General features: G+C 61.7%; 47 protein-coding genes and 1 riboswitch (1 of these 48 only partly in view). Of the genes, 18 read left to right on the forward strand and 29 right to left on the reverse strand.

Annotated elements, in window-relative coordinates; genetic code table 11:
• Positions 1-211 precede the first annotated feature (211 nt).
• Positions 212-1264 carry an NAD(P)-dependent alcohol dehydrogenase gene (locus tag ACYF6X_RS22040; protein WP_063988540.1) on the forward strand — a complete coding sequence of 351 codons (1053 nt, stop codon included), beginning with the start codon at positions 212-214 and terminating at the stop codon, positions 1262-1264.
• A gap of 31 nt (positions 1265-1295) precedes the next feature.
• Here ACYF6X_RS22040 and maa read toward each other — a convergent pair whose 3' ends face one another.
• The 5 genes from maa to ACYF6X_RS22065 form a co-directional block, all read right to left on the reverse strand.
• Complete coding sequence (maa, locus tag ACYF6X_RS22045) at positions 1296-1853, reverse strand: maltose O-acetyltransferase (RefSeq protein WP_041036886.1); 558 nt, start codon at positions 1851-1853, stop codon at positions 1296-1298.
• A gap of 152 nt (positions 1854-2005) precedes the next feature.
• The gene (locus tag ACYF6X_RS22050) at positions 2006-2359 is read right to left on the reverse strand and encodes an MmcQ/YjbR family DNA-binding protein (protein WP_038874311.1); all 354 of its coding nucleotides are present in this window, start codon (positions 2357-2359) and stop codon (positions 2006-2008) included.
• Between the two features lie 4 nt (positions 2360-2363).
• Positions 2364-2780: a secondary thiamine-phosphate synthase enzyme YjbQ gene (locus tag ACYF6X_RS22055; protein ID WP_063988539.1), complete on the reverse strand. Its 417-nt coding sequence runs from the start codon at positions 2778-2780 to the stop codon at positions 2364-2366.
• Positions 2781-2906: 126 nt separating this feature from the next.
• A complete protein-coding gene (locus ACYF6X_RS22060; RefSeq protein WP_130017699.1) occupies positions 2907-4100 on the reverse strand; it encodes an amino acid aminotransferase in 1194 nt (397 codons plus the stop codon).
• Between the two features lie 82 nt (positions 4101-4182).
• The gene (locus tag ACYF6X_RS22065; RefSeq protein ID WP_060443918.1) at positions 4183-4650 is read right to left on the reverse strand and encodes an Lrp/AsnC family transcriptional regulator; all 468 of its coding nucleotides are present in this window, start codon (positions 4648-4650) and stop codon (positions 4183-4185) included.
• A 215-nt stretch (positions 4651-4865) separates the two neighbouring features.
• Between ACYF6X_RS22065 and ACYF6X_RS22070 the strand changes: the two genes are divergently transcribed.
• Positions 4866-5633, forward strand: a complete 768-nt coding sequence (locus ACYF6X_RS22070) for a transporter substrate-binding domain-containing protein (RefSeq protein WP_130017698.1) — start codon at positions 4866-4868, stop codon at positions 5631-5633.
• Positions 5634-5675: 42 nt separating this feature from the next.
• Here ACYF6X_RS22070 and alr read toward each other — a convergent pair whose 3' ends face one another.
• On the reverse strand, positions 5676-6755 hold the full coding sequence (alr, locus tag ACYF6X_RS22075) for an alanine racemase (protein ID WP_107227110.1): 1080 nt from the start codon (positions 6753-6755) through the stop codon (positions 5676-5678).
• A 17-nt stretch (positions 6756-6772) separates the two neighbouring features.
• A complete protein-coding gene (dnaB, locus tag ACYF6X_RS22080) occupies positions 6773-8197 on the reverse strand; it encodes a replicative DNA helicase (protein ID WP_063988535.1) in 1425 nt (474 codons plus the stop codon).
• Positions 8198-8364: 167 nt separating this feature from the next.
• Here dnaB and ACYF6X_RS22085 point away from each other — a divergent pair, with 167 nt between their 5' ends.
• On the forward strand, positions 8365-9348 hold the full coding sequence (locus ACYF6X_RS22085) for a quinone oxidoreductase (RefSeq protein WP_149559100.1): 984 nt from the start codon (positions 8365-8367) through the stop codon (positions 9346-9348).
• A 299-nt stretch (positions 9349-9647) separates the two neighbouring features.
• Here ACYF6X_RS22085 and pspG read toward each other — a convergent pair whose 3' ends face one another.
• The 3 genes from pspG to ACYF6X_RS22100 form a co-directional block, all read right to left on the reverse strand.
• Positions 9648-9866, reverse strand: a complete 219-nt coding sequence (gene pspG / locus ACYF6X_RS22090; RefSeq protein ID WP_033644411.1) for an envelope stress response protein PspG — start codon at positions 9864-9866, stop codon at positions 9648-9650.
• Between the two features lie 157 nt (positions 9867-10023).
• On the reverse strand, positions 10024-11034 hold the full coding sequence (gene dusA, locus ACYF6X_RS22095; RefSeq protein WP_063988533.1) for a tRNA dihydrouridine(20/20a) synthase DusA: 1011 nt from the start codon (positions 11032-11034) through the stop codon (positions 10024-10026).
• A gap of 110 nt (positions 11035-11144) precedes the next feature.
• On the reverse strand, positions 11145-11717 hold the full coding sequence (locus tag ACYF6X_RS22100) for a sugar O-acetyltransferase (protein ID WP_063988532.1): 573 nt from the start codon (positions 11715-11717) through the stop codon (positions 11145-11147).
• Between the two features lie 245 nt (positions 11718-11962).
• Here ACYF6X_RS22100 and zur point away from each other — a divergent pair, with 245 nt between their 5' ends.
• Complete coding sequence (gene zur / locus ACYF6X_RS22105; protein ID WP_015379223.1) at positions 11963-12475, forward strand: zinc uptake transcriptional repressor Zur; 513 nt, start codon at positions 11963-11965, stop codon at positions 12473-12475.
• Between the two features lie 102 nt (positions 12476-12577).
• On the opposite strand, the gene ACYF6X_RS22110 is transcribed toward zur, so the two are convergent.
• The 4 genes from ACYF6X_RS22110 to ACYF6X_RS22125 form a co-directional block, all read right to left on the reverse strand.
• Positions 12578-12787, reverse strand: coding sequence for a CsbD family protein (locus ACYF6X_RS22110; RefSeq protein ID WP_004936743.1), 210 nt, complete (start codon positions 12785-12787; stop codon positions 12578-12580).
• Positions 12788-13102: 315 nt separating this feature from the next.
• On the reverse strand, positions 13103-14440 hold the full coding sequence (gene dinF, locus ACYF6X_RS22115; protein WP_130017696.1) for an MATE family efflux transporter DinF: 1338 nt from the start codon (positions 14438-14440) through the stop codon (positions 13103-13105).
• A gap of 101 nt (positions 14441-14541) precedes the next feature.
• A complete protein-coding gene (lexA, locus tag ACYF6X_RS22120; protein WP_025160136.1) occupies positions 14542-15150 on the reverse strand; it encodes a transcriptional repressor LexA in 609 nt (202 codons plus the stop codon).
• A gap of 102 nt (positions 15151-15252) precedes the next feature.
• Positions 15253-15621, reverse strand: coding sequence for a diacylglycerol kinase (locus ACYF6X_RS22125; RefSeq protein ID WP_015379225.1), 369 nt, complete (start codon positions 15619-15621; stop codon positions 15253-15255).
• A 148-nt stretch (positions 15622-15769) separates the two neighbouring features.
• On the opposite strand from ACYF6X_RS22125, the gene plsB reads away from it, so the two are divergent.
• On the forward strand, positions 15770-18235 hold the full coding sequence (gene plsB, locus ACYF6X_RS22130; RefSeq protein WP_107227113.1) for a glycerol-3-phosphate 1-O-acyltransferase PlsB: 2466 nt from the start codon (positions 15770-15772) through the stop codon (positions 18233-18235).
• Positions 18236-18301: 66 nt separating this feature from the next.
• Here the strand turns inward: plsB and ubiA are convergent, their stop codons facing one another.
• Positions 18302-19174 (reverse strand): 4-hydroxybenzoate octaprenyltransferase, encoded by an 873-nt coding sequence (ubiA, locus tag ACYF6X_RS22135; RefSeq protein ID WP_063988528.1) that lies wholly within the window; start codon positions 19172-19174, stop codon positions 18302-18304.
• 17 nt (positions 19175-19191) lie between these two features.
• Positions 19192-19707: a chorismate lyase gene (gene ubiC, locus ACYF6X_RS22140; RefSeq protein WP_060423780.1), complete on the reverse strand. Its 516-nt coding sequence runs from the start codon at positions 19705-19707 to the stop codon at positions 19192-19194.
• Positions 19708-20099: 392 nt separating this feature from the next.
• Here ubiC and ACYF6X_RS22145 point away from each other — a divergent pair, with 392 nt between their 5' ends.
• The 3 genes from ACYF6X_RS22145 to ACYF6X_RS22155 are packed head-to-tail and all read left to right on the forward strand — an operon-like array spanning position 20100 to position 23511.
• Positions 20100-21479, forward strand: a complete 1380-nt coding sequence (locus ACYF6X_RS22145) for an MFS transporter (RefSeq protein ID WP_130017695.1) — start codon at positions 20100-20102, stop codon at positions 21477-21479.
• Between the two features lie 24 nt (positions 21480-21503).
• Positions 21504-22505, forward strand: a complete 1002-nt coding sequence (locus ACYF6X_RS22150) for a LacI family DNA-binding transcriptional regulator (protein WP_130017694.1) — start codon at positions 21504-21506, stop codon at positions 22503-22505.
• 22 nt (positions 22506-22527) lie between these two features.
• Positions 22528-23511, forward strand: coding sequence for a nucleoside hydrolase (locus ACYF6X_RS22155; protein WP_130017693.1), 984 nt, complete (start codon positions 22528-22530; stop codon positions 23509-23511).
• A 55-nt stretch (positions 23512-23566) separates the two neighbouring features.
• On the opposite strand, the gene malM is transcribed toward ACYF6X_RS22155, so the two are convergent.
• From malM to ACYF6X_RS22175, 4 genes are all read right to left on the reverse strand, one after another.
• On the reverse strand, positions 23567-24466 hold the full coding sequence (gene malM / locus ACYF6X_RS22160; RefSeq protein WP_060429175.1) for a maltose operon protein MalM: 900 nt from the start codon (positions 24464-24466) through the stop codon (positions 23567-23569).
• 100 nt (positions 24467-24566) lie between these two features.
• On the reverse strand, positions 24567-25856 hold the full coding sequence (locus tag ACYF6X_RS22165; RefSeq protein WP_033649704.1) for a maltoporin: 1290 nt from the start codon (positions 25854-25856) through the stop codon (positions 24567-24569).
• Positions 25857-25888: 32 nt separating this feature from the next.
• Complete coding sequence (malK, locus tag ACYF6X_RS22170; protein ID WP_038874339.1) at positions 25889-26998, reverse strand: maltose/maltodextrin ABC transporter ATP-binding protein MalK; 1110 nt, start codon at positions 26996-26998, stop codon at positions 25889-25891.
• Positions 26991-27962, reverse strand: coding sequence for an alpha-amylase family glycosyl hydrolase (locus tag ACYF6X_RS22175; protein WP_107227137.1), 972 nt, complete (start codon positions 27960-27962; stop codon positions 26991-26993). Before ACYF6X_RS22175 ends, malK begins: the two co-directional genes overlap by 8 nt.
• Positions 27963-28320: 358 nt before the next feature.
• Between ACYF6X_RS22175 and malE the strand changes: the two genes are divergently transcribed.
• The 3 genes from malE (at position 28321) to malG (ending at position 32175) form a co-directional block, all read left to right on the forward strand.
• Positions 28321-29514, forward strand: a complete 1194-nt coding sequence (gene malE / locus ACYF6X_RS22180; protein ID WP_016930286.1) for a maltose/maltodextrin ABC transporter substrate-binding protein MalE — start codon at positions 28321-28323, stop codon at positions 29512-29514.
• A 181-nt stretch (positions 29515-29695) separates the two neighbouring features.
• Positions 29696-31273 (forward strand): maltose ABC transporter permease MalF, encoded by a 1578-nt coding sequence (gene malF / locus ACYF6X_RS22185; protein ID WP_063988524.1) that lies wholly within the window; start codon positions 29696-29698, stop codon positions 31271-31273.
• Positions 31274-31284: 11 nt separating this feature from the next.
• Positions 31285-32175: a maltose ABC transporter permease MalG gene (gene malG, locus ACYF6X_RS22190; protein WP_004936696.1), complete on the forward strand. Its 891-nt coding sequence runs from the start codon at positions 31285-31287 to the stop codon at positions 32173-32175.
• 85 nt (positions 32176-32260) lie between these two features.
• Here the strand turns inward: malG and psiE are convergent, their stop codons facing one another.
• Positions 32261-32668 (reverse strand): phosphate-starvation-inducible protein PsiE, encoded by a 408-nt coding sequence (gene psiE / locus ACYF6X_RS22195; RefSeq protein ID WP_033636217.1) that lies wholly within the window; start codon positions 32666-32668, stop codon positions 32261-32263.
• A 225-nt stretch (positions 32669-32893) separates the two neighbouring features.
• Here psiE and ACYF6X_RS22200 point away from each other — a divergent pair, with 225 nt between their 5' ends.
• The gene (locus ACYF6X_RS22200; protein WP_130017692.1) at positions 32894-34327 is read left to right on the forward strand and encodes a capsule assembly Wzi family protein; all 1434 of its coding nucleotides are present in this window, start codon (positions 32894-32896) and stop codon (positions 34325-34327) included.
• A 61-nt stretch (positions 34328-34388) separates the two neighbouring features.
• Here ACYF6X_RS22200 and pgi read toward each other — a convergent pair whose 3' ends face one another.
• The gene (gene pgi, locus ACYF6X_RS22205; protein WP_130017691.1) at positions 34389-36035 is read right to left on the reverse strand and encodes a glucose-6-phosphate isomerase; all 1647 of its coding nucleotides are present in this window, start codon (positions 36033-36035) and stop codon (positions 34389-34391) included.
• A 229-nt stretch (positions 36036-36264) separates the two neighbouring features.
• On the opposite strand from pgi, the gene ACYF6X_RS22210 reads away from it, so the two are divergent.
• From ACYF6X_RS22210 to ACYF6X_RS22230, 5 genes are all read left to right on the forward strand, one after another.
• The gene (locus tag ACYF6X_RS22210; RefSeq protein ID WP_130017690.1) at positions 36265-38073 is read left to right on the forward strand and encodes a cation:proton antiporter; all 1809 of its coding nucleotides are present in this window, start codon (positions 36265-36267) and stop codon (positions 38071-38073) included.
• Positions 38074-38125: 52 nt separating this feature from the next.
• Positions 38126-38320: riboswitch (Lysine riboswitch) on the forward strand.
• Between the two features lie 108 nt (positions 38321-38428).
• Positions 38429-39796 (forward strand): lysine-sensitive aspartokinase 3, encoded by a 1368-nt coding sequence (gene lysC, locus ACYF6X_RS22215; protein WP_063988521.1) that lies wholly within the window; start codon positions 38429-38431, stop codon positions 39794-39796.
• 142 nt (positions 39797-39938) lie between these two features.
• Complete coding sequence (gene panS / locus ACYF6X_RS22220) at positions 39939-40856, forward strand: ketopantoate/pantoate/pantothenate transporter PanS (RefSeq protein ID WP_063988520.1); 918 nt, start codon at positions 39939-39941, stop codon at positions 40854-40856.
• A 385-nt stretch (positions 40857-41241) separates the two neighbouring features.
• Complete coding sequence (locus ACYF6X_RS22225) at positions 41242-42921, forward strand: ShlB/FhaC/HecB family hemolysin secretion/activation protein (protein WP_406880071.1); 1680 nt, start codon at positions 41242-41244, stop codon at positions 42919-42921.
• A 49-nt stretch (positions 42922-42970) separates the two neighbouring features.
• Positions 42971-47797 (forward strand): hemagglutinin repeat-containing protein, encoded by a 4827-nt coding sequence (locus tag ACYF6X_RS22230; RefSeq protein WP_130017688.1) that lies wholly within the window; start codon positions 42971-42973, stop codon positions 47795-47797.
• A gap of 48 nt (positions 47798-47845) precedes the next feature.
• On the opposite strand, the gene ACYF6X_RS22235 is transcribed toward ACYF6X_RS22230, so the two are convergent.
• The 6 genes from ACYF6X_RS22235 to ACYF6X_RS22260 all read right to left on the reverse strand — a co-directional run bounded on the left by ACYF6X_RS22235 (position 47846) and on the right by ACYF6X_RS22260 (position 54260).
• Entirely contained in the window at positions 47846-49495 is a 1650-nt protein-coding gene (locus tag ACYF6X_RS22235) for a Na/Pi cotransporter family protein (protein WP_130017687.1), read from the reverse strand.
• Between the two features lie 240 nt (positions 49496-49735).
• Positions 49736-50728 (reverse strand): ABC transporter ATP-binding protein, encoded by a 993-nt coding sequence (locus ACYF6X_RS22240; protein ID WP_063988516.1) that lies wholly within the window; start codon positions 50726-50728, stop codon positions 49736-49738.
• 4 nt (positions 50729-50732) lie between these two features.
• Positions 50733-51518, reverse strand: a complete 786-nt coding sequence (locus ACYF6X_RS22245; RefSeq protein ID WP_130017686.1) for an ABC transporter permease — start codon at positions 51516-51518, stop codon at positions 50733-50735.
• Positions 51519-51535: 17 nt separating this feature from the next.
• Positions 51536-52381 (reverse strand): ABC transporter permease, encoded by an 846-nt coding sequence (locus ACYF6X_RS22250; RefSeq protein ID WP_039569690.1) that lies wholly within the window; start codon positions 52379-52381, stop codon positions 51536-51538.
• Positions 52378-53187, reverse strand: a complete 810-nt coding sequence (locus ACYF6X_RS22255; protein WP_063988514.1) for an alkaline phosphatase family protein — start codon at positions 53185-53187, stop codon at positions 52378-52380. The genes ACYF6X_RS22250 and ACYF6X_RS22255 overlap by 4 nt, the downstream gene beginning before the upstream one ends.
• Before the next feature lie 11 nt (positions 53188-53198).
• Positions 53199-54260 carry an ABC transporter substrate-binding protein gene (locus ACYF6X_RS22260; protein WP_130017685.1) on the reverse strand — a complete coding sequence of 354 codons (1062 nt, stop codon included), beginning with the start codon at positions 54258-54260 and terminating at the stop codon, positions 53199-53201.
• Positions 54261-54453: 193 nt separating this feature from the next.
• On the opposite strand from ACYF6X_RS22260, the gene ACYF6X_RS22265 reads away from it, so the two are divergent.
• Positions 54454-55164: a UTRA domain-containing protein gene (locus ACYF6X_RS22265; RefSeq protein ID WP_107227127.1), complete on the forward strand. Its 711-nt coding sequence runs from the start codon at positions 54454-54456 to the stop codon at positions 55162-55164.
• 38 nt (positions 55165-55202) lie between these two features.
• Here the strand turns inward: ACYF6X_RS22265 and metH are convergent, their stop codons facing one another.
• Positions 55203-57671, reverse strand: partial view of a methionine synthase gene (gene metH, locus ACYF6X_RS22270; protein WP_130017684.1) — the 3' portion only. It continues 1227 nt past the right edge of the window; the window shows 2469 of its 3696 coding nt (coding positions 1228-3696); its start codon lies beyond the right edge, outside the window; it ends in the stop codon at positions 55203-55205.

The following is a 57671-nucleotide window of genomic DNA, read 5'->3' on the forward strand; positions in this document are numbered from 1 at the left end:
CGTCGCTCAGGCGGTCCGCACGTTGACCCGTTTCGCTGCAATCAAACAGAAACGGGCAAGATTTCGACATTTTCAGGCATTTCCCTCCGCGCTCACCGCTTTTATCATCAATGTTCCCTCGGCGGCCGCCCTGTCTGATTCAGGCCGCGTCTCACCGGCACTCCGCTGCCGGCCAAGCGTTGTCCCCCATACATTGATAACTGGAGCGACCATGAACATTACCCATGCCTATGCCGCGCATGATGCGAAGTCTGCGCTGGTGCCTTTCGATTACCCACCGCGCGCCCTGCGCGACCACGATGTGCAAATTCAGGTGCTGTTCTGCGGCGTGTGCCATTCGGACCTGCATCAGGCACGCAACGAATGGAGCAATACGATTTATCCGGTGGTGCCAGGCCACGAAATCGTCGGCCGCGTTAGCGCCGTCGGTGGCCATGTCTCGCGTTACCGGGTCGGCGATCTGGTCGGCGTCGGCTGCATGGTGGATTCCTGCCGCAGCTGCCCGAGCTGCGATGAGGGGCTGGAACAGTATTGCGAGAACGGCTTTACCGGTACCTATAACGGTCAGGACCGCCAGACCGGCGCCGTGACCTACGGCGGCTACTCCACCAATCTGGTGGTGGATCAGGACTTCGTGCTGCGAGTGCCGGAAAATCTCGATCCGGCCGGGGTCGCGCCGCTGCTGTGCGCCGGTATCACCACCTATTCGCCGCTGCGCCAGTGGGGCGCGGGACCGGGCAAAAAGGTCGGCATCGTCGGCCTCGGCGGGCTGGGGCACATGGGCGTCAAACTGGCGCGGGCGATGGGCGCGCACGTGGTGCTGTTCACCACCTCGCCGTCGAAAATCGAAGACGCCAAGCGCCTCGGCGCCCATGAAGTGGTAATTTCGCGCAACCCGGAGGAGATGGCGCAGCACGTCAACAGCTTCGACTTCATCCTCAACACAGTGGCGGCTCAGCACGATCTGAATCCGTTCCTCAACTTGCTGCGCCGCGACGGCACCCTGACGCTGGTCGGCGCGCCGGAACACGATCACCCGTCGCCGCAGGTGTTCAACCTGATCATGAAGCGCCGCCGCATCGCCGGTTCGCTGATCGGCGGCATCGCGGAAACGCAAGAGATGCTGGACTTCTGCGGCCAACACGGCATCACATCGGATATCGAGCTGATCCCGATGCAGCAAATTAATGAAGCCTATGAACGCATGCTGAAAAGCGACGTGAAGTACCGCTTCGTGGTGGATATCGACTCGCTGCGAGCCTGATGACAACGGGCGCCCGACGGCGCCCGTTTTTTTATAGCTGCTTGATGATCCTGGCCGGGTTGCCGCCCACCACGCAGTTGGCCGGCACGTCTTTGGTCACCACCGCGCCGGAGGCCACGACCGCATTATCGCCGATGGTCACCCCCGGATTGATCACCGCGCGCCCGCCGATCCACACGTTGTCGCCAATCCTGACCGGCTTGCCGAACTCCGCGCCGCCGACGCGTGTCTCAGCGTCCAGCGGATGGGTCGCGGTGTAAATATGCACGCCCGGCGCCAACAGGCAATTGTCGCCGATATGCACCTCGCATACGTCGAGGATCACGCAGTCGAAATTGGCGTAGAAATTCTTGCCCAGATAGATGTTATAGCCGTAGTCGCAGCGGAAGGTCGGCTCGATGGTACCGCCCTGATAGCCGCCCAGCAGCTCACCCAGCCACTGTTTGCGCAGCTCGCCCTCTTCCGGCGAGGAGTGGTTATAGCGATGCGTTAGCTGGCGCGCGCGCCGACGTTCGCTGCGCAGCAGGTCATCGCCGGCGTCGTACAGTTCTCCGGCGATCATCTTGCGCTTTTCTTCGCTGATGGCCATATCGGCCTCCTTAATTTTACCCGCGTTTCTTGAATGCCCAAGCGTAGCTGTTTTAGTGCGGCAATAAAAAGGGAACGTTCCCAACTTAAAACCGCGATCACGCTTTGACACGAAAAAACAGGAGAAAAACGGGCGGTGGCGCCGCCCGGCAATCAGGCGCGCAGTTCCTGGCGCACGTGTTCGGGCAGGCCTTCCACCACCAGCTGATAGGAGCTGTCGATCAGCGTGTAAAACTGCGAGTTCGGTAGGTTGCCGTCGAGAAACACCGTGTTCCAGTGCGCCTTGTTCAGGCCGGCGCAGGCGACGATCTCAGGATGGTGTTCACGCAGGCTTTCCGCCAGCTCCGGGCTGGACTTGACCGCCAGCGCCGGCCGCCCTTCGACCTCGCACACCATGGCGAACATTACGTCGCCCACCTTGATCTGACTGGCCTGCCACTGGTTCTGGTCGCTTTGCTCCGCGCCCGGCTTCGCCATGCAGTACTCCAGCAATGCGCTGTTATTCATTGGGTTATTCCCCCTGTAATGTGGCCACAATACGGCGTGCTCCGCCGTGGATGCGGTGCTCCCCCAGCCAGATGCCCTGCCATGTGCCCAGCATCAGCCGCCCGTGCCTGACGGGCAGCGTCAAGGACGCGCCCAGCAGCGAGGATTTGATGTGCGCCGGCATGTCGTCCGGCCCTTCGTAGTCATGCTGATAGGGTGCGTGTTCCGGCACCTGACGCAGGAAATGCTGCTCCATATCGGCTCGCACCGTGGGATCGCAGTTCTCGTTGAGCGTCAGCGAGGCCGAGGTATGCTGCAGCAACAGATGCAGCAAGCCGGTTTGCAGGCGATGTAAGTGGGTTAACTGGTTGACGATCTCGTCGGTAACCAGATGAAAGCCACGCGCTTTTGCGCTGAGGATTAGCGTTTGCTGATGCCACATGAGTGAGCGCCCCACAATCAGTATATTCTCTCTCCGGTTTGCAGCAACTTCGGCGGCGCGCCGGCAATAAAAAAGGAGCGATATCGCTATCGCTCCCCGATGAACGTCCGTTCAGACTAACAGGCGTTACTGCACCGCGGCAAACGCCTCGGCCACCTGACGCACGTTGTTGTGGTTCAGGCCGGCCACGCACATGCGGCCGCTGTGGATCAGGTAGACGCCGAACTCTTCACGCAGGCGATCGACCTGCGCCGCGCTGAAGCCGGTGTAGCTGAACATGCCGCGCTGCGCCAGCAGGTAATCGAAGTTGCGCTGCGGCAGCGCGCTCTTCAGGGTGTCCACCAGCGCGTGACGCATCTCGAGAATGCGGGTGCGCATGCTCTCCACTTCGTCCAGCCATTGGGTTTTCAACTGGGCGTCGTTCAGCACCTTGGCCACCAGCTGCGCGCCGAAATTCGGCGGGCTCGAGTAGTTGCGGCGCACGGTGGCCTTCAGCTGGCCCAGCACGCGCCCGGCCGCCTCTTCGCTTTCGCACACCACCGACAGGCCGCCGACGCGCTCGCCGTACAGCGAGAAGATCTTCGAGAACGAGTTGCTCACCAGGCACGGCAGGCCGGCCGCCGCGATGGCGCGAATGGCGTAGGCGTCTTGCTCCATGCCGCCGCCGAAGCCCTGATAGGCGATGTCGAGGAACGGAATGATTTCACGCTCGGCGATCACCTTGACCACCTCATCCCACTGGGCAGGGGTCAGGTCGGAACCGGTCGGGTTGTGGCAGCACGGGTGCAGCAGCGCGATGCTGTGCTTCGGCAGCTGTTTCAGCGCAGCGAGCATGGCGTCGAACTTCACGCCCAGGCTTTCGCTGTCGAAATACGGGTAGGTATTCACCTTGAAACCGGCGCCGCTGAAGATGGCGACGTGGTTTTCCCAGGTCGGATCGCTGACCCACACCTGCGAATCCGGGAAGTAGCTTTTCAGGAAGTCGGCGCCCACTTTCAACGCGCCGGAACCGCCGACGGTCTGAATGGTGGCGATGCGCCCCTGCTGCAGCATCGGATGCGGCGCGCCGAACAGCAGTTGCTGGATGGCGGAACGGTAAGGTTGCAGCCCTTCCATCGGCAGGTATACCGAGGCGCCGTGCTCGACGCTGTTCAACTGCGCTTGCGCCGCGGCGACCGCCCGCATCTGCGGGATGATGCCCTGCGCATCGTAGTACAGGCCGATACTCAGGTTCACCTTGTGCGCGCGCGGGTCTTGTTTGAATTTTTCCATCAGCGACAGAATGGGATCGCCGGCATAGGCGTCAACGTTCTGGAACACGGGGGTTTTCTCCTGGTTTGTTGTGGTTTGGGCACAGCGTTACGTTCCTAATATAGACGGAAAACCGCATTCGGTTTTAGCTTTATCTCGCCACCGGCAACAAACCGTTTTCCTTGATGCGATTGAGCACCACTGCCGTTTTGATATGCGCCACGCTTTTGTGCGGCGACAGCGTCTGGCTGATGAACTCGCTCAGCGCCGGCAGGTCCGCCACTGCCACTTTCAGCAGGTAATCGGCGTCGCCGGTGGTCTTGTAAGCGTCAAGGATCGCGTCCACGTCCTCCAGCATCTGATGAAAGCTGTCGATCTGCTCCTGCGCGTGCGTGATCAGGCTCACTTCGATCAGCCCCACCAGCCCCAGGCCGACCGCCTCCGGCGCCAGCCGCGCATGGTAGCCGCGGATCAGCTGCGCCTGCTCCAGGCTGATGCGCCGCCGCGAACACTGGGAGGCGGAGAGCCCCACCAGCTCGCTCAGCTCCTGATTGGTCAGACGACCGTTGGCCTGTAACAGCGTCAGGATTTTCATATCAAAATCGTCAATGTTGTACATAGCCACCTGTAAACTGTGTTAATAAATGTTGACGTTACAGCCTACCAGTTTTTTTACCGTTGCCGACGTCACACCCTGGCGCTTAAATCGCGTACAGCAGCAACGCCCGGCGTTTTCGCCGGTAAGCGGCATAAAAAACGGCTAACTCATGCAAGCAAACGACAATTAACGGCGAAGTAACGCATAAAACCACGAATGTATAAAAAGGACGCCAGATGAAAAAGCTACTCCCCCTCGCGCTGCTGCTCGCCGCCGGCAGCGCCGGCGCGCAATCCCACCTGGACAAGGTGCTGCAGCAAAAGACCCTGGAGGTCTGCACCACCGGCGACTACAAGCCCTATACCTTCCTCAAGGAAGACGGCAGCTATGAAGGCATCGACATCGACATGGCGGAATCGCTGGCCAAGAGCCTGGGCGCGAAAGTGAAGTGGGTGAAGACCAGCTGGAAAACTCTGACGCCGGACTTCGTCGGCGGCAAGTGCGACATTGCGATGGGCGGCATCTCCGTCACATTGGAGCGGCAAAAGCAGGTGTTCTTCGCCGACAAGCTGGATACCGACGGCAAAATCCCGCTGGTGCGCTGCACCGACGTGAAGAAATACCGCACTCTCGAGCAGATCAACAAGCCGTCGGTGCGTCTGTTGGAACCGGCGGGCGGCACCAACGAAGCCTTCGTGCACGCCTATCTGCCGAAGGCCAAGCTGACGCTCACGCACGACAACATGAGCATTTTCCAGCAGTTGGTGGACCGCAAGGCGGACGTGATGATCACCGACGCCTCCGAGGCGCTGTACCAGCAGAAGCGCTATCCGAAGCTGTGCGCGGTGAATCCGACCAAGCCGATGCAGTACGGCGAGAAGGCCTACATGCTGCCGCGCGACGATCTGAGCTGGAAACTGTATGTCGATCAGTGGCTGCACCTGGCCAAGGCGACCGGCGAGTATCAGAAGATTATCGACAAGTGGTTGGCGGTAAAGAAGTAACGCGCTGAGAAACGGGCCGACGCGCGTCGGCCCTGCTGTGTATCAGTCGCCGATGTATTCCATCGCCACGCGCTGCGTGAGCTTGGTGATCAGTTCGTAAGCGCTGATGCCGGTGCAGGCGGCGATGCGCTCGACCGGCAGCGCCTGGCCCCACAGCACCGCTTCATCCCCCACCTTATCGGCGGCGTCCGGCCCGAGATCGACCGAAATCATGTCCATCGACACCCGGCCGACAATCGGCACTTCGCGGCCGTTGATCAGGATCGGCGTACCGGTCGGCGCGCTGCGCGGGTAGCCGTCGCCGTACCCCATCGCCACCACGCCCAGCCGGGTATCGCGCGGGCTTACCCAGGTGCCGCCGTAGCCGACCGCTTCGCCGGCCCGGTGCTCGCGCACCGCGATCAGGCTGGACTTTAGCGTCATCGCCGGCTGCAGCCCATGCTCGGCGCCGCTGCCGTTATCCAGCGGCGACACGCCGTACAAAATGATGCCAGGACGCACCCACTCATTGTGGGCATCCGGCCACAGCAGCGTGCCGCCGGACGCGGCGACCGAGCGCTGGCCCGGTTTGCCGCGCGCGAACTGCTCGAAGCAGGCGATTTGTTTCAGGGTGGCGTCGGACTCCGGCTCATCGGCGCGGCTGAAGTGGCTCATGATATTGACCGGCTGCGCCACGTTGCGGCAGGCGCACAGGCGCTGATAAAACGCCTCCGCCTGTTCGGGACGCACCCCCAGCCGATGCATGCCGGTATCGAGCTTCATCCACACCGGCACCGGGCGCGCCAGCTCGGCCTGTTCCAGCGCTTCGAGCTGCTCGATGCAGTGCACCGCAGTTTCGATGTTGTTCGCCACCAGCACCGGCAGGTCTTCGGCACAGAAGAAGCCTTCCAGCAGCAGGATCGGTTTGACGATGCCGCCGGAGCGCAGCATCAGCGCCTCGCCGATGCGCGCCACGCCGTAGCAGTCGGCGTCTTGCAGGGTGTGGGCTGTTTCCAGCAGGCCATGTCCATAAGCGTTTGCTTTCACAACGGCAATCAGGCGGCTTTGCGGCGCCTGGCGGCGCACCTGTTGCAGATTATGTCGCAGAGCGCGGCGGTCGATTACAGCGGTTGCCGCTTTCATTTCAGTTCCTTAGCTGATTATTCGTCATCGTATTGTGGCCCCGCGTAGTTATCGAAACGCGACCACTGGCCGTTAAAGGTAAGGCGCACGGTGCCGATCGGGCCGTTACGCTGCTTACCGATAATAATTTCCGCGATCCCTTTCAGATCGCTGTTCTCGTGATACACCTCATCACGATAGATGAACATAATCAGGTCGGCATCCTGCTCGATAGAGCCGGATTCACGCAGGTCGGAGTTGACCGGGCGCTTATCGGCACGCTGCTCCAGGCTTCGGTTCAGCTGCGACAGCGCCACCACCGGCACCTGCAGCTCTTTCGCCAGCGCCTTCAGCGAGCGCGAAATCTCGGCGATCTCCAGCGTACGGTTGTCGGACAGGGCCGGCACGCGCATCAGCTGCAGGTAGTCGATCATGATGAGGCTAAGCCCATCGTGCTCGCGGAAAATGCGCCGCGCGCGCGAGCGCACTTCGGTCGGCGTCAGGCCGGAGGAGTCGTCGATGTACATGTTGCGCTTCTCCAGCAGGATACCCATGGTGCTGGAAATGCGCGCCCAGTCCTCGTCATCGAGCTGGCCGGTACGGATGCGCGTCTGATCCACGCGCGACAGCGACGCCAGCATACGCATCATGATCTGCTCGCCGGGCATCTCCAGGCTGAAGATCAGCACCGGTTTTTCCTGGGTCATCGCGGCGTTTTCGCACAGGTTCATGGCGAAGGTGGTTTTCCCCATCGATGGACGGGCGGCGACGATGATCAGGTCGGACTTTTGCATGCCCGCAGTTTTCTTGTTGAGGTCCTGATAGCCGGTATCGACCCCCGTCACACCGTCGTGCGGCTGCTGATACAGCTGCTCGATGCGCGACACGGTGTCTTCCAGGATGCGCTCGATGCCCTTCGGGCCTTCGTCTTTGCTGGCGCGGTTCTCGGCGATTTGGAATACGCGGGATTCCGCCAGATCGAGCAGGTCTTCGCTGCTGCGCCCCTGCGGATCGTAGCCGGCGTCGGCGATCTCGTTAGCCACCGAGATCATTTCGCGCACCACTGCACGCTCGCGCACGATGTCGGCGTAGGCGCCGATGTTGGCGGCGCTCGGGGTATTTTTCGACAGCTCGGCCAGATAGGCGAAGCCGCCGACCGAGTCCAGTTCACCCTTCTGTTCGAGCGATTCAGACAGGGTGATGAGGTCGATAGGCTTGCTCATCTCCAGCAGACGCTGCATCTCGGTAAAGATCAGGCGGTGCGGGCGGCTGAAGAAGTCGTTGGCGACCACGCGCTCCGCCACGTTGTCCCAGCGCTCGTTATCCAGCATCAAACCGCCCAACACCGACTGTTCGGCCTCCAGCGAGTGCGGCGGCATCTTCAGCCCTTCCATCTGACGATCTCTGGAACGCTCTCTGATTTCGTCCGCGTTTGTTTTGTTGGTTGGTTTTTTTCCTGCCATGAAACGTAGTCTTTATCCGGTTGCGAATGAAGGATCTTGACGCGAGAGTATACGTGATTTTTGCGTCATAACCGATGCAAAAAAGGTATTGAACTCCGCACGGGTGAACTGGATCTCCGATACTAAAAAGAATAGGGTGAAATCAGACACTCAAACGAGGTAACGATATGGCCAAGCGCATTCAGTTTTCCGCCACCGGCGGGCCGGAAGTCTTGCAATACGTTGATTTTACACCGCTCGATCCCGCCGCCGGCGAAGTGCAGATCGAAAACAAGGCGATCGGCATCAACTACATCGACACCTATGTGCGCAGCGGGCTGTACGCGCCGGCGAGCCTGCCGAGCGGCCTCGGCACCGAGGCGGCCGGCGTGGTGATCAAGGTCGGCGCTGGGGTCAGCGCGATCAAACCGGGTGACCGGGTGGTGTATGCGCAGTCATCGCTCGGCGCCTACAGCGAAGTCCACAACGTGCCGGAAGAAAAAGTGGCGCTGCTGCCGCACAATCTCAGCTTTGAGCAGGGCGCCGCTTCTTTCCTCAAAGGGCTGACGGTGCACTACCTGCTGCGCCAGACCCACGACGTACAACCGGGTGAAGTGTTCCTGTTCCATGCCGCCGCCGGCGGGGTTGGGCTGATCGCCTGCCAATGGGCCAAAGCGCTGGGCGCGCGCCTGATCGGCAGCGTCGGCTCCGACGAGAAGGCCGCGCTGGCGAAACAGGCCGGCGCCTGGGCCACCATCAACTACCACAACGAGGATATCGCCCAGCGGGTGGCCGAGCTGACGCACGGCGAGAAGGTCGGCGTGGTATACGATTCGGTGGGGCAAAGTACCTGGCAGGCCTCGCTCAACAGCCTGAAACGCCGCGGCCTGATGGTCAGCTTCGGCAACGCCTCCGGCCCGGTGACCGGCGTCGATCTGGCGCTGCTCAACCAGAAAGGATCGCTGTACGTCACCCGCCCTTCCCTTAACGGCTACATCACCAACCGCGCCGAGCTGCAGTACGCCAGCAACGAGCTGTTCTCACTGATCGGCAGCGGCGCCATTCGGGTGGAGGTGAGGGACGAGCAGAAATTTGCGCTGGCCGACGCCCAGCGGGCGCACCAGGTGCTGGAAAGCCGCAGCACCAGCGGCTCCAGCCTGCTGATCCCCTGATCGCGGCAAAAGAAAAGGGCTCCTTACGGAGCCCTTTCTGTACTGCGTTTTGTAGGGGTAGAGCAGAGTCCGCCAGAGACAGGGGGTTGCTTTAGCAACACGAATTTTGGTTGTCTCTCACGGTGATGAAATTGGTCGCATCACTGCATCGACAAACATCCTAACAGCCCCGTCCGGCAAAAAACACGCTTTATGTGCCACATCGCCGGGTAAAACTGCCAAGCTGTGATCGCTGCCGCATTAGCGGGGCGGGCAGTTATGCAAGTTTCATCGCGAATGATTGATTATTCAGCAAAAAATCAGTAACGCCTGATCTGTGGTTTCTGCATCGAACGGTAAATCCATACCCCGACCACCGCCAAAATCAACCACGGCAGCAGCTTGATGACCACCGCGAACAACCCGCCCAACAGCATAAACGCCGCCGCCACCAACAGCGCAGCGAAGATCCCCAGCAGCGAGATGCCGGTCACCATCAGCATCACCACAAAGCCAATGAGAAAGAAGATTTCCAACATGATTGCTCCTTTGCAACTCAACGTATCTGCAGAGTGGATTACAAGAAGCGTGCCAGAATGACGAAAGGGCTAACCTATTGAAAAGAGGGGACAGGCATCCGGCAATGCGCCGAATACCTGGCGAAAAAGACTAACTGTTGGTCAAACTTTTTGTGAGTTACGCCATTTCGACACGCGGCTGACGCACCAGCGCCAGCGCCTGCTCCACCACCCGCGCATCGGCGCCCGGCTTGTGGGCGTTCTCGCTCAGGTGGCGACGCCACTGGCGCGCGCCCGGCACGCCCTGGAACAAACCGAGGATGTGGCGGGTGATGTGGCCGAGATAGGTGCCGTTGGACAGCTCGCGCTCGATATAGGGATACAGCGCTTCAACGATCGCCACGCTGTCCGGCACTGCGGTCTGCGCGCCGAACAGTTCGCTGTCGACCCGTGCCAGGATGCCCGGATTCTGGTACGCCTCGCGCCCCATCATCACGCCGTCCAGATGCTGCAGGTGCTGCTGCGCCTCTTCCAGCGTTTTCACTCCGCCGTTGATGGCGATGGTCAGCGCCGGAAAATCCCGCTTCAGCTGATAAACGCGCGGATAGTCGAGCGGCGGCACTTCGCGGTTTTCTTTCGGGCTGAGGCCTGAGAGCCAGGCCTTGCGCGCGTGGATGGTGAACATATCGCACTCGCCGCGCCCGGCGACGGTTTGGATAAAGTCGCACAGGAAGGCGTAGCTGTCCTGATCGTCGATGCCAATGCGGGTCTTCACCGTCACCGGGATCGACACCACGTCGCGCATCGCCTTGATGCAGTCGGCGACCAGCGTCGCCTGCCCCATCAGACAGGCGCCGAACATGCCGTTTTGCACGCGATCGGATGGGCAGCCAACGTTGAGGTTAATCTCGTCGTAACCGCGCTGCTCCGCCAGTTTGGCGCAGTGCGCCAGCGCGGCCGGATCGCTGCCGCCCAGCTGCAGCGCCACCGGATGCTCTTCTTCGCTGTAGGCCAGGTAGTCGCCCTTACCGTGAATGATCGCGCCGGTGGTCACCATTTCGGTGTACAGCAACGTTTCCTGGGTCAGCAGGCGGTGGAAGTAACGGCAATGACGATCGGTCCAGTCGAGCATCGGCGCGATGGAGAAACGATTGGCGGCGTAGGTTGGGGCGTGGTTGTCTTTCGTCATGCTGAGTTACTGGCTACCTGAGTCTGTCTGGGTTCAACGAACGGCGCGCGGCCGCAAACGGCTATTATAACGACAATCGGCGCCGTTGGGAAAACCGCCTTTGCTTCCCCCTATTCCAACGCGCGGATAATCCGGCACGGCTGCCCCAGCGCCAGCACATTGGCCGGGATGTCGCCGGTCACTATGCTGCCCGCACCGATAGTCGTGCCGTCGCCGATGGTCACGCCCGGCAAGATCACCACGTTACCGCCGATCCACACGTTGCTGCCGATGGAAACTGGCTGCGCCGAGGTGCGGAAAGGAAAAGCCGGGTCACCGGTAAAGCGTTCACCGGCCTTCAGCGGATGACTCGGCGTGTAGATTTGCACGTTGGGGCCGATCAGCGTGTTGTCGCCGATGGTGATGGTATTGCAGTCGAGGAACACCGCATTGACGTTGATAAAACAGTTCTTGCCGATGCGGACATGCTGCCCGTAGTCGCACCAGAACGGTGTTTCGATCCAACTCGCCTCCCCCCAGGCGCCGAACAGCTCACCGAGCAGGCGGTTTTTCTCGTCCGCCTGATGCGAATCCAGCGCCCCCAGGCTTTTGGTCAACGCCCTGGCCCGATGGTACATAGCAATCAGTTCTTCATCGCGGCTGTTGTACTCCAGGCCGCTTAACAGCTTCTCTCTTTCCGTCATCACACAAGGCTCCTGCTCATCACGCGGGTGAAACGCGTTATACCGCTCTCGTCCGCTGCTCTCCAGCGCTAAAATCGGCAACGTTGATTTGCCGCCCGCCTGCGGGGAAAAGTTGTGATGCATCTCTCTTTTAGCGCACTCAGCGCGCCTTTCCCTGCGCAATCCTCAGGGGAAAAGGGGGCAACTCTCGGCGATTCGCCGTAATCATGGTAAAATCGGCTTTTTTACGTACCGGGATATTTGCGATGAACTCAACCACCCAGGAAAAGCTGCTGGCGCAGGCGGAACGCCTCTGCCAACAACGCAATGTGCGATTGACGCCGCAACGGCTGGAAGTGCTGCGTCTGATGACTCAGCAACCCGGTGCAATCAGCGCTTATGACCTGCTCGATCTGCTGCGCGTCGCCGAACCGCAGGCCAAGCCGCCGACGGTCTATCGCGCGCTGGATTTTCTGCTGGAACAAGGATTTATCCATAGAGTGGAGTCCGCCAACAGCTACGTGCTGTGTCACCATTTCGAACAGCCGATGCATACGTCCGCACTGTTTATCTGCGACCGCTGCGGCCAGGTGACCGAACGCACTACCGAAGGCGTAGAAGAAACGCTGCAGAAGCTGGCGCAGGAAGCCGGATTTGCGCTGCGGCACAGCGTGGTGGAAGCGCACGGTCTGTGCGCCGGCTGCGTGGAGGTTGAGGCGTGCGACAGCAAGCATGACTGCGCCGAACACGATCACAGCATCGCCATCAAGAAGAAGTAAGACGAAGTCAGGTACCTCCCTGTACCTGCGGCCGGAACGCCAGAGGATGAGAGCGACGCCGGCCTGCGCTGGGCAAGCCGCCTTCAATGGCGGCCCTGCAGATTACCAGCGGTGTTTGGTGTGATCTTCCCAGGCTTTCACCTCTTTTTCGGCCGCCTCTTTCTGGTAACCGTAGCGCTCCTGGATTTTGCCGACCAGCTGTTCGCGTTTCCCTTCGATGACTGTCAGATCGTCATCGGTCAGCTTGCCCCATTTTTCCTTCACTTTGCCTTTAAGCTGCTTCCAGTTACCGTCGGCTTGATCTTTATTCATAGTCTCTCCGTTAACCTGTGGTGAATCAGTGATCCCTGTCGCCGGTCGGGGTTAACCAGAAATTTTTCTGGCCGATACTCCCTTCACCTTAAGGAATATCGCTCCCATTCATTCGCCAGCCACATGATTCATTCTAGTTAAATATGGAAATAAAAAAGCCAAATATCAGAATAAAAAACCATTAAGAAACAAAATAAAAACAAAAAACGCTAATAAACAACAAGCTAACGCAAAAATGCCAGGGTTGAAAACATGTAAGCAAAAGTGAACAAAAACATAAATAAAATTAATAAATAACCCAGCACAGCGTCCGTTCTAGCGAGCGGTAAACCAGCTGCCGCGCACCTGATGACGATGCCAAATCCAGCCCAACGCCAGGCCGCGCAGCGCCAGAAACACCGCCAGCGCCAGCCAAAGCCCGTGGTTGCCAAACAGCGGTATGCTAAACAGCGCCAGGCCGTATCCCACCGCGGCCACCGCCATGCTGTTGCGCATCTCGGCGCCGCGCGTGGCGCCGATAAACATGCCGTCCAGCAAATAGCACCATACCCCGACCAGCGGCAGAATGACCTGCCACGGTAAATAGTGGGCGGCCAACGCACGCAGCTCCGGCAAGGAGGTCAACGCCGCCACGATCTGCTGGCCGGTAACGGCATACGCCAGGCCAAAGGCCAACGCGACCAGCCCCGCCTGTCTGCAGGCCGCATGCCACACCTTGCGCAGTTGGCTGTCGTCCCGGGCACCGTAGGCGTGGCCCGAATGGGCCTCCACCGCATAAGCGAAGCCGTCGAGCGCATAGGCGGTGAACGTCAGCAGATTCATCAATACCGCATTGACCGCCACCACCTCGCTTCCCAGGCGAGCGCCGAAAATGGTCAGCGACGCAAAGCACAGTTGCAGCAACAGTGAACGCAGCATGATGTCGCGGTTGAGCGCCAGTAGCCGACGCAGATCGCCACGCCAGGCCTGGCGCAGCATCGGCAGGGTAATACCGCGCAGGCGCATCACCCGCCACGCCAGCCACAGGCCGAGCAGCAGCGTGGCGTATTCGGCGATGGCGGTTGCCGCCGCTGCCCCCCGCACGTTCCAGCCCAGGCCCATCACCAGCCAGATATCCAGCACGATGTTCAGCAGGTTGCCGACGATCAGCAGGATCACCGGCGCGCGCACATACTGCACGCCGAGCAGCCAACCCAACAGCACCAGATTAGCCAGCGCCGCCGGGGCGCTCAGCCAGCGGATTTCAAGAAAACGCCGCGCCTGTTCCAGCACCTCGCCATTGCCACCGACGATCTGCAGCGCCAGTTCGATCAGCGGATACCGCAGCAGGACGATCGCCACCCCGGCCAGCAGCGCCAGCACCAGCGGTTGCATAAAGGCGCGCGCCAGCGCCTGCGGGTTCTGTGCCCCCAGCGCCTGCGCCGCCAGACCGGTGGTGCTCATGCGCAGGAACAACAGCAGCATGAACAGGAAGCTGGTCGCCACCGCGCCGATCGCGACGCCCCCCAGGTAGATCGGGCTGTCGAGGTGGCCGATCACCGCAGTGTCCACCAACCCGAGCAGCGGTACGGTGATATTGGAAAAAATCATCGGCAGGGCCAGGCGCCACAGGGCTTTATCGGTGTCGCTGGTGAAGGCGGAAATCAAGCGCATGATGAGACGTTCCCGTAGCAGTGGCGAAGGGCAAAATCAGAAACAAAAACGCCCCAGAACAGGGGCGATTGATACAAGAGGCGGCACTGAGGGGGCAGCGATTAAATCCAGTCGCCGTTGCGGATCACGCCGACCGCCAGCCCTTCGATAGTGAAATTCTGCTGACGCAGATCGACCACAATCGGTTGGAATTCGTTGTTCTCCGGCAGCAGCTCGACCACGTTGCCGTGTTTTTTCAGGCGCTTGACCGTCACTTCGTCTTCGATGCGCGCCACCACGACCTGGCCGTTGCGCACGTCTTGGGTTTTATGCACCGCCAGCAGATCGCCGTCCAGAATGCCGATGTCGCGCATCGACATGCCGTTCACCCGCAGCAGGAAATCGGCGCTCGGTTTAAACAGGGAAGGATCAACCTGGTAGTGCCCTTCGATGTGCTGCTGCGCCAGCAGCGGCTCGCCGGCGGCGACGCGGCCGATCAGCGGCAGCCCTTCTTCTTCTTCCATCAGCAGGCGGATACCGCGCGAGGCACCGGAGACGATTTCGATCACGCCTTTGCGTGCCAGCGCCTTCAGGTGTTCTTCGGCGGCGTTAGGCGAACGGAACCCCAGACGCATCGCGATCTCGGCACGCGTTGGCGGCATGCCCGTTTGCGAAATATGATCGCGAATCAGATCGTAGACCTCTTGCTGTCTGGTAGTTAGTGCTTTCATTCCGCCCCCTGTTTGTTTATACAGTCTTGCTGTGAGTATATACAGGTAAGCGCGGATTGGGAACCGAAGAATAAATAAAAATCAGTCAGTAGGCGCCTTTCGTCAGCCAAAATGCTGCCATAAGACCGTGCCCCAAACGAACAGCGCCAGCACGATCGCCAGTGACACCGCCGCCGATCCCATGTCCTTGGCCCGGCCGGACAGCTCGTGATGTTCGCTGCCGATCCGATCCACCACCGCCTCGATCGCGCTGTTCAGGATCTCGACGATCATCACCAGCGCTACCGATCCGATCAATAAAATGCGCGCTATCGCACCCACATCCAGCCAGACAGCCAGTATGATAGCCAGAAGGGTGACCACCAGTTCCTGGCGGAACGCCGCTTCGTGTTGCCAGGCGGCGGAAAGCCCTTTATAGGAATAGCCGGCGGCCTTGATGATGCGGGTCAGTCCGGTTGCTTGGTTTGCCATGTTTTCGTGCCTTTCTCAGAGGTCGGTCATAATAAAAAGAGTCTAGAACAGTCCGCGCTGACGGCTCTCGGTTTTCGAACACCACAGATCTGCTACCCAGTTTCTGGTATGCTTGCGGCGCATTGCTAACAAGAGGCTTCACGTTGTTATGTCAGGTTGGCGTAAAATTTATTATAAAATATTGAATTTACCACTTAAATTGTTGGTAAGAAGTAAGGTCATCCCTTCAGATCCGGTTACCGAGCTAGGGTTGGATCCCTCACGGCCGATTCTGTATGTTTTACCTTACAATTCCAAGGCGGATTTGCTGACGCTGCGCACCCAGTGCCTGGCGCAGGATCTGCCCGATCCGCTCAACTCGCTGGAGATCGACGGCACCGTGCTGCCGAGCTACGTGTTCATTCACGACGGCCCGCGCGTGTTCCGCTATTACACCCCGAAAGAAGAGTCGGTAAAGCTGTTCCACGACTATCTGGATCTGCATCGCAGCAATCCGGATCTCGACATTCAGATGCTGCCGGTTTCGGTGATGTTCGGCCGCTCGCCGGGCCGCGAAGGCCACGGCACGCCGCACCTGCGTCTGTTGAATGGCGTGCAGAAATTCTTCGCCGTGCTGTGGCTCGGCCGCGACAGCTTCGTGCGTTTCTCCAACACCGTTTCGCTGCGCCGCATGGCCACCGAGCACGGCACGGATAAAACCATCGCGCAGAAACTGGCGCGCGTGGCGCGCATGCACTTCTCGCGTCAGCGCCTGGCCGCGGTAGGCCCGAGCCTGCCGGCCCGTCAGGATCTGTTCAACAAGCTGTTGGCGTCCAAAGCGATCGAAAAAGCGGTCGAGGACGAGGCCCGCAGCAAGAAGATCTCGCACGAGAAAGCCCAGCAGAACGCCATCGCGCTGATGGAAGAGATCGCCGCCGATTTCTCCTACGAAACCGTGCGCCTGTCCGACCGCGTGCTGAGCTGGACCTGGAACCGGTTGTATCAGGGCATCAACGTCACCAACGCCGAGCGCGTGCGCCAACTGGCGCAGGACGGCCACGAGATCGTCTACGTGCCCTGCCACCGCAGCCACATGGACTATCTGCTGCTGTCCTACGTGTTGTATCACCAGGGCCTGGTGCCGCCACACATCGCCGCCGGCATCAACCTCAACTTCTGGCCGGCCGGCCCGATCTTCCGTCGCCTGGGCGCGTTCTTCATCCGCCGCACCTTCAAGGGCAACAAGCTCTACTCGACGGTGTTCCGCGAATACCTCGGCGAGCTGTTCACCCGCGGTTACTCGGTGGAATACTTCGTGGAAGGCGGCCGTTCCCGCACCGGGCGCCTGCTGGAACCGAAGACCGGCACCCTGTCGATGACCATCCAGGCGATGCTGCGCGGCGGCACCCGTCCGATCACGCTGGTGCCGATCTACATCGGTTACGAGCACGTGATGGAAGTGGGCACCTATGCCAAAGAGCTGCGTGGCGCCACCAAGGAAAAAGAGAGCCTGCTGCAAATGCTGCGCGGCCTGCGCAAGCTGCGCAATCTGGGCCAGGGTTACGTCAACTTCGGCGAACCGCTGCCATTGACGGCTTACCTCAACCAGAACGTGCCGCAGTGGCGCGAGTCGATCGATCCGATCGAAGCCCAGCGCCCAAGCTGGCTGACGCCGACGGTCAACGATCTGGCCGGCCAGATCATGGTGCGTATCAACAACGCCGCCGCGGCCAACGCCATGAACCTGTGTTCCACCGCGCTGCTGGCCTCGCGCCAGCGTTCGCTGACCCGCGAACAGCTGGTCGAACAGCTGGAGTGCTACCTGCAGCTGATGCGCAATGCGCCTTACGCGCGTGACGTCACCGTGCCGACGCAAACGCCGGACGAGCTGCTGGATCACGCGCTGAACATGAACAAGTTCGAGGTGGAAAAGGACAACATCGGCGACATCATCATCCTGCCGCGTGAGCAGGCGGTGCTGATGACCTATTACCGTAACAACATCCACCACCTGCTGGTGCTGCCGTCGCTGATCGCCAGCATCGTAATGCATCACCGCCGGGTGTCGCGCGCCGAGCTGCTGCGCCAGATCGGCATGATCTACCCGATGCTGAAAGCCGAGCTGTTCCTGCATAACGACAAGGAACAGCTGCCGGAGGTGCTGCGGCCGATGATTGACGAGCTGATCCGTCAACAGTTGATCTGCGACAAAGGCGACGAGCTGGTGCTGAACCCGGCACGCATTCGCCCGCTGCAGCTGCTGGCCGCCGGGGTGCGCGAAACCCTGCAACGCTACGCCATCACCATGTCGATCCTCAGCGCTAACCCGAGCATCAACCGCGGCGCGCTGGAGAAAGAGAGCCGCATCATGGCGCAACGTCTGTCGGTGCTGCACGGCATCAACGCGCCGGAGTTCTTCGACAAGGCGGTGTTCTCCACCCTGGTGGCGACGCTGCGCGAAGAAGGCTATATCAACGACAGCGGCGATGCGATCCGCGAGCACACCCTCGAGGTGTACAACATGCTGAGCGATCTGATCACGCCGGAAATCAAGCTGACCATCGAAAGCGTCAACATGCCGGAAGAGACCAACGTCCTGCCGCAGGCCGATGCGGAAGAAGAGCAAGACGAGTGATTTCACCCGGCGCGGAAATACAAAAGGCACCCCACGGGGTGCCTTTTTTCTTGCGAAGAGGAATCGTTACGCCGGCAGATAGCTCAGCGCGATGCCGATAAATACCACCAGCCCGACATAGTTGTTCTGCAGGAAGGCCTTGAAACAGGCCTCGCGCTCGCGGCCGGCGATCTGTTTCTGCTGGTGAATGAACAGCGCGCCCGCCAGCAGCAGCGACCAGTAAAACGCCCCGCCGAGCTGCGCCAGATAACCGACCCACACCAGCAGCAGCAGCGTCGCGAACTGCAGCAGCCCGACGATCAGCTTGTCATAACGGCCGAACAGGATAGCGGTGGATTTGATGCCGATCTTCAGGTCATCGTCACGATCGACCATCGCATACAGCGTGTCGTAGGCCACCGTCCAGCAGATGTTGGCCAGCAGCAGCAGCCAGCAGCTGAGCGGCAGCGATTCGCTGACCGCCGCATAACCCATCGGAATGCCCCAGCCGAACGCGGCGCCCAGCACGAACTGCGGCAGGTTGGTCACCCGCTTCATGAACGGATACATCCAGGCCAGCGCCAGCGCCGCCAGCGACAGCCAGATGGTCATCGCATTGAGCGTCAACACCAGGCAGAACGAGATCAGCACCAGCACCACGAACAGCACCTTGGCCTCTTTCGCGCTCACCCGGCCGCTCGGCATCGGCCGCCCGGCGGTGCGTTTCACGTAGCCGTCCACCGCGCGATCGGCGTAGTCATTCACTACGCAGCCGGCGGCGCGCATCAGGAACACGCCGAGCACGAACACCAACAAAATCGACAGCGGCGGCACGCCTTTCCCGGCCAGCCACAGCGCCCACAGCGTCGGCCACAGCAGCAACAGCGTGCCGATCGGTTTATCAATGCGCATCAAATGGCTGTAAGCCCGCCATTTACTTTGAGTCACGCTTCCCTCCAAGGTCTTGCTCTCCTCTCTTATGCAGGAACCGCTGAATACAGCGGTGAAGCCGGTAAAAACAGTTCGGTCAGCAACAGCGGTTTGCCCGCCAGCCGCAGCCGTGAACGGCGCGCCCACAGCGCGTCCTGTCGGCCGATATGGATATAGTCGCGGGTCAGCTCGCCGCTGCTGAACAGGTAGCGCCCCAGCGGCAGCGTGCCCAGATCCACCAGCGCCTGGTCGGGGCCGGTCAGCGTATTTTCCGGGATCACCGTGCGCCCCAGCAGCCAGGGCTGGTTGTCGCCCAGCAGCACCACTTCGCGCAGCCAATAGCGTGGGCTGTCGGGCAGGTGATTCGCCTCATCGCCCAACGCCTCGCGCGTGACGAAACATTCGCGCTGCGGTTCGACGCGCACCTGGGCGCAATGGCGTTCAAATCGGCGGGTCATGGAGCCTAACTCCATCAGCCAGTCGCTGACGGCGGCGGGCGCCGGAGGATCCTGTTCGGACAGCCACTCCAGCGGCGGCAGGATGGAATCCCTGATGCCAGACATTGCTTTACTCCTCGCCTGAGCCACGACCGGTACGGCGCGACAGACGATACAAACTGTTAACAGGCCCCCATTGTAGCGCAGAAATACGAAAGCGGCAGGCTGATTCGTGGCGAAAACGGCGGTGGCTTCCGCCGGAAAAACCGGGCTCCTGTCATCTTTTTGCCATCCGCGTTCTCTATCTTCGTTCCCCGGCACGATGCCGATTCTGTGATCGCCTGCAAAGTTTCATCTTTGTCGCGTTGTTTTATCTACGCGCGTAGATACTCTGACACCGCAGCGTTGAATCGCCATGCGTCCGACATCATTTGTCGGCACACCTTTGTTGCCGGCACCAGGGAAACCATCTTTAACCGCGCCCCTCAAGGCGCAGCACAAAAGAGGATAGCACTGCCATGAGCGAAACAACGCTTGCCACTCCACAGACCGCCGACACGCTGGCGGCCGATGAACGTCTGGCAACCAAAGAGGGGCGCAGCCAATTTTGGCGCGCCACCTTCTCCTGCTGGCTCGGCACCGCCATGGAATACGTCGATTTCGCGCTGTACGGCCTGGCGGCCGGCATGGTGTTCGGCGACGTGTTCTTCCCCGAGGCCACGCCGCTGGTCGCCCTGCTGGCCAGCTTCGCCACCTACTCCGTCGGCTTCATCGCGCGGCCGATCGGGGCGCTGGTGTTCGGCTGGATCGGCGATCGCAAAGGCCGCCGCGTGGTGCTGATCACCACCGTGGCGCTGATGGGCGTTTCCACCACGCTGATCGGCCTGATCCCGTCCTATGCGCAAATCGGCGTTTGGGCGCCCACCTGCCTGGTGATCCTGCGCTTCGCGCAGGGGTTCGGCGCCGGCGCAGAGCTGTCCGGCGGCGCGGTGATGCTGGCGGAATACGCGCCGGCCAAACAGCGCGGACTGGTAGCGTCGATCATCGCCATCGGCTCCAACAGCGGCACCCTACTGGCATCGCTGGTATGGCTGCTGGTGCTGCAGCTCGACAAGGAAGACCTGATGAGCTGGGGCTGGCGCATTCCGTTCCTCGCCAGCATTCTGATCGCCGGCGTGGCGCTCTATCTGCGTCGCCACGTGCGGGAAACGCCGGTCTTCGAACGCGAGCTGCAGCAAAACCACCAGCGCATGCTGGACGCCGTCCAGGCCGCGCCGGATACGCGCAGCTACCTGCAGCGCACCAAAGCGTTCTGGGTGATGCTCGGCCTGCGCATCGGCGAGAACGGCCCTTCCTACCTGTGCCAGGGCTTTATTGTCGGCTACGTCGCCAAGGTGCTGATGGTCGATAAATCGGTGCCGGCGCTGGCGGTGCTGATCGCCTCGCTGTGCGGTTTTCTGGTGATCCCGCTGGCCGGTTGGCTGTCCGATCGCTTCGGCCGCCGCGTCACCTACCGCGGGTTCTGCCTGCTGCTGGTGCTGTACGCCTTCCCGGCGTTCTGGCTGCTCGACAGCCGTGAACCGGCGATCGTCATCTCGGTGATCGTGGTCGGCATGTGCATCGCGTCGCTGGGGATCTTCGGCGTGCAGGCGGCCTACGGCGTCGAACTGTTCGGCGTGAAGAACCGCTACTCCAAAATGGCGTTCGCCAAGGAACTCGGTTCGATCCTCTCCGGCGGCACCGCGCCGCTGATCGCCACCGCGCTGCTGTCCGGTTTCGGTCACTGGTGGCCTGTCGCCTGCTATTTTGTTGTAATGGCGGCCATCGGCTTAATCACCACCTTCTTTGCTCCCGAAACCCGCGGCCGCGATCTCAACCTGCCGCAGGATGCCGCGTAGCGAGAAGGCGAACAGGACCTCAATGTGGATAATCACTCCGCGCGACGCGTTACCCGCGCCGACGTGGCCCGCGTAGCGGGCACCTCCGTCGCCGTGGTCAGCTATGTGATCAACAACGGCCCGCGCCCGGTGGCGGAAGCCACCCGGCTGCGCGTGCTGGCGGCGATCGAGCAGACCGGCTACCGGCCGAACGACATCGCGCGGGCGCTGGCCTCCGGCAGCACGCAAACCTACGGGCTGGTGGTGCCGGATATTTCCAATCCGTTCTTCGCCACCCTGGCACGGGCGCTGCAGCAGGAAGCCTTCAGCCGCGGCCGCGTACTGCTGCTGGGCGACGCCGGCGACGATCGTCAGCGCGAGTATGAGCTTATCAACAACCTGCTGCGCCGCCAGGTCGATGGCCTGCTGTACACCAGCGTCGATCGCCACCCGTGGTTCGATCTGATCCGCGCTTCCGGCACCCCCTGCGTAATGATAGACACCATCGACAGCCAGGCCGGCGTCTGCGCCATTCGCGTCGACGAGCGCGACGCCGCCTGCCAGGCGACCCACCATCTGCTGCAGCACGGCTATCGCGACATCGGCATTTTTATCGGCCCGCTGACCATGCTCAACGCGCAGGATCGCCTGAACGGCTGGCGCGATGCGCTGCTGGAGGCGGGCATCGCGCCGCGCGACGAGTGGATTTTCGAGGTGCCCTACACCCGCCAGGGCGGTTACCAGGCCACCCAGCGCCTGGTGCAAGGCCCGCGCCCGCGCGCCGTTTTCACCTCCAACGAGCAGCAGGCGCTCGGCTGCCTGTCGGCGCTGGCGGAGCATGGGCTGCGCGCGCCGGACGATCTGGCGCTGATCTGTTTTAACGGCACGCAGCAATCCGAATTCAGCGTGCCGCCGCTCAGCGCGGTCGAGCAGCCGATCGACGCCATGGCCAAGCGGGCCATCGCCATGCTGGCCGCCGGTGCCGCGCCCGCCGAGCTGCATGAATTCGCTTTTCAACTGCGCATCCGCCGTTCCTGCGGCTGTTAGCGGTTTTTCAGGACACCTTACTATGCGTTTAATCATTGATTGCGATCCCGGCAACGGGGTTCCCGGCGCCAACGTCGACGACGGCCTGGCGCTGGCCCTGGCGCTGGCGGCCAAACCGCAGCTACAGCTGGAGCTGATCAGCATCGTGGCCGGCAACACCCCGCGTGAAGTGGGCTTCGCCGTCGCCACCGACTTGCTGACGCAGAGCGGCTATCAGGTGCCGGTCGCCCTCGGCGCGGCGCGCGCCCTGAGCGAGCCGCCGGAGCCGTGGCGCGCACATCTGGACCGCCCGATCGCCGATCCAAAGCTGGCGGCGCTGTGGCGTGGCCTGCCCGCGCCCCCGCTGGCCAACGCGCCCGCACCGGACGCCGCCATCGCCATCGGCGAACTGATCTGCCGGCATCCCGGCGAGATCACGCTGGCGGCGATCGGCCCGCTGACCAACGTTGCGCACGCCATGCAGCTTTACCCGCAGATGGCGCAGGCGGTGAAAGAGATCGTGATCATGGGGGGCGTGTTCAACGTCGACGGGTACATCAAGGACACCAATTTCGGTTTGGATCCGGAAGCGGCGCGGCTGGTGTTGAACAGCGGCGCCGCTATCACGCTGGCACCGCTGGACGTCACTACCCAGACCATGCTGACCCAGACGGATCTGGCCGCGTTGACCCAGCCGGATACCCCGCTGTGCCGCTATTTGCGCGCCACCACGCAGCCGTGGATCGACTATTCACGCCATACGCGGCACCTGCCGGGCTGCTGGATCCATGATGCGCTGGTGATCGCCTGGCTGCTGGCGCCGCAGCTGGTCACGACCGAGATGTTCCATGTAGATGTGGCGCTGGAAGGGGCGTTGACGCGCGGCAGTTCACGCCGCTGGCGGCCGGACGGTCTGCGCCTGACGGTCGGCATGCCGGCGCCGCAGGGCAAGCCGGTGCGCGTCATGCAGCAGGTGGACAACGCTCGTCTGTTGGCGTTGATCGGCACAACGCTGGCCCGCGGATGAAAAAAGGTGCGCCAAAGCGCACCAATCATCGAGCCAGCATCGGCAGCGCCGGGTATTACCCCTTGCCTTTAACGCTGCTGATAAACGTTTTACGCGCGGTGGTCGAGCCCAGTTTCTCGGCCTCATTCATCAGTTTCAGCGCCTTGTCGATATCGCCCGCCTTCACCGCCTGCTTGATGCCGTTATTGAAGTAGCTTTCGGTATCGTTGAGCATCGGCTCCGCCGGTTTCTCCGGTGCCGGTGCCGCCACGGCGGCCGGTGCGGTCGAGCCCACCACCACCGGCGCCACGGTCGGCGCAGGCTGCAGCATGCCGATCATCACGTTGCCGGTGCCCTGTTCCGCGGTGACCTTAAGCTTCAGCGTGCCGGTCGTCGCGTGGCCGGCGATCGGATCCGGGATATCCGGCACCGCATTGCCCACGCCCTGCGCATAGGCCTTGGCCGGATTGGTCAGCTGCGTGGTTTTCGCCAAGTCCTGGCGGGTGGTGTACACCAGCAGGTAAATCTGTTTTTGACCGAGCGCCGGCGTCAGTTTCAGCGTGCCTTCGAGGCGATCGGAGGACATCGCCCCCGGTGGCTGATACGGGAAGTAGCTGCTCGGGTAATACGCCGCCGGGCGCAGATGCTCGTCCAGCACCAGCACGCTCGGCGCATACAGCGAATTGTTTTTAGCGAGGCTGCTCAGCGTCACTTCCAGCGAGCCGCGATCGGCCGGCAGCGTATAGGCGGCGATCGCCCCCTGAATCTCGCCCTGATTGAGCTGCGGGCTGACGGCGTCGAGCTTCACCTCTTGCGACACCGGCGGCTGCAGCGGCTGCCACGGCAGGCTTTGCAGCGTGGCGGCGCTGATGGCCGGCGCGACGGAAACGTTGGCCGGCGTGTCGGCGTTGGCCGCCAAAGGCGCGCCGACGGTCAGCGCCAGCGACAGGCAGAGTGACAGCAGATTCTTTTTCATCGTTATATCCTCTTTCAGCGCCGCGGCGGATCAGGCAAGAGATCTGGCCGCGGCGAATGCGGTTGGGGGAGAGCCGATAGCCCTCCCCGTCCTGTCGTCGTTACCACCAAATTTCCATCTGGGCGCCGAAGGTGACTTCGTCATCCTTGCCGCGGCTGAAGGTATGCATGCTGGTGTCGTTGTAGGCGGTGCCAGTGTTATACCCGGTGTCGTCACCGGTGGCGTAGCCCCACTTCTCATCCCACTTGGCGTAGGTGGCGAACAGACGGATGGCCGGACGCGACCAGATGCTGTTGCCCGCCTGCCACTGCTGCGCCAGGGTCACTTTATACTGGCCGTTGCGATCGCCGGTGCGCTGGGATTTGACGTTGTCATAGCCGGCTTCCAGCAGGGTGCTCATGATCGGCGTCCATTTGTACATTGGGCGCACGCCCACGGTGTACCAGGTGGTGCCGTTGTTGTTGTCGCGGTCGATGTCCTGGAACATGGCGACATACATCAGCGCCCATTGATCGTTGAAGTCGATGGCGCCGTGATCCAGCACGCGGATCATCTTGCCGTTGTTATCAATGGTGGCGCCTTCATTACGGCCGTTGTTCTGCGAGGTCATCGAGTCGGTGGCGTACTGCAGCACGAACTTGTTGTAACCGTTCAGGATGCTCTGCGTGTGTTCCGCGGTGAACATCCAGCCGTCTTTGCTGGCGCCGTCGGCCAGGCGATAGTTATCCTGCGCATTGGCGCGGCCGTAGTCCACGCCCAGCTCCAGGGTGCCGCCCGGGTTCAGCTCCAGGCCGGCCAGACGCAGGTCGAAAGTGTCGTTGACGGTCGGACGCTGTTTCCATTCGTTATCCAGGTAGCCGTAAGAACCACCGGATTCGGAGTTGCGGGTCACGGCGGCGGACAGCTTGCCGAAGCCCAGATCGATGTTTTCCAGACCGGCGCCCGGGCCGGAGATATCCCAGTAGTAGAAGTCGATCATGTGAACGTCATGACGCTGATAGAAGCGCTTACCGGCCCACAGCGTGGAGCCCGGCAGCCAGTCGATCAGGTTTTTACCCTGCACGTTGACTTCGCGGAAGCCCGGGGTCACGTCTTCCCAGTCGGAACGTTGCGAGACCGAATAGGCCAGGTTGGTGTCGAAATAAAAGCTCTTGTCGCCTTCTTTCCACACTTCCTGCCCCAGCTTCAGCTCGGCATAGGTTTCGCATTCGTTGCCGAGACGGTATTTGCTCGCGGCGCCGGTGGCCTTGAAGCACTGTTGCTCACCGCCGCTGCCGGTCCAGCCGATGCCGGAACGGGCGTAACCGTGAAAATCCACGGCCAGCGCCTGAGTAGAGAGAACACCGGCGGCGACAGCCAGTGCCAGAGGAAGTTTGCGCAGAGTAGTCATCATTATTCTCCTGTTATACCGACTTTGATGCTTTAAACGCCCGGCTCCTGGTGCAGCCGTTTACATGCCGTACCGTCTTCACGGAACAGGTGGCAGCGGTGAGGCGGCAGGCCGATGGCGAATGTGGCACCTTCTTCTACCAGCACCACGTCATTCTGGCGGTACACCAGGTTTTGACGGATGGCCGGGATTTGGATGTGGATTTGCGTCTCGTTGCCGAGCTGCTCCACCACCTGTACGTCGCCGGTAAGCCGCACTTCTGAGGCTTCGCCGGGCAGCAGATGTTCAGGGCGAATGCCCAGGGACAGGTTGGCGCCGGGTTGAACGCCCGCACCTTCCACCGGCAGCCAGACCAACTGGCGGTTGGGCAGTTCGACCTGCACCTGTTGCGGCTGCGCCGCGGTCACCTTGACCGGCAGGAAGTTCATCTTCGGCGAGCCGATAAATCCGGCGACGAAGCGGTTGGCCGGGTAGTGGTACAATTCCAGCGGCTTGCCGACCTGTGCCACGCGACCGGCGTCGAGCACCACGATCTTGTCGGCCAGCGTCATCGCTTCGACCTGATCGTGGGTGACGTAAATCATGGTGCGCTGCAGGCGCTTGTGCAGACGGGAGATCTCGATGCGCATCTGCACCCGCAGCGCGGCGTCGAGGTTGGACAGCGGTTCGTCGAGCAGGAACACGTCCGGCTCGGCCACCAGCGTGCGGCCAATCGCCACGCGCTGACGCTGCCCACCGGACAGCGCCTTCGGCCGCCGATCGAGCAGGTGCGCCAGCTGCAGCACCTCTGAGACCTGGTTCACCCGTTGATTGATTTCCGCTTTCCTGGCGCCGGCCAGCTTCAGGCCGAACGACATGTTGTCCGCCACCGACAGGTGCGGATACAGCGCATAGGACTGGAACACCATGCCGATGCCGCGCTCGGAAGGCGGCACCTCATTCATGCGTTTCTCACCGATCAGCAGCTCGCCGGAGGTGATGTCCTCCAGCCCGGCGATCATGCGCAGCAGCGTCGATTTACCGCAGCCCGACGGCCCGACAAACACCACAAACTCGCCGTCCTCGATGGTCAGATTGACGTCTTTGGAAATCACGGCCTCACCGAAGGCCTTATAAACGCTGCGCAGTGTCACGCTAGCCATGCGTTACTCCCCTGCTTTCGCAGTTAACATGTCGTGTGAAAATGGCGGAGGCAAAGCCCGCCAAAACCCATTGATGACCCTCTTGCTGCGCGCCGTGCTGCCATGCCAACGGTAAGGTCGCCTCAGACGGCGCGGCCGCCTGAGTATAAGGCTGCAGGTTTATCAGCGCTTCAAGGCATTGATCCTGATGGGTAATAAGTAAGCGCACCACGCCGTCCCGCTGGCTGACCGCGTTCAATTCGCCGCGCTGGATGAGCGGTGAACGGCGCAGGGCCAACAGCGCCTGGCAGTAACGTAAGGTGGAGTGGCTGTCGTGCTGTTGGCGGCTGATGGCCAGCGCACGGTGTTCGATCGCCACCTGCTGATACCAGCTGATTTCGCCGGCGGTGACCTGTTCGGGAGCCTCATGCCACGGCATCGGCGTTTGCGCGCCGCGCGGATCTTGCAGGCCGGCGGCATGCGGCAGCCCCAGCTCTTCGCCCTGATACAGGCAGATCGGCGCCGGCAACATCGCCAGCAGCGTCAGAAAGGCGGCGGCGGAGCGCAAATCGCCCTGCCCCCAGCGGCTGACCACTCTTGGCTGATCGGCGTCCCCGGTGCTCCACAGGCTGTCCGCCAACGTGGCGCGGCGGGCGTGCAGCACCGCCACCAGCTTCTCTACGCTAAACGGCATCACGTCCAGCGCCAATGCGCCGTGGGCGAACCGCTGCGGCGCGACGGCATTGCGAACGCGGTTGGCTTCATCGGCGTACCACAGCGTCAGCCCTTCGCCCGTCACCGTCGCCTCGGCCTCCGGCGCCAGCGTCTGCGGCAGCAACAGGCCGTCGATCGACAGCGCTTTCAGGTACGGCAGCGCCGCCAGCATGCCGTGCGCGTCGCCCACGCCGTCCCCGTTTCCGTCACGGAAACTGGCCGGATGGATCCGGTACAGGGTGGGCTGAGTGGCGATAGGCATTGACGACATAAATCCGGTATCCCTGCTGCGCGTGGCGTTGACAATCAATGGGCCGATAGTGCGGGAGTCGCCGGAAAGGGTAATCATCCGTAACAGGATTTTTCATGGGGGAGGAGGCGGGAGGATGAGAGAACGACTGCGGCGATGAGAAGTTCCGCGCTTAAGGCAAATCTGTGATCCGGCTGGCAAAAATCGCCCCCCTATTTTGTGCCTGACGCCACAGAATAGAGCGCAACGTTAACTGGATCACACTCCTCATCTCAGGGGCGTAGAGGGGGGGAGGATGAGAATATGTCGCGTTGTGACCCACTATTACCGCGAAACGTCTCTCCTTGATTTATGTGCCCACAAAAAGAAGGACTGGATTATGACTCGCAGCATTACCCTCGCCCGCACGCTGGCGCTCTCGGCACTGGCCACCCTGGTGCTCTCTTCTTCCGCCTTCGCCAAGATCGAGGAAGGCAAACTGGTTATCTGGATCAACGGCGACAAGGGCTATAACGGCCTGGCCGAAGTCGGCAAGAAATTCGAAAAAGACACCGGTATCAAGGTCACCGTCGAGCATCCGGACAAGCTGGAAGAAAAATACCCGCAGGTAGCCGCCACCGGCGACGGCCCGGACATCATCTTCTGGGCCCACGACCGCTTCGGCGGCTATGCGCAGTCCGGCCTGCTGGCCGAAATCCACCCGTCCAAAGCCTTCCAGGACAAGCTGTTCCCGTTCACCTGGGACGCCGTGCGTTATGACGGCAAGCTGATCGGTTACCCGATCGCCGTCGAAGCGCTGTCGCTGATTTACAACAAAGACCTGGTCAAACAGCCGCCGAAGACCTGGGAAGAGATCCCGGCGCTGGACAAGCAGCTGCGCGCCGGCGGCAAGAGCGCCATCATGTGGAACCTGCAGGAACCCTACTTCACCTGGCCTATCATCGCCGCCGACGGCGGTTATGCCTTCAAGTATGAAAACGGCAAATACAACATCAAGGATGTCGGCGTCGCCAACGCCGGTTCGCAGGCCGGTCTGCAGTTCATCGTCGATCTGGTGAAAAACAAGCACATCAACGCCGATACCGACTACTCGATCGCCGAAGCCGCGTTCAACAAAGGCCAGACCGCGATGACCATCAACGGGCCGTGGGCCTGGAACAACATCGAGCAGAGCAAAATCAACTACGGCGTGACGCTGCTGCCGACCTTCAAAGGCAAACCGTCCAAGCCGTTCGTCGGCGTGCTGACCGCCGGCATCAACGCCGCCAGCCCGAATAAAGAGCTGGCGACCGAGTTCCTCGAGAACTACCTGCTGACCAACGAAGGGCTGGCGGACGTCAACAAAGACAAGCCGCTGGGCGCGGTGGCGCTGAAGTCCTATCAGGAAGCGCTGGCCAAAGATCCGAAGATCGCCGCCACCATGCAGAACTCGCAAAACGGGGAAATCATGCCGAACATCCCGCAGATGAGCGCCTTCTGGTACGCCGAACGCAGCGCGGTGATCAACGCCGTCAGCGGCCGTCAGACGGTGAAAGCCGCGCTGGACGACGTGCAGACCCGTATCACCAAGTAACGACGTCGTGCGGGATTAACATCCCCGAAATAATTGGAGTGACACCGCGACGGCAAGTACGCACATCCCCGGGAGCATAGATAACTCTGTGACCGGGTGAGCGGACGCGGCCAACAAAGGTGTAGCTTCAAGTATGAAGGGGACAAGTGCCCCGCCGTTGCTTCACAGAAAGGAACGCCCTATGCAATTCGCCCACGCCGGGACGCCTGCGCGTAAAAAATCGAAGTGGTGGCAAAGCGACGCGCTGAAATGGCTGGTGGTCGGCCTGTTCAGCCTGGTGACCTGCTACCTGATTGTGTTGATGTATGCACAGGGTGAATACCTGTTCGCCATCCTGACGCTGATCCTGGTCAGCGCCGGGCTTTACGTCTTCGCCAACCGCCGCGCCTACGCCTGGCGCTATGTGTATCCCGGCGTCGCCGGCATGGGGCTGTTCGTTCTGTTCCCGCTGATTTGCACCATCGCCATCGCCTTCACCAACTACAGCAGCACCAACCAGCTGACTTTTGAACGCGCGCAATCGGTGCTGATGCAGCGCCAGTTCCAGAGCGGCAAAACCTTTACCTTCGGCCTCTACCCGGCGGAAAACCAGCAGTGGCGCCTGCAGCTGACGCCACCGGACAGTGAACAGCCGCTGATCTCCGAACCTTTCCGCCTCGACGCCGCCGCGCCGCAAACCCTGAAACTGACGGCGCAGAGCGCCGCACCGCAGGGCGAACGCGCCACGCTGCGGGTGATTACCCAGAACCGGCAGGCGCTGAGCCAGCTGGTGGCGCAACTGCCCGACGGCGGGGAATTGCGCATGAGCTCCCTGCGCCAGTTCTCCGGCACCCGCCCGCTGTATGCGCTGGACCAAGACGGCAGCACGCTGACCAATAATCAGACTCAGGTGCGCTACCGGCCGAACGGCGACACCGGCTTCTACCAGGCGATCAACGCCGACGGCGGCTGGGCGCAGGAAACCCTGAGCCCGGGCTATACCGTCACCACCGGCTGGAAAAACTTCCTGCGGGTGCTGCAGGACGAGGGCATCAAGAAACCGTTCGTGTCGATCTTCATCTGGACCATCGTGTTCTCGGTGATGACGGTGATCCTCACCGTGGCGGTCGGCATGGTGTTGGCCTGCGTGGTGCAGTGGGAGGCGCTGAAAGGCAAGGCGATCTACCGCGTGCTGCTGATCCTGCCCTATGCGGTGCCGTCATTCATCTCGATCCTGATCTTCAAAGGTTTGTTCAACCAGAGCTTCGGCGAGATCAACATGATGCTCAGCCATCTGTTCGGCATCAAACCGGCCTGGTTCAGCGATCCGCTCACCGCCAAGAGCATGATCCTGATCGTCAACACCTGGCTCGGCTACCCGTACATGATGATCCTGTGCATGGGGCTGCTGAAGGCGATCCCGGACGATCTGTACGAGGCCTCGGCGATGGACGGCGCCAACCCGTGGCAAAACTTCTTCCGCATCACCTTACCGCTGCTGATCAAGCCGCTGACGCCGCTGATGATCGCCAGCTTCGCCTTCAACTTTAACAACTTCGTGCTGATCCAACTGCTGACCAACGGCGGCCCGGACATGATCGGCACCACCACGCCGGCCGGCTATACCGACCTGCTGGTCAGCTACACCTACCGCATTGCCTTCGAAGGCGGCGGCGGGCAAGACTTCGGGCTGGCGGCCGCCATCGCCACGCTGATCTTCCTGTTGGTGGGCGCGCTGGCGATCCTGAATTTGAAAGCCAGCAAGATGAACTTCGATTAGGGAGAATAACGATGGCCATGGTTCAACCCAAATCCCAGCGCCTGCGCCTGTGGATCACCCATATTTTGATGCTGTGCTTTATTGCCCTGATCATGTTCCCGCTGCTGATGGTGGTGGCCATCTCGCTGCGCTCCGGCAACTTCGCCACCGGCAGCCTGATACCGGAAACCCTCTCCTGGGATCACTGGCGGCTGGCGCTCGGCTTCAGCGTCACCCACGCCGACGGCAGCGTGACGCCGCCGCCGTTCCCGGTGCTGCTGTGGCTGTGGAACTCCATCAAGATCGCGGCGATCACCGCCATCGGCATCGTGACGCTGTCCACCACCTGTGCCTATGCCTTCGCCCGCATGCGTTTTCGCGGCAAGAGCACGCTGCTGAAAAGCATGCTGATCTTCCAGATGTTCCCGGCGGTGCTGTCGCTGGTAGCGCTGTACGCCCTGTTCGATCGCCTGGGCCAGTACATTCCGTTTATCGGCCTGAACACCCACGGCGGCGTGATCTTCGCCTACATGGGTGGCATCGCGCTGCACGTCTGGACCATTAAGGGCTATTTCGAAACCATCGACAACTCGCTGGAAGAGGCGGCGGCGCTGGACGGCGCCACGCCGTGGCAGGCGTTCCGTCTGGTGCTGCTGCCGCTGTCGGTGCCGATTCTGGCGGTGGTGTTCATTCTGTCGTTTATCGCCGCCATCACCGAAGTGCCGGTGGCGTCGCTGCTGCTGCGTGATGTGAACAGCTACACGCTGGCGGTGGGGATGCAGCAATATCTCAACCCGCAGAACTATCTGTGGGGCGACTTCGCCGCCGCCGCGGTGCTGTCGGCGATACCGATTACCGCCGTGTTCCTGCTGGCGCAGCGCTGGCTGGTGGGCGGCCTGACGGCCGGCGGTGTGAAGGGGTAATTTGTGCCACTGCAGTGCGTTTGATGTCTTTCCGCAATAGCGGTAATCCTGTGTCTTTGGCGGCCATTGGCCGCCATTTTTATCGCTACTCCCGTTTCAGCCGATCGGTGTTGGCCAGATAGAGCGTCACCACCAGCACCAATATCGCCGCGGCGTAGATCAGGGTATCGATGGGGTTTTTGTGGTCCACGATAATCAAACGAATAATCGCGGTAATGCCAATGTAAATAAAATAGCGCAGCGGGAAATGATAACCCGACTCAAAATACTTGACGATCAAGGCGATAAATTCAAAGTACAGGAAATAAATCACGATGCCTTCAATCAACAGGTAAGAGGACGACTCTTCGCTGTTGATAAATAACACCTTCGCCAAGTGGAGGGTCTCCTTGACCAGAAATACCACCAGAATTGCCGCCAGCAGCAACAAGCCCACGTTCAGCACCCGCTGCAGCCCCTTCGCTATCATGATCGAACGCGACGTTTTCGCCATAAAACCTCTCTCTGAATACCGCTAATATGATTCAACCGTGCCAATATAGGCATTGTCCTAAAAATTACGCCCCTCGCGAAAGCACTTTAAACCCCATTTAATTCATCACGTTATAATAAGATGTTTCTGACTTATAGATTTGTAGCAAATCGAAATGTCAACTATCATGGGTCACAGAGATCTTTACATAAAACCAATAACCTCGAATTAACAAGGGAATTCTTTATGCGCGCTAAACTTAACGGACTGGTCGCTGCGGGCCTGTTTACCTGTGCATTGTCCGGCCACGCCGCCGGCCTGGTAGCCCCTGACAACGATCTGCGTAACGATCTCGCCTGGTTGTCTGACCGCGGCGTCATCAACGTCAGCCTGTCCACCTGGCCGCTGAGTCAGGAAGAGATCAGTTCCGTTATCGCGCAGGCCAAGCCGGTGAGCAACACCGAGAAAAACGTCATCGACCGCGTGCAGCGCCGTGTCGATGCCTTGAAAGCCAATATCCGCGTCAGCGGTTACGCGTCGACCGATAAACCCGGTACCCCGCAGGGCTTTGGCCAAAATGAGTACGCCGACGATCGCCTGACCATCGGTGCCGGCGCCAACGGTGAATTCTGGGACGTGCGTCTGCAGGGTTCGGTGGAAGGCGATCAGCGCGTCAGCGACGGCTCCAAATTCAATATGAACGGCTCCTACGGCGCGGTGAAAATCTGGAACCAGTGGCTCTCCTTCGGCGAAGTTTCCCAGTGGTGGGGCCCGGGCTACGATGGCAGCCTGATCCGCTCCGACGCCGCACGCCCGGTGGCGGGCTTTATGCTGCAGCGCGCCGACCAATCGCCGTTTGAAACCCCGTGGCTGTCGTGGATCGGCCGCTGGCAATATCAATTGTCCGCCGGCCAGCTGTCGCAGTACGCTGCCGTGCCGGACACCAAGCTGATCGGTGGCCGCCTGACCATGATGCCGACCGACTTCCTGGAGTTGGGCGCTTCACGCGTCATGATGTGGGGTGGTGATGGCCGTCCGCACTCCTGGAGTTCCTTCTGGGATGGCGTAACCGGCAACGACAATACCGGCGATCCGAAAAACGACCCGGGCAACCAGTTGGGCGGTTTTGACTTCAAACTCAAGCTGCAGCCGCTCATCGGCATGCCGGTCAGCCTTTATGGCCAGATCACCGGTGAAGATGAAGCAGGCATGCTGCCTTCGCATAACGCTTACATGCTGGGGCTTGAAGGCCATCCGGAATGGGGCCCGACCACGATCAACTGGCATATCGAAGGTTCTGATACCCGCTCTAACGGTAACGCCAACAACGTGATGTATAACCACTACATCTATCGTGGCGGTTACTACCAGCAAGGTTATCCGCTGGGCCATGCGATGGGCGGCGACGGTCAGATGCTGTCCGGCCGCGTGGAAATGGTGCTGGACGACGGCCAGCGTTGGAGCACCCGCCTGGTGTACGCCAAGGTGAATCCGAACAACCAAAGCATCAACCGGGCGTTCCCGCGTTCCGATACGCTGAAAGGCATTCAGCTCGGCTGGGGTTACAGCTTCGATTCTCAGGTTAAATTCGACACCAGCCTGTGGTACACCGACAGCGATCACAGCACCGCCGACGACGTGGGTGCAGGCATCAGCTTCGAAGTGCCGATCAACCTGTAATTTTTTGCAGACGTAAAAAAACCCGCCGCGGCGGGTTTTTTATTGGCTTCAGTTCAGGCGGTTAGCGCCATTCCTTGAAGCGGTTGATCAGCGCATTGGTCGAGCTGTCGTGGCTGCTGATTTTCTCGCTGCCCGCCAGTTCAGGCAGGATACGGTTAGCCAGCTGTTTGCCCAGCTCCACGCCCCACTGATCGAAGGTGAAGATGTTCAGGATCGCACCCTGGGTGAAGATCTTGTGCTCGTACAGCGCGATCAGGCTGCCCAGGCTGAACGGCGTGATTTCGCGCAGCAGGATCGAGTTGGTCGGGCGGTTGCCTTCAAACACTTTGAACGGCGCCACGTGTTTGACCTGCTCAGGGGTTTTACCCTGCGCCGCAAACTCGGCCTCCACCACTTCCAGCGACTTGCCGAACGCCAGCGCTTCGGTCTGCGCGAAGAAGTTGGACAACAGTTTAGCGTGATGATCGCCCAGCGGGTTATGGCTGATGGCCGGCGCGATGAAATCGCACGGCACCAGCTTGGTGCCCTGGTGGATCAGCTGGTAGAACGCATGCTGGCCGTTGGTGCCCGGCTCGCCCCAGATGATGGGGCCGGTCTGATAATCCACCGGATTGCCGTTGCGATCGACGTATTTGCCGTTGGATTCCATGTTGCCCTGCTGGAAGTAAGCGGCAAAACGGTGCATGTACTGATCGTACGGCAGAATGGCTTCGGTTTCGGCGCCGAAGAAGTTGTTGTACCAGATACCGATCAACGCCAGCAGCACCGGCAGGTTTTTCTCCGCCGGCGTTTCGGCGAAGTGCTTATCCATGGCGTGCGCGCCGCTCAGCAGCTGCTCGAAATTGTCATAACCGATGGACAGCGCGATCGACAGACCGATCGCCGACCACAGGGAGTAACGGCCGCCGACCCAGTCCCAGAACTCGAACATGTTGTCGGTATCGATGCCGAACTCGGCCACCGCTTTGCCGTTGGTGGACAGCGCGGCGAAATGCTTGGCCACGTGCTGTTGATCGGCAGCGCTGCTCAGGAACCAGTCGCGCGCGCTGTGGGCGTTGGTCATGGTTTCCTGGGTGGTGAAGGTTTTGGAGGCCACCAGGAACAGCGTGGTTTCCGGGTTCAGCGGCTGCAGCGTTTCGGCGATATGGGTGCCGTCGACGTTGGAGACGAAGTGCATGTTCAGGTGATTTTTATAAGGGCGCAGCGCTTCGGTCACCATGTAAGGGCCGAGATCCGAACCGCCGATGCCGATGTTCACCACGTCGGTGATCGGCTTGCCGGTGTAGCCTTTCCACTCGCCGCCGATGACGCGCGCGCAGAACTGTTTGATCTTGGCCAATACCGCGTTCACTTCTGGCATCACGTCTTTGCCGTCGACCAGGATCGGGCTGTTGCTGCGGTTGCGCAGGGCAATGTGCAGCACCGCGCGATCTTCGGTGCGGTTGATTTTCTCACCGGCGAACATCGATTTGATGGCGCCTTGCAGATCGGTTTCTTTCGCCAGCGCCTGCAGCTTCTCCAGGGTTTCCTGCGTGATACGGTTCTTGGAATAGTCCACCAACATTTGGTCGTTGAAGGTCGCGGAGAACTTGGAGAAACGATCGCTGTCCTGGGCGAACAGGTCGGCGATCCGTACGTCTTTCATCTGTGCATAATGTTGCTGCAGGGCTTGCCAAGCAGCGGTTTGACTAGGATTGATATTTTTCATAGCAACACTCTTAGGCTTGAGAATAAAAATGACGCGTTTGTCCGATTGTAGCCTGTTCGACTGTGATTATGATCTCTTTTCTTGCGATAGGCGCTAACTGTCAACGCATTGCCGCCTCGTTTCAGCTTTCACTCTATACTTTGGGCTAACGGTCTGTTATCGGGGTTACCGAATTGTCATCAGGCTGTGTCATCGTTGCTTATTTCGTCATTTGAAAGGGATCTCGCTTATGGAATTATCCGCCCCGCTTATGTTGGTGCTTATCGGCCTGGCGTCGCTGCTGGCGCAGTGGCTGGCCTGGCTGCTGCGCCTGCCGGCCATTTTGCCGCTGTTGCTGTTCGGCATCGTGCTCGGCCCGACGGTGCATCTGGTGCAGCCGGATCTGCTGTTCGGCGATCTGCTGTTTCCGCTGGTGTCGCTGTCGGTGGCGATCATCCTGTTCGAGGGGGCGCTGACGCTGCGCTTCGAGGAGATACGCGGCCTCGGCGGCGTGGTGCGCAATCTGGTCACCGTCGGCATGCTGGTCACCTTTCTGGTCATCAGCCTCGCCAGCTGGTGGCTGCTGGATTTCCCGCCGGAGCTGGCGGCGCTGATCGGTGCGGTGACGGTGGTGACCGGGCCGACGGTGATCGCCCCGCTGATGCGCGTGGTGCGGCCGAACGCCAACATTAACCAGGTGCTGCGCTGGGAAGGGATCGTTATCGATCCGGTCGGCGCCATCTTCACCCTGCTGGTGTTCGAGTTCATCGTACTGAAGCAGAATGCGGAGTCCTATACCCACCTGTTTTGGACGCTGGGCGTGACCGCCGCCGTCGGCCTGATCGCCGGCGCGGTGTTCGGCTACCTGCTCGGCTTGGCGCTGCGCCGCGTCTGGCTGCCGCGCTACCTGCAGAACCTGGCGGTGTTGGCGATCATGTTGACCGCCTTCGGTGTTTCCAACGCCATCGCCGACGAATCCGGCCTGCTGACCGTCACGGTGATGGGCATCTGGCTGGCCAACATGCGCGACGTGGACACCAGCGATATTCTGGCGTTCAAAGAGGAGCTGTCGGCGATCCTGATCTCGGCGCTGTTCATCATTCTGGCGGCGCGGCTCGATATCCAGGCGCTGTGGAACATGGGCTGGCCGTTGCTCCTGCTGCTGCTGGCGGTGCAATTCATCGCCCGGCCGCTGTGCATCGCGGTATCGACCTGGCGCTCTTCCCTGCACTGGCGCGATCGGCTGCTGCTGTGCTGGATCGCCCCGCGCGGCATCGTCGCCGCGGCGGTCAGCTCGCTTTTCGCGCTGACGCTGCAGCGCAGCGGCTATCAGGGCGCCGACCGGCTGGTCACCGTGGTGTTCGCCATCATCATCGGCACCGTGGTGCTGCAAAGCCTGACCAGCGGCATGATGGCGCGCTGGCTGCGGGTGCAGCAGCAAAAGCCGCGCGGCGTGCTGATCGTCGGCGCCAACAGCGTGGCGCGCATGCTGGCGCAGGCGCTGATCAAGCTGAACGTGCCGGTGATCGTCACCGACAGCAGTTGGGAATACTACCGCCAGGCGCGCATGGACGGCATTCCGGCCTACTATGGCCACGCCTACTCCGAACACGCCGAGAACTATCTCGATCTGAGCAATATCGCCCAGGTGTTGGCGCTGTCACCCAATCGCCACCAGAACGCGCTGGCGGTCTACCATTTCGGCCATCTCTTCGGCGAGGATCACGTGTTTGCCATCCGGTCGGGGGCGCCGCTGAAAGGGCGCGGCGCCAGCGCGGAAAGTTCGCGTTTCCGCCGGCATGAAATTTTATTTAATCAGGAAGCCACCTACGGCCGCCTGAGCAGCCTGCTCGCCAGGGGGGCCACCATCAAAGCGACCAAATTGAACGAAAATTTCGGTTGGCTGGAGTATTTGGAAAAACATCAGGGCGTTATCCCGTTATTCAGCCAAAAGGAAGACGGTTCTCTGCACCCGATTGGCGCCGGTTCCACGCCCACGATGCCCTGTACGCTTATCGCGCTGGTACAAGATGAAAATCCCTCACCGTCTGTACGTTGACAGAATGGCGATAACCGGCTATTCCTAACAGCCTACTTGCGCACCCGGTGCGCAAGCCAGAAGAGGCGCGTCGCCCAGGTAGAGTGTCAGAGGAGCCGTTTCTCCGTTGACGGCACCCGAGGGGGAGCGACGCCGAGGTACGATAATGGCCGGCCATTATCGTATCGACTACAGGGGCTGAATCCCCTGGGTTGTCACCAGGGGATCGCCCGCAGGGCGATCGACAAGGTGGGGCGCTTCTGGGTGTATCGTAGCCTGACCTCTACGCCTGCCCCCTGTTTACCGCTCTCCCCTTGTGCCAAGGCTATAGAATTACAGTGCCCCCAAACGGGCATCCCTGACACGAGGTTTCTAGATGAACCAAGCAGCACCCCAGAATTCCACCGTGGTAGCCAAGTTCGGCGGCACCAGCGTCGCCGACTTTGAAGCCATGAACCGCAGCGCCGACGTCGTGCTGGCCAACCCGCAGGTCCGCCTGGTGGTGTTGTCCGCTTCGGCGGGCGTCACCAACCTGTTGGTCGCCCTGGCCGAGGGTTGCGAGGCCGACAAGCGCAATTACCAGCTTGATGAGATCCGCCGCATCCAGTACGCCATCCTCGATCGCCTCACGGCGCCGGCGGTGATCCGCGACGAAATAGACCGCCTGCTGGAAAACATCGCCATGCTGTCGGAGGCCGCGTCGCTGGCCACCTCGACGGCATTGACCGACGAGCTGGTCAGCCATGGGGAGTTGATGTCCACCCTGCTGTTCGTTGAAATCCTGCGCGCCCGCAACGTGCAGGCCGAATGGTTCGACGTGCGCAAAGTGATGCGCACCGACGATCACTTCGGCCGCGCCGTGCCGGACAGCGCCGCGCTCAGCGAACTGGCCCGAGCGCAGTTGCAGCCGCGCCTGCAGGAAGCGCTGGTGGTCACCCAGGGCTTTATCGGCAGCGAGCCGAAAGGCCGCACCACCACGCTTGGCCGCGGCGGCAGCGACTATACTGCCGCGCTGCTCGGCGAGGCGCTCGGCGTTGGCCGGGTGGATATCTGGACCGACGTGCCGGGCATCTACACCACCGATCCGCGCGTAGTGCCGGCGGCCAAGCGCATCGACAAAATCGGTTTCGAAGAGGCGGCGGAAATGGCCACCTTCGGCGCCAAGGTGCTGCACCCGGCCACCCTGCTGCCGGCGGTGCGCAGCGACATTCCGGTGTTCGTCGGCTCGAGCAAGGATCCGGCGGCCGGCGGCACGCTGGTGTGCAACACCACCGAGAACCCGCCGCTGTTCCGCGCGCTGGCGCTGCGCCGCAAGCAAACGCTGCTGACGCTGCACAGCCTGAACATGCTGCACGCACGCGGTTTCCTGGCCGAGGTGTTCAACATTCTGGCGCGCCACAACATCTCCGTCGATCTGATCACCACCTCGGAGGTCAGCATTGCGCTGACCATGGACACCACCGGCGCTACCTCCGTCGGCGGCAGCCTGCTGACCACCTCGCTGCTGACCGAGCTGTCGTCGCTGTGCCGGGTGGAAGTGGAAGAAAACCTGGCGCTGGTGGCGATCATCGGCAACCAGCTGTCGCGCGCCTGCGGCGTGGGTAAAGAGGTGTTCGGCGTGCTCGATCCGTTCAATATCCGCCTGATCTGCTACGGCGCCAGCAGCTATAACCTGTGCTTCCTGGTGCCGGGCGAAGAAGCCGAACAGGTGGTGCGTACCCTGCACCACAACCTGTTCGAATAAGTCATTATCCCCGATTGCGGGCGCAGCACGCTGCGCCCCTGCGTCTAAAAAAATCCGTTCAAAACCTGCAGGGGTTCAGCATGTTGAACCCGCATAAAACACAACCACACCCACCGTTCTCAATCTGGCTAAGGAAACCTGCATGTTGGCACTACTCACGCGTTTATTCCCCCTGTGGGCGATACTGCTGTCCGTCGCCGCCTATTACACGCCGACCACCTTTACCGGCATCGGCCCCTACGTCAGCCCGCTGCTGATGCTGATCATGTTCGCCATGGGCGTCACGCTGCGGCTGGACGACTTCAAACGCGTGCTGGCGCGCCCCGGCCCGGTGGCGGCCGGCATCTTCCTGCACTATTTGATCATGCCGCTGGCGGCCTGGATCCTGGCGATGCTGTTCCGCATGCCGCCGGATCTGTCCGCCGGCATGGTGCTGGTGGGCAGCGTGGCCAGCGGCACCGCCTCCAACGTGATGATCTATCTGGCCAAGGGTGACGTGGCGCTGTCGGTCACCATCTCGGCGGTCTCGACGCTGGTAGGAGTGTTCGCCACGCCGCTGCTGACCCGCCTGTACGTCGACGCCAAGATCAGCGTCGATATCATGGGCATGCTGCTGAGCATTCTGCAGATCGTGGTGATCCCGATCGGCCTGGGCCTGATCGTCCACCATACCCTGACCAAGGCGGTGAAACGCATTGAGCCGCTGCTGCCGGCACTGTCGATGGTGTGCATCCTGGCGATCATCAGCGCGGTGGTGGCGGGCAGCCAAAGCCACATCGCCTCGGTCGGTCTGGTGGTGATCGTCGCGGTGATCCTGCACAACGGTATCGGTCTGCTGAGCGGCTATTGGGGCGGCAAGCTGTTTGGCTTCGACGAATCCACCTGCCGCACGCTGGCGATCGAGGTCGGCATGCAGAACTCCGGGCTGGCGGCCACGCTGGGCAAAATCTACTTCTCCCCGCTGGCCGCGCTACCGGGCGCGCTGTTCTCGGTCTGGCATAACCTCTCAGGTTCGCTGCTGGCGGGTTATTGGTCCGGCCGCCCTATCAAGAAAAAATAAACCGCCTGTAGGGACGCAAACAATTGCGTCCCTTTTCTTTCCTGCGAAATTTCGTATTTCCCACTGGTCGGATTGTCATAATTCTCCTCATCCCCTATCATCCGTGAAAAATAAAAATTCAGATTCTTCCTATCCATGCCGATAATGTTGGCAAGAGGAAGAGACGCTCCACTTTTTTTAATTAATTAAGTCGCCAGGGTTGCCCACCATAAAAGAAGCAGCCTAATTATTATTTAGATCTATACCCACCGTCTTATTTGCTGCGGCAAATCAAGATACCTCGCAATGTGCATGTCGCTCATTATTTCGGGCCGGCCGTCGGCCGCCCGTGGTTTACCTCATGGATTGGGCTGGCTGCCCCGGCGGCCTCTCATAATGGATTACAATGATAAAAAAAATCACCGCCTTGACGCTGCTGGTCAGCACGGCCCTTTCCGCCGAAACTCTGCCGGACTCTCACATGATGCGGGATATGTCGATGGGGGAGTCGCGCCGCGCGCTGCAAGACAGCACGCGTGAAGTCAACCAGTTGATTGAGCAACGCCGCTACCAGCAGCTGAAGCAGCAACGCTTGCTGGCGGAACCGGAACCGGCCGCGCCCGCCCTGCCGCAGTCCGCGCAGTGCCTGCCTATCGCCGGCGTTTATCTGCAGGGCGTCACCCTGCTCTCGCCGGCCGATTTATCCGCCCTGAGCGCGCTGCCGGAACAATGCATCAGCAGCAACGATATCAATCGCCTGACCCGTGAATTAACGCGCCTTTATGTGCAAAAAGGCTATATCACCGCGCGCGTGCAAATTGTTCGCCCTAATTCACAGGGAGAATTGGGGTTAAGCGTTACCGAAGGATTCATCGAGAAAATAGAAGGCGGCGATCGCTGGGTCAACAGCCGTTTATTATTTCCGGGGCTGGAAGGCAAGCCGTTGAAATTAACCGAACTCGACCAGGGATTGGATCAGGCCAACCGTTTGCAATCGAATACCACCAAGCTGGATATATTGCCCGGCCGCCAGGTTGGCGGTTCGGTCATTCGTTTGCGCAATCAGCATGCCAAGCCCTGGCTGATTACCGTCGGCACGGATAATTACGGCCAAAAAAGCACCGGCCAGTGGCTGGCTCGCGCCACCGCCACGCTGGACAGCCCGTTCGGCCTGTCGGACTTTGTCAGCCTGAACGCCAACAGCACGCTGGAAAACCCGGCTCATCGCTATAACCGCGCCTATACCCTGCTCTATTCGCTGCCGTACGGCGCGTTCACCTTCAGCGGATTCGCCAGCTTCTCGTCCTACGAGAACCACCAGCAGCTGCCGCACAACATGGTCAAACTGCACGGCCAGACCCAGCAGTATGGTCTGCGCAGCGACTACGTGTTTTACCGCGATCACGATCAGATAGACAGCCTGAGCGGTCAGTTGACCTACAAGCGCATCGACAACTACTTCGAAAGCGTGCGCCTCGAGGTCAGCAGCCCCACCCTGACCCTGGCCGAACTGAGCGCCAGCCACCTGCAAATTCTGCCCAACGGGGTGTTCAGCGCCAACCTCAGCGTCGAACAGGGCCTGCCGTGGCTGGGGGCCGGTCGCCACCCAAGCTCGGTGCACCTCGACAGCCAGTTCACCAAAGGCAAGCTGTTCGCCAACCTCAGCCAGCGCCTCCAACTGGGTGACGCCACCTACCAGCTCAACAACCTGTTCTACGGCCAGTACAGCCGCGACCCGCTGCCCGGCGTGGAATGGCTGAGCCTTACCGATCGCAGCGCCGTACGCGGCTTCAGCCGCAGCACCCAGTCCGGCGACAACGGCTGGTATCTGCAGAACACGCTGTCGCGCAGCTTCAATCTGGGCGCCACCACGCTGACGCCGCGCCTCGGCGCCGACGTCGGCCGTATTTTGCCGCGCCAGGACAGCTCGGGGTGGCGCAGCAGCGCCGGCCTGAGCAGCGGCGCCACGTTGCGCTATCGGCAAACGCTGGTCGATCTCGAGGTCAGCCGCGGCTGGATCTTGTCGAATCACGCCACGCCGGAAGATCCCGTTCAGTTACTGGCGCGCTTTTCTTACACCTTTTAATTAATCAGCAGTTTTGCAGGACCCCACGGCAATATACGGAGAGACATGGATGAAAAATAATAACTTCAGGCTTTCAGCAGCGGGCAAACTGGCCGCCGCACTGGCGATTATTCTCGCCGCTTCCACCGGCGCCTACGCCGCGGAGATCGTGGCAGCCAATGGCGCCAACGGCCCCGGCGTTTCCACCGCCGCGACCGGCGCGCAGGTGGTCGACATCGTCGCGCCGAACGGCAACGGGCTGTCGCACAACCAATACCAGGACTTTAACGTCAACCAGCCCGGCGCTGTGCTGAACAACTCCCGCGAGGCGGGGCTGTCGCAGCTGGCCGGCCAACTGGGCGCCAACCCCAATCTGGGCGGACGCGAAGCCAGCGTGATCCTCAACGAAGTGATCGGCCGTAACCCTTCTCTGCTGCACGGCCAGCAAGAGATCTTCGGCATGGCGGCCGACTACGTGCTGGCCAACCCGAACGGCATCAGCTGCCAGGGTTGCGGATTCATCAACACCAGCCGCTCCTCGCTGGTGGTCGGCAACCCGCTGGTGGAGAACGGCCTGCTGCAGGGCTACAGCACTCTGGATAATCGCAATACCCTGAGCCTCAACGGCACCCTGAACGCCAGCGGCGTGCTGGATCTGATCGCACCGAAGATAGACAGCCGCGGTGACGTGATCGTGCAAGACTTCACCCATCGCAACGGCAGCGTGACGCCGGCGGCGATCAACGCCATCAGCGGGCTTAACCGCGTGGCGCGCGACGGCAAGGTGCTGGCCAGCGTACAGCCGACCACCGCGCTGGACAGCTATTACCTCGGCAGCATGCAGGCCGGGCGCATTAACATCATCAACACCGCACAGGGCAGCGGCGTGAAGCTGGCCGGCACGCTGGCCGCCGGCGACGAGCTCAAGGTGAAAGCCTACGATATTCGCAGCGAAAGCCGCGTTGACGACGCCAGCAGCAACCGCAACGGCGGCGAGAACTACCAGAACTACCGTGGCGGCATCTACGTCAACGACCGCAGCAGCGGTCAGAAGCTGACCCGCACCGAGCTGAAAGGCAAGAACATCAGTCTGGTGGCGGATAACCATGCGCACCTCACCGCCACCGATATTCGCGGCGAAGACATCATGCTGCAGGGCGGCAAGCTGACGCTCGACGGTCAGCAGCTGAAACAGACCCAGGGCCACACCGACGACCGCTGGTTCTACTCCTGGCAATACGACGTCACCCGTGAGCGCGAGCAGCAGCAACAGGCAGGCAGCACCGTCGCCGCCAGCGGCAACGCCAAACTCGTCAGTACCCGGGAAGACGTGAACCTGTTGGGTGCCAACATCAGCGCCGACCGTGCTCTGAGCGTCAAAGCGGCGCGCGACGTGCACCTCGCCGGGCTGGTGGAGAAGGATAAGTCCACCGAGCGCGGCTATCAGCGCAACCACACTTCCAGCCTGCGCACCGGCAGCTGGAGCAGCAGCGATGAAAGCGAAAGCCTGAAGGCCAGCGAACTGCGTAGCCAGGGCGAACTGACGTTGAAAGCCGGTCGCAATGTCTCCACACAGGGCGCCAAGGTCCACGCCCAGCGCGATCTGACGATCGATGCAGACAACCAGATCCAGGTCGGGGTGCAGAAAACCGCCAACGCCAAAGCGGTGCGCGATGACAAAACCTCCTGGGGCGGCATCGGCGGCGGCGACAACAAAAACAACAGCAACCGTCGCGAGGTCAGCCACGCTTCCGAGCTGACCAGCGACGGCACCCTGCGCCTGAACGGCCAGCAGGGCGTCACCCTCACCGGCAGCAAGGCGCGCGGCAAGGAAGCCGGCCTGGTCACCGCCACGCAGGGCGGCCTGCGCATCGACAACGCGCTGAGCACCACCGTGGACAAAATCGACGCGCGCACCGGCACCGCCTTCAACATCACCAGCAGTTCGCACAAGGCCGACAACAGCTACCAGAGCAGCACCGCCAGCGAGCTGAAGTCTGATACCAACCTGAAGCTGGTCAGCCGTAAGGATACCGACGTCATCGGCAGCCAGGTCGCCAGCGGCGGCGAACTGAGCGTGACGTCGCAGACCGGCAACATCAACGTCAAGGCCGCCGAACAGCAGCAAAAAATCGATGAGCAGAAGACCGCGCTTACCGTCAACGGCTACGCCAAAGAAGCCGGCGACAAGCAATACCGCGCCGGTTTGCGCATCGAACACACCCGCGACAGCGAGAAAGCCACCCGCACCGAAAACCACGGCGCCACCCTCAGCGGCGGCAGCGTGAAGCTCGAGGCGGACAAGGACGTGATCTTCAGCGGCTCCAAACTGGTCGCCGACAAAGGCGACGCCAGCGTCAGCGGCAACAAAGTTTCGTTCCTGGCGGCCGACGATAAAACCACCTCGAACACCGAGCAGACCAAGATCGGCGGCGGTTTCTACTACACCGGCGGCATCGACAAGCTCGGCAGCGGCGTGGAAGCCGGCTACGAGAACAGCAAAACGCAGGCGCAGAGCAGCAAGGCGGTCACCTCCGGCAGCGACGTCAAAGGCAACCTGACTGTCAACGCCCGCGACAAGCTGATCCAGCAAGGCGCGCAGCACAGCGTCGGCGGCGCCTACAAAGAGAACGCCGCCGGCGTCGATCATTTGGCCGCCGCCGACACCGCCAGCAGCACCACCACCAAAACCGACGTCGGCGTGAACATCGGCGCCAACGTCGATTACAGTGCCGTGACCCGCCCGGTCGAGCGCGCGATCGGCAAGGCGGCCAAGCTGGACGCCACCGGCGTCATCAACGACATCGGCGGCATCGGCGCGCCTAACGTGGGCCTGGATATCGGCGCTCAGGGCGGCAGCAGCGAAAAACGCAGCAGCAGCTCGCAGGCGGTGGTCAGCTCGGTGAAAGCCGGCAGCATCGACATCAACGCCACAGGCGAAGTGCGCGATCAGGGCACGCAGTATCAGGCGAGCAAAGGCGCGGTCACGCTGACGGCGGACAGCCACCGCAGCGAAGCCGCGACGAACCGCCAGGAAGAGCAGAGCCGCGACACCCGCGGCAGCGCCGGCGTGCGCGTCTACACCTCCACCGGCAGCGATCTGACCGTAGACGCCAAGGGCGAAGGCAGCACCCAGCGCAGCAACAGCAACGCCAGCCAGGCGGTGACCGGCTCGATCGATGCCGCGAGCGGCATCAACGTCAACGTGAAACAAGACGCGGTCTATCAGGGCACCGCGCTGAACGGCGGCAGCGGTAAAACCACCGTCAACGCCGGCGGCGATATCCGCTTTGATCAGGCCAGCGACAAACAGAGCGAGAGCCACAGCGGCTTTAACGTCAAAGCCTCGGCGAAAGGCGGTTTCACCGCCGACAGTAAAAACTTCGGCGCCGGGTTCGGCGGCGGCACCAACAACGGCGAAAGCGACAGCAGCACCGCGCAGGTCGGCAACGTCAGCGGCCAACAGGGCGTGGAACTGAAGGCGGGCCGCGATCTGACGCTTAAAGGCACCGACGTCAAAAGCCAGGGCGACATCACCCTGAGCGCGGGCAACAAGGTCGCGCTGCAGGCGGCGGAATCGACCCAAACGCGTAAGGAGAACAAGCTGTCCGGCAATATCGATCTGGGCGCCGGCAGCAGCGACAGCAAGGAAAAAACCGGCGGCAGCCTCTCCGCCGGCGGCGCCTTCGACATCGCCAAGGTGAATGAGTCCGCGACCGAACGCCAGGGCGCCACTCTCGCCTCAGACGGCAAGGTCACCCTGTCCGCCAACGGCAAAGGCGATGACGCGCTGCATCTGCAGGGCGCCAAGGTCAGCGGCAGCAGCGCCGCGCTCGAGGCGAAAAACGGCGGCATCCTGCTGGAGTCCGCCAAGAACGAGCAGCACAAGGACAATTGGAGCCTGGGCATTAAAGCCAACGCCAAAGGCGGCCAAACGTTCAATAAGGACGCCGGCGGCAAGGTCGATCCGAACACCGGCAAAGACACCCATACGCTGGGCGCCGGTCTGAAGGTCGGCGTGGAACAGCAGGATAAAACCACCCACGCCAACACCGGCATCACCGCGGGCGACGTGGCGCTCAACAGCGGTAAGGACACCCGCCTCGCCGGGGCGCGCGTCGATGCCGACAGCGTACAGGGCAAGGTGGGCGGCGATCTGCGCGTTGAAAGCCGCAAGGACGTCGAGAAAGGCGTGAAGGTGGATGTGGATGCCGGGCTGAGCCACAGCAACGATCCGGGCAGCAGCATCACCTCCAAGCTGTCGAAGGTGGGCACGCCACGCTACGCCGGTAAGGTGAAAGAGAAACTGGACGCCGGGGTGAACAAAGTGGCCGACGCCACCACCGACAAGTACAACAGCGTGGCGCGCCGCCTCGATCCGCAGCAGGACACCACTGGCGCGGTCAGCTTCAGCAAGGCCGACGGCAAAGTGACGCTGCCGGCAACGCCGGCCGGCGAGAAACCGCAGGGCCCGCTGTGGGATCGCGGTGCACGCACCGTCGGCGGCGCGGTGAAAGACAGCATCACCGGGCCGGCGGGTCGCCAGGGACAGCTCAAGGTCAATGCCGACGTGGTGAACAACAACGCGGTCGGTGAGCAGTCGGCGATTACCGGTAAGCACGGCGTGGCGCTGCAGGTCGGCGGCCAAACCCAACTGACCGGCGGCGAGATCCGCAGCCAGCAGGGCAAGGTGGAACTGGGCGGCAGCAAGGTCAGCCAGCAGGACGTCAGCGGCCAACGCTATCAGGGCGGCGGCCGCGTCGATGCGGCCGCCACGGTAGGCGGGCTGTTAGGCAGCGCGGCGAAGCAAAGCGTCGACGGCAACGTACCGTTCGTCAGCGGCCATGCTTCAACTCAGCAGGCGGACGCCAAAGCCGGCGTGTTCAGCGGCAAATAACGCGCCTCTCCTGCACAACGCCCCCGATGAAAACCGGGGGCGTTTTTTTTACAGCGTGCTCGGGGTGTCTTCCCAGTCGCGATCGTCATCCTTGGCATCCTGGTCCAACACGTTGTAAGCCACGGCGCAGAACAGCGAGTTCAAACGCTTCATGTCCCCCAACAATCCCAAATGCAACGAACTGGTCTCGATACTCTGCACGTTTTGCTGGTGCAAACGATCGACGTGCGCGTGCGCGTAGCGGCGATCCAGAATACGGAAGCGGTGCTTGGAACGGCGCAGGCGCTTGGCGCTGGTGACGTCGCCGGACAGGAACACCGACAGCCCCAGGCGCAGGTTGCCGATCAGCCGTTCGTGCAGCCCGTCCAGCTCCGCCAACCCTTCCGCCGAGAAGGCGCGGCGCGCGGCGTGCGACTTGGCGCCCACGTCGCCGGCCATGCGTTCGATGATGTCGCCCGCCTGTTCCAGGTTAAGCGCCATTTCGATGATCTCCGCCCAGCGGCGCGAGTCTTCCTCACCCAGGTCTTCCTTCTGGATCTGCGCCAGATACAGCTTGATGGCGGTATACAGCACGTCGACGTCATCGTCGAGGCGCCGCACTTCTTTATCCACGCCTTGCTTGCCGTGCAGCACTTCGCGCTGCAGGATCATCATGTGTTCCACCACGTCGCCCATCCGCAGCGTTTCGCGCGCCGCGTTGGCCAGCGCCAGCGTCGGCGTATCCAGCGCGCTGGCGTCCAGATGGCGCGGACGCATGCGCGGATCGTCGGCGGCCACGTCGACGATCAGCCGTTCGCACAGCGTCGCCATCGGTCCGGCCAGCGGGATCATCACCAGACAACGGATCAGGTTGTAGAACACGTGGAAGTAGATCACCAGCTCTTCGCTGCCGCCCGGCAGTTGCGCCATCACGTCTGCCAGATAGGAGACGAACGGCAGCACCAGCACGCAGCCCACCAGCTTGAACAGCAGGCTACCGAGCGCCACGCGCCGCCCGGCGGCGTTCTGGCCGCTGGCGTTGATCATCGCCAACAGGCCGCTGCCGAGATTGGCGCCAATCACCAGGCAGAGCGCCACCTTCAGCGAGATCACGCCGGTGGCGGTCAGGGTGGCGGTCAGCAGCACCGCCGCCAGGCTGGAATAACTGACGATGGCGAACAGCGCGCCGGTCAGGGCGTCCAGCATCACGTCGCCGGTCAGCGACGAGAACAGCACTTTTACCCCGGCCGCCTGCGTGATCGGCGTGGCGGCGGCCACGATCAGCTCCAGCGCCAACACGATCAGCCCAAGGCCGATCAAGACGCGCCCGATCTGGCCGATCCGCATCTGCTTGCGGCTGAGGAACAGGAAGACGCCGACCAGGATCAGCAGCGGCGACAGCCAGGAAAGATCGAAGGTCAGCACGCGCGCCATCAGCGCGGTGCCGACGTCGGCGCCGAGCATGATCACTAGCGCAGGCGCCAGCCCCACCAGCCCCTGCGCGACGAAAGAGGTCACCAGCAGCGCCGTGGCGTTGCTGCTTTGCACCAGCGCGGTCACGCCGATGCCGGAAACGAACGCCAGCGGCTTTTTCTCAACGCTGTCGCTCAACACGCGCCGCAGATTGGCGCCGTAAACCCGCATGATCCCGGTGCGCACGATGTGGGTACCCCACACCAACAGCGCCACGGAGGAAAGCAGGTGAAGAAGGGTCAGCACGGAAGATACGCTCCATTAACGCCCGGCCAAAGGAGGCTGATACCCGATGCCAGTCAGGCGGTGCGGACGGACGGAACGGTTCTGTTCGCCTTAGCCGCAGCCGGTAGGCCAAAAGATGACGGGTACAGCGCGCGGTCCCGCCTGCCGGGCGTAGGTCTGGCAGGACAGCGGGCGGGCGGCAGACCGCAGAAGAGAAGGGTTAATGCGGCGGCGGAAAGGCCCCGGCGCCGCGCTGCGAAGTCATGCAACTTCCCGCAATACAACAGGTTCCAAGTGTAGCCCAATTTCCGCGCCGTCGGGCCGCAGGTCGGCCACCGACCGGTTTAGCACGTCAACCAGCAATTCTACACCGCGAACCTGAATCCGATAGCGTACCACATTCCCGAGCAAACTGTGGCCCAGGATCACCCCGTCGATCCCCTGCCCGGCCGGCAACAGGCCGATCGATTCAGGGCGGATCGCCACCTTGCCGGCATAGCTGCGCCCGGTCAGCTGGGCGGCCTGTTCGGCGGTCAGCAGGTTATAGTTACCGATAAACCCGGCGGCGAAGGCATCCGCCGGCTGGGTATACAGGGTTTCCGCATCGCCGCTCTGCACGATCTGCCCCTTGTTCATCAGCACGATGCGATCCGACAGGGTCAACGCCTCTTCCTGATCGTGGGTGACGAAGATCGCCGTCAGGTTCAGCTCGCGCTGAATGCGCCGGATCTGCTCGCGCAGGTGTTTGCGGATGCGCGCATCCAGCGCCGACAGCGGTTCGTCGAGCAGCAGCAGACGCGGACGGGTGACCAGCGATCGCGCCAGCGCCACACGCTGACACTGGCCGCCCGACAGCTGATGCGGATAGCGCTTCGCCAGATCGCTCAGCTCCACCAGCGCCAGCACCTCCTGCACCCGCTGGCCGATCTGCCCGGCCGCCAGCTTCTGCATTTTCAGGCCGAAGGCCACGTTGCCTTCCACCGTCATATTGGGAAACAGCGCATAGCTTTGGAACACCATGCCGATGCCGCGCTTTTGCGGCGCCAGCGGCACCAGATCCTGGCCCTGCAGCAAAATGTGCCCGCTGTCGACCGGGGTCAGGCCGGCCAGGCAGCGCAGCAGCGTCGATTTGCCGCAGCCGCTCGGCCCCAGCAAGGTGACGAACTCCCCCTCTTCGGCGGTGAAATCGATATCCTGAAACACCTGGGTCTGGCCATAGTGTTTGTTCAGGCGGGTGACGTTGAGATAAGCCATCGGGTTAACCCTTGTTTTTATTCAGCAGGTTCGCCAGCCAGGTGACGAGCAGCACCACGGCGAAATAGGAGATGACCAGCGCGCTGGTGAAATGCCCGCTGCCGTTGCGCATGTTGAACAGGTAAACCTGCAGCGTTTCATACTGGCTGCCCACCAGCAGGTTGGCGAACACGAACTCGCCGATCAGGAACGAGAACGACAGCAGCACGGCGATCATTCCGCCCTTTCGCAGGTTCGGCAGTACCACCCACAGCGCCGCCTGCCAGGTACTGGCGCCGAGCAGGTGCGCGGCGTCCATCAGATCGCGCAGGTTGATCGCCTGCATGTTATTGCTGATGGCGCGGTAGATAAACGGCAGCGCGATGGTGAAATAGCAGCCCACCAAAATCCACGGAGTGCCGAGCAGCGGCAACGGATCGGCGGCGAACAGCTGCATCAGCCCCACCGCCGACACCACCGGCGGCACGGCGAACGGCAGCAGAATCAGTACGTTCATCACCGCGTCCAGCTTGGGGAAGTAGTAAGCGATCACAAACATCGCCGGCAGGATCACCACCACCGACAGCAGCAGCGTGCCGAAACAGATCAGTAGCGAGTGCCACAGCGCCTGCAAAAAGCGCGGGTCGCTCCACAGCGCCGTCAGCCACTTCAGGGTAAAACCGTCCGGCAAAATGGTGGCCCCCCACTGGGTGGCCAGCGCATAAATCAGCGTCGCCGCCAACGGCAGCAGCAGGATCAGCAGCAGCAGGCCGGTCACCGTGCGATGGTACAGGCGTTCAGCATGCGACATGGACATTCTCCATCCGGTTACGAGCGCGCATTGAGGTAGCTCCTGCGCAGCATCCATTGGTGGATCACCGTGATAAACGCCATCATCACCACCAGCAGCATCGCCAGCGCGCTGGCCAGGTTCGGATCGAGGGAGATGTCCCCCGCCACCAGCGCCGAGATACGGATCGGGATCACGTTGAAGTTGCCGGTGGTCAGCGCGTAGACCGTAGCGTAGGCGCCCAGCGCGTTGGCCAACAGGATGACAAAGGTGCCCATCAGCGCCGGCGCCAGCACCGGCAGGCCGATATGCCGCCAATAGCGCCAGGGGCCGGCGCCGAGCAGCGCCGCCGACTCGCGCCAGTCGGCGCGCAGCGCGTCGAACGCCGGATACAGCAACAGCACCCCCAGCGGGATCTGGAAGTAGGTATACAGCACGATCAGGCCGCTCTTCGAATAGAGGTTGAAACTCTCCATCAGACCGTATTTGCGCAGCAGCAGCGTCAGGCAGCCGTTCAGCCCCAGCAGGATGACGAAGGCGAACGCCAGCGGCACCCCGGCGAAGTTGCTGGTCATGTTGGTGAACGACATCACGAAGTCATGAAATCGGGTCTGGCCGAGCTGGCGCAGCGAGTAACTGCCCACTAACGCAATCAGCAAGCCGTAGACGCTCGACCACAGCGAGATCTCCAGCGAGAACTGAAAGGCCTGCAGGTAGAACGGCGAGGTGAGGATATCGACATAGTTGCCCCAGCCCCAGCCGCTGCTCTCGCTGAAAAAGCTGTGAACGGCGATCCACACCAGCGGGGCGATCTGAAACGCGCCGAACAGCACGATAAACGGCAACAGGCACAGCGCGGCGATCCATTTGGTTTTGCCGTTCATCGCGCATCCTGGGCCAACAGCGCCCGACAACGCGGCTTGTCATGCGCCACCTGCAGCAGATCGCAAATCGTGCCGCACAGCTCGGTTTGCTGCGGATCGGCGTCATCTTGGCTGAACCCCGCCCCGAACACGAACAGCGGTACCTGGCGCTCTTCCGGCAACACGCCACCGTGGCTGCGATCGTCGTTCATGCCGTGGTCAGCGGTGACCAGCACCTGATAACCGGCCGCCAACCACTCAGGCAGGTAGCGCGACAGCGAACCGTCGGCGCGCCGCGCCGCATTGCGGTACTGCGGCGAAGAGAGGCCGAAGCGGTGCCCGGCGTCGTCGATGTTCATCGGGTGGACCAGCAGGAAGTCCGGCTGATGACGCTGGCGCAGGCTTTCGGCGTCGTCGAACAGATGGCTGTCGGGGTAGCCGTCGTCGTAATAGAAATGCCCGTGCTGGATCGGCAGCTCGGGGGCGTCGGTATGGCGGTCGCGCGCGGCGTCGAACGGCGTGCGGTTATACAATTCGCTGAACCAATGATACGCGGCGGCGGCGGTGGTTAGTCCGGCGGCGCGCGCGTAATGAAACACGCTTTGTTGATGAGACAGGCGCGAGACGTGATTATGCACCACGCCGCTCTCCACCGGCGTGACGCCGGTGAGGATGCATTCATACAGCGGCCGGGAGAGCGAGGGCAGCTCGCTCTCCAGCAGGTACAACCGTCCGCGTCCCGCCGCGCATTCGGCCTGCAGATAGCCCATGGCGTCGTGCGCCACCCGGTAGTTGAGGCCGTCCAGCAGCACGAGGATCGTTTTCATGGTGCGTTAACTCACTGCTGCATAAACATAATGACGTTTTCCTGCCACAGACGCGGCAGCGCTTTGGCGCTCTGTTCCCAGGCCGCCGGATCGGCGATCGGGTGCGCGTTCTTGTACTGCTCGGCCGGCAGCAGCTTGGCCTTGACGTCGTCCGGCAGCGTCAGATGCTCGGCGCGGATCGGGCGGGCATAGCCGCGCGCCAGGTTGATCTGGCCGGCGTCGGAGAAGATGTATTCGCGCGCCAGCTTGGCGGCGTTCGGGTGCTTGGCGTATTTGTTGATGATGGTGGTGTAGCCGGAGGTGATAGAACCGTCCGACGGGATCAGCACTTCAAAGCGGGTTTTGTCGATCTGGTCGCGGTAGTTCAGGCCGTTGAAGTCCCACACCACGCCGACCTGCACTTCCCCTTTCTCCAGCGACGCGATCACCGGGTTGCTCAGGCTCAGGCGGCCGGCCTTGGCCAGCTTGCCGAAGAACTCCAGACCCGGCTTGAGGTTTTTCTCGTTGCCGCCCATGGCGTAGGTGGCCGCCAGCACGCCGCTGGCCGCCTGCGACGCGGTGCCGACGTCGCCGATGGTGACCTGATAGCTGCCCTTCAGCAGATCGGCCCAGCTGTGCGGGATGTCTTTCACCTGCTGCTTGTTGATGATGAAGGCGATGGTGCCGGTGTAAGCCAACGCCCAATGACCATCTTTGTCTTTCGCCCAGTCCGGCACCTGATTCCAGGTAGAGGGTTTGTACGGCTGCGTCACGCCCTTCTGCACCGCCACCGGGCCGAAGGCCGCGCCGACGTCACCGATGTCCGCCGTCGCGTTGTTCTTTTCCGCATCGAATTTAGCGATCTCCTGTGCGGAGCTCATGTCGGTATCGACATGCTTCAGGCCGTATTTGCTCAACAGATCTTGCCAGGTGCCTTTCCAGTTGGCCCAGCTGTCCGGCATGCCGACGCTGTTGACTTCGCCTTCTTTTTTAGCGGCCTGCTCCAGCGCCGCCAGATCGGTATCCGCGGCCCAGCTCATCTGGCTGGATAACACGATGGCACTGGTTAACACAGAAGCGCACAAACGTTTCATAACTGATGCTCCAGGTGGTAGTGTGGGGATGGCTGGACTAGTCCAGCAAGGACCAAACCAATCTAACGGACGAATGTGATAATTATATGTCAGCTTAAAAAAGCGACAGTTTTATCACCCATTGCAACGGCGAAAACGCGACGCTGGTCTACCTTAAGGGAGGCCAAACGCACTGAAACGGGACACCCGCTGTATGAGTGAAGCACCGACGACCGTCGCGACCATCTGCCAAACGCTGAACGCCCGCATCACCGCAGGCGAGTTTGCCGTGGGCGGCAAGCTGCCCTCCGAACGCGCCCTGAGCGAACAGTTCGCCACTACCCGCATTACCTTGCAGGAGGCGCTCGGTCAGTTGGAGGCGCAGGGCGTCATCTACCGCCAGGTGCGGCGCGGCTGGTTCATATCGCCCCCACGTCTTATCTACAACCCGCTGCAGCGCAGCCATTTTCACGCCATGGCCCAGCAGCAGGGGCGCGCCGCCCATACCGAAGCGATCGACAGCGCGGTAGTCACGCTCGACGCGCCGCTGGCCAACCGCCTGGCGCTGCCCCCCGGCGCCGAGGTCTATCGCATTCGCCGGCTGCGTTACATCGACGGGCGCGCGGTGCTGTACTGCGAGCACTACCTCAACCCGGCCTATTTCCCCGGCATTCTGGACGAAGATCTGACCCAGTCGCTGACCGCACTGTACGCCGCGCGCTATGGCATCCACTACGGGCGAGTGCGTTTCGACATGCTGCCCACCCTGCTGCCGCAGCAGGCCGCCGCCATGCTGAAGGTGACCTACGGCAGCCCGGCGCTGTTCATTACGCGGGTGAACCGCGATCAGCACGACCGGGTGATCGATTGTGACCTGGAGTATTGGCGTTACGATGCGCTGCACATCGACGTGGAAGCGCTGTAAATGACAAGGGCGCATCGCTGCGCCCTTCAAAGAGGAAATCAGTCGGCATCGTAGCCGAGGTTAGGCGCCAGCCAGCGTTCGACCTCGCCCACGCTCATCCCTTTGCGCGCCGCGTAGTCCTCCACCTGGTCGCGCTGGATCTGCGCCACCGCGAAGTACTTGCTCTCGGGATGGCTGAAGTACCAGCCGGACACCGCCGCCCCCGGCCACATGGCGAAGGACTCCGTCAGCTCCATGCCGGTGTGGCGGTTGACGTCCAACAGCTGCCAGATAGTCGCTTTCTCGGTGTGCTCCGGGCAGGCCGGGTAACCCGGCGCCGGCCGGATGCCCTGATAGTTTTCGCGGATCAGTTCCTCGTTGCTCAGGCTCTCATCGGCGGCATAGCCCCAGTGCAGCTTGCGCACCTGCTCATGCAGGTATTCGGCAAAGGCCTCCGCCAGGCGATCCGCCAGCGCCTTGACCATGATTTTGTTGTAATCGTCGTGCTGCGCGTCGTACGCCGCGGCCAGCGCGTCCTCCTCCAGCCCGCCGGTCACCGCAAAGGCGCCGAAGTAGTCGGCCTTGCCGCTGCTTTTCGGCGCCACGAAGTCCGCCAGGCAGTAGTTCGGGAAGTCGGTTTTTTCCGTCTGCTGGCGCAGATGGCGGCTCACCGCCAGCACCTCGTCACGCTGCTCGTCGCGGTACACTTCCACGTCGTCGCCGACGCGGTTGGCCGGGAACAGACCGTAAACGCCGCGCGGGTTGAGGCTGCGCTCGGCGGCCAGCCGATCCAGCATCTGATTGGCGTCGTGGAACAGGCGCTTGGCCTCTTCCCCCACCACCTCGTCTTCCAGGATGCGCGGGTATTTGCCCGCCAGCGACCAGGTCATGAAGAACGGCGTCCAGTCGATGTAGTGGCGCAGCGTCTCGATGCCGGCCGCCACCGGGAATACGCCAAGCTGCCGCGGTGCCGGCGGCTGATAATCGGCCCAGTCCAGCGCCATGGCGTTGGCGCGCGCCTTCTGCAAATCGACCGGCGGCGTGCGCGGCTTTTTGCGTGCGTGCTGAATGCGCACCGTTTCATACTCTTTGCGGGTGCGCGCCACAAACTCGTCGCGCTGGGTGGCGGACAGCAGCGCCGACACCACGCCCACGGTGCGCGAAGCATTCTGCACGTAGGTGGTCGGGCCGCTGTAGTTTTGTTCGATCTTCACCGCCGTGTGCGCCTTAGAGGTGGTGGCGCCGCCGATCAGCAGCGGCAGGGTAAAGCCCTGGCGCTCCATCTCTTTGGCCACGTTGACCATCTCGTCCAGCGATGGCGTGATCAGGCCCGACAGGCCGATGATGTCCACGTTCTCCTCGCGCGCGGTGCGCAGGATTTTCTCCGTCGGCACCATCACGCCCAGATCGACGATTTCATAGTTGTTGCACTGCAGCACCACGCCGACGATGTTCTTGCCGATGTCGTGCACATCGCCCTTCACCGTCGCCAGCAGGATTTTTCCCGCCGTGGAGCCTTTCTGCTTGCTGGCCTCGATGTACGGTTCCAGGTAGGCCACCGCCTGCTTCATCACGCGGGCGGATTTCACCACCTGCGGCAGAAACATCTTGCCCTCGCCGAACAGATCTCCGACCACGTTCATTCCCGCCATCAGCGGCCCTTCGATCACTTCGATCGGGCGTTCGGCCTGCCGCCGCGCTTCTTCGGTGTCCAGCTCGATAAACTCGGTGATGCCCTTCACCAGCGAATATTCCAGCCGTTTTTCTACCGGCCAGCCGCGCCATTCGGCCTGCTGCACCGCCACGTCATTATCTTTGCTGCCACGGTATTTTTCGGCCAGCTCCAGCAGGCGTTCGGTGCCGTCCTCACGACGGTTGAGGATCACGTCCTCCACCGCGTCGCGCAGCTCGGCGCTTAAATCGTCATAAATCGCCAGCTGCCCGGCGTTGACGATGCCCATGTCCATGCCGTTGCGAATGGCGTGATACAGGAACACCGCATGGATCGCTTCACGCACCGGATCGTTGCCGCGGAACGAGAACGACACGTTGGACACCCCGCCGGAGATCATCGCGTGCGGCAGGTGGGTTTTGATGTCGGCGCAGGCTTCGATAAAGTCGACGGCGTAGTTGTTGTGCTCCTCGATGCCGGTAGCGACGGCGAAAATATTCGGGTCGAAAATGATGTCTTCCGGCGGGAAGCCGACGCGTTCGGTCAGAATGTTATAGGCGCGGCGGCAGATCTCGAACTTGCGCTCGCGGGTGTCCGCCTGGCCCACTTCGTCGAACGCCATCACCACCACCGCGGCGCCGTAGCGGCGCACCAGTTTGGCGTGATGGATAAAGGCCTCTTCGCCTTCCTTCATCGAGATCGAGTTGACGATGCCCTTGCCCTGAATGCACTTCAGGCCTTTTTCGATTACCGACCACTTGGAGGAGTCGATCATGATCGGCACCCGGGCGATGTCCGGCTCACCGGCGATCAGGTTGAGGAAGCGCACCATCGCCGCTTCGGCGTCGAGCATCCC

This window comes from Serratia sp. ID 25-353, assembly GCF_054792795.1.

Bases quoted from the DNA above. Each gene is read 5' to 3' on its own strand.
- ACYF6X_RS22125 (WP_015379225.1), bottom strand. From the start codon at position 15,621: ATGGCAAACCAAGCAACCGGACTGACCCGCATCATCAAGGCCGCCGGC.
- maa (WP_041036886.1), bottom strand. From the start codon at position 1,853: ATGGCCATCAGCGAAGAAAAGCGCAAGATGATCGCCGGAGAACTGTAC.
- plsB (WP_107227113.1), top strand. From the start codon at position 15,770: ATGTCAGGTTGGCGTAAAATTTATTATAAAATATTGAATTTACCACTT.
- zur (WP_015379223.1), top strand. From the start codon at position 11,963: ATGAACTCAACCACCCAGGAAAAGCTGCTGGCGCAGGCGGAACGCCTC.
- malM (WP_060429175.1), bottom strand. From the start codon at position 24,466: ATGAAAAAGAATCTGCTGTCACTCTGCCTGTCGCTGGCGCTGACCGTC.
- ACYF6X_RS22175 (WP_107227137.1), bottom strand. From the start codon at position 27,962: ATGTCGTCAATGCCTATCGCCACTCAGCCCACCCTGTACCGGATCCAT.
- lexA (WP_025160136.1), bottom strand. From the start codon at position 15,150: ATGAAAGCACTAACTACCAGACAGCAAGAGGTCTACGATCTGATTCGC.
- ACYF6X_RS22100 (WP_063988532.1), bottom strand. From the start codon at position 11,717: ATGACGGAAAGAGAGAAGCTGTTAAGCGGCCTGGAGTACAACAGCCGC.
- ACYF6X_RS22255 (WP_063988514.1), bottom strand. From the start codon at position 53,187: ATGAAAACGATCCTCGTGCTGCTGGACGGCCTCAACTACCGGGTGGCG.
- ACYF6X_RS22200 (WP_130017692.1), top strand. From the start codon at position 32,894: ATGCGCGCTAAACTTAACGGACTGGTCGCTGCGGGCCTGTTTACCTGT.
- dinF (WP_130017696.1), bottom strand. From the start codon at position 14,440: ATGCGCTTGATTTCCGCCTTCACCAGCGACACCGATAAAGCCCTGTGG.
- panS (WP_063988520.1), top strand. From the start codon at position 39,939: ATGTTGGCACTACTCACGCGTTTATTCCCCCTGTGGGCGATACTGCTG.
- ACYF6X_RS22050 (WP_038874311.1), bottom strand. From the start codon at position 2,359: ATGAATAACAGCGCATTGCTGGAGTACTGCATGGCGAAGCCGGGCGCG.
- pgi (WP_130017691.1), bottom strand. From the start codon at position 36,035: ATGAAAAATATCAATCCTAGTCAAACCGCTGCTTGGCAAGCCCTGCAG.
- malE (WP_016930286.1), top strand. From the start codon at position 28,321: ATGACTCGCAGCATTACCCTCGCCCGCACGCTGGCGCTCTCGGCACTG.
- ACYF6X_RS22070 (WP_130017698.1), top strand. From the start codon at position 4,866: ATGAAAAAGCTACTCCCCCTCGCGCTGCTGCTCGCCGCCGGCAGCGCC.
- malG (WP_004936696.1), top strand. From the start codon at position 31,285: ATGGCCATGGTTCAACCCAAATCCCAGCGCCTGCGCCTGTGGATCACC.
- ACYF6X_RS22245 (WP_130017686.1), bottom strand. From the start codon at position 51,518: ATGTCGCATGCTGAACGCCTGTACCATCGCACGGTGACCGGCCTGCTG.
- ACYF6X_RS22260 (WP_130017685.1), bottom strand. From the start codon at position 54,260: ATGAAACGTTTGTGCGCTTCTGTGTTAACCAGTGCCATCGTGTTATCC.
- ACYF6X_RS22265 (WP_107227127.1), top strand. From the start codon at position 54,454: ATGAGTGAAGCACCGACGACCGTCGCGACCATCTGCCAAACGCTGAAC.
- ACYF6X_RS22210 (WP_130017690.1), top strand. From the start codon at position 36,265: ATGGAATTATCCGCCCCGCTTATGTTGGTGCTTATCGGCCTGGCGTCG.
- ubiC (WP_060423780.1), bottom strand. From the start codon at position 19,707: ATGTCTGGCATCAGGGATTCCATCCTGCCGCCGCTGGAGTGGCTGTCC.
- dusA (WP_063988533.1), bottom strand. From the start codon at position 11,034: ATGACGAAAGACAACCACGCCCCAACCTACGCCGCCAATCGTTTCTCC.
- ACYF6X_RS22040 (WP_063988540.1), top strand. From the start codon at position 212: ATGAACATTACCCATGCCTATGCCGCGCATGATGCGAAGTCTGCGCTG.
- ACYF6X_RS22065 (WP_060443918.1), bottom strand. From the start codon at position 4,650: ATGTACAACATTGACGATTTTGATATGAAAATCCTGACGCTGTTACAG.
- lysC (WP_063988521.1), top strand. From the start codon at position 38,429: ATGAACCAAGCAGCACCCCAGAATTCCACCGTGGTAGCCAAGTTCGGC.
- alr (WP_107227110.1), bottom strand. From the start codon at position 6,755: ATGAAAGCGGCAACCGCTGTAATCGACCGCCGCGCTCTGCGACATAAT.
- dnaB (WP_063988535.1), bottom strand. From the start codon at position 8,197: ATGGCAGGAAAAAAACCAACCAACAAAACAAACGCGGACGAAATCAGA.
- ACYF6X_RS22250 (WP_039569690.1), bottom strand. From the start codon at position 52,381: ATGAACGGCAAAACCAAATGGATCGCCGCGCTGTGCCTGTTGCCGTTT.
- ACYF6X_RS22230 (WP_130017688.1), top strand. From the start codon at position 42,971: ATGAAAAATAATAACTTCAGGCTTTCAGCAGCGGGCAAACTGGCCGCC.
- pspG (WP_033644411.1), bottom strand. From the start codon at position 9,866: ATGTTGGAAATCTTCTTTCTCATTGGCTTTGTGGTGATGCTGATGGTG.
- malK (WP_038874339.1), bottom strand. From the start codon at position 26,998: ATGGCTAGCGTGACACTGCGCAGCGTTTATAAGGCCTTCGGTGAGGCC.
- malF (WP_063988524.1), top strand. From the start codon at position 29,696: ATGCAATTCGCCCACGCCGGGACGCCTGCGCGTAAAAAATCGAAGTGG.
- ACYF6X_RS22110 (WP_004936743.1), bottom strand. From the start codon at position 12,787: ATGAATAAAGATCAAGCCGACGGTAACTGGAAGCAGCTTAAAGGCAAA.
- ACYF6X_RS22085 (WP_149559100.1), top strand. From the start codon at position 8,365: ATGGCCAAGCGCATTCAGTTTTCCGCCACCGGCGGGCCGGAAGTCTTG.
- ACYF6X_RS22165 (WP_033649704.1), bottom strand. From the start codon at position 25,856: ATGACTACTCTGCGCAAACTTCCTCTGGCACTGGCTGTCGCCGCCGGT.
- psiE (WP_033636217.1), bottom strand. From the start codon at position 32,668: ATGGCGAAAACGTCGCGTTCGATCATGATAGCGAAGGGGCTGCAGCGG.
- ACYF6X_RS22225 (WP_406880071.1), top strand. From the start codon at position 41,242: ATGATAAAAAAAATCACCGCCTTGACGCTGCTGGTCAGCACGGCCCTT.
- ACYF6X_RS22055 (WP_063988539.1), bottom strand. From the start codon at position 2,780: ATGTGGCATCAGCAAACGCTAATCCTCAGCGCAAAAGCGCGTGGCTTT.
- ACYF6X_RS22240 (WP_063988516.1), bottom strand. From the start codon at position 50,728: ATGGCTTATCTCAACGTCACCCGCCTGAACAAACACTATGGCCAGACC.
- ACYF6X_RS22155 (WP_130017693.1), top strand. From the start codon at position 22,528: ATGCGTTTAATCATTGATTGCGATCCCGGCAACGGGGTTCCCGGCGCC.
- ACYF6X_RS22145 (WP_130017695.1), top strand. From the start codon at position 20,100: ATGAGCGAAACAACGCTTGCCACTCCACAGACCGCCGACACGCTGGCG.